Source organism: Arcobacter siniprincipis (SeqCode) (assembly GCF_048571125.1).
Taxonomy (GTDB): Bacteria; Campylobacterota; Campylobacteria; order Campylobacterales; family Arcobacteraceae; genus Arcobacter; species Arcobacter siniprincipis.
On record NZ_CP182343.1, the window covers coordinates 2,705,707 to 2,763,377 of the forward strand.

General features: G+C 31.0%; 48 protein-coding genes, 8 tRNA genes and 3 rRNA genes (1 of these 59 running past the window's edge). 16 read left to right on the top strand and 43 right to left on the bottom strand.

Annotation, left to right across the window (positions count from 1 at the left end):
* Nucleotides 1-76: 76 nt before the first annotated feature.
* On the bottom strand, nt 77-994 hold the full coding sequence (gene lipA / locus ACNI3D_RS13730; RefSeq protein ID WP_258238698.1) for a lipoyl synthase: 918 nt from the start codon (nt 992-994) through the stop codon (nt 77-79).
* Nucleotides 978-1,742 carry a lipoate--protein ligase family protein gene (locus tag ACNI3D_RS13735; protein WP_419767410.1) on the bottom strand — a complete coding sequence of 255 codons (765 nt, stop codon included), beginning with the start codon at nt 1,740-1,742 and terminating at the stop codon, nt 978-980. Before ACNI3D_RS13735 ends, lipA begins: the two co-directional genes overlap by 17 nt.
* A gap of 326 nt (nt 1,743-2,068) precedes the next feature.
* On the opposite strand from ACNI3D_RS13735, the gene aceE reads away from it, so the two are divergent.
* The 4 genes from aceE to ACNI3D_RS13755 are packed head-to-tail and all read left to right on the top strand — an operon-like array spanning nt 2,069 to nt 8,854.
* Nucleotides 2,069-4,753 (top strand): pyruvate dehydrogenase (acetyl-transferring), homodimeric type, encoded by a 2,685-nt coding sequence (gene aceE / locus ACNI3D_RS13740; RefSeq protein WP_419767411.1) that lies wholly within the window; start codon nt 2,069-2,071, stop codon nt 4,751-4,753.
* A gap of 10 nt (nt 4,754-4,763) precedes the next feature.
* Entirely contained in the window at nt 4,764-6,491 is a 1,728-nt protein-coding gene (gene aceF / locus ACNI3D_RS13745; RefSeq protein WP_419767412.1) for a dihydrolipoyllysine-residue acetyltransferase, read from the top strand.
* A gap of 9 nt (nt 6,492-6,500) precedes the next feature.
* Complete coding sequence (lpdA, locus tag ACNI3D_RS13750) at nt 6,501-8,267, top strand: dihydrolipoyl dehydrogenase (protein ID WP_419767413.1); 1,767 nt, start codon at nt 6,501-6,503, stop codon at nt 8,265-8,267.
* Between the two features lie 29 nt (nt 8,268-8,296).
* Nucleotides 8,297-8,854: a hypothetical protein gene (locus ACNI3D_RS13755; RefSeq protein ID WP_419767414.1), complete on the top strand. Its 558-nt coding sequence runs from the start codon at nt 8,297-8,299 to the stop codon at nt 8,852-8,854.
* Here ACNI3D_RS13755 and ACNI3D_RS13760 read toward each other — a convergent pair.
* The 25 genes from ACNI3D_RS13760 to mraY form a co-directional block, all read right to left on the bottom strand.
* Nucleotides 8,838-9,347 (bottom strand): GDSL-type esterase/lipase family protein, encoded by a 510-nt coding sequence (locus ACNI3D_RS13760; RefSeq protein ID WP_419767415.1) that lies wholly within the window; start codon nt 9,345-9,347, stop codon nt 8,838-8,840. The two genes, ACNI3D_RS13755 and ACNI3D_RS13760, sit on opposite strands and share 17 nt — an antisense overlap.
* 45 nt (nt 9,348-9,392) lie before the next feature.
* Complete coding sequence (locus ACNI3D_RS13765; RefSeq protein ID WP_419767416.1) at nt 9,393-10,040, bottom strand: energy-coupling factor ABC transporter ATP-binding protein; 648 nt, start codon at nt 10,038-10,040, stop codon at nt 9,393-9,395.
* Nucleotides 10,037-10,684 carry an energy-coupling factor transporter transmembrane component T family protein gene (locus ACNI3D_RS13770; RefSeq protein ID WP_419767417.1) on the bottom strand — a complete coding sequence of 216 codons (648 nt, stop codon included), beginning with the start codon at nt 10,682-10,684 and terminating at the stop codon, nt 10,037-10,039. Before ACNI3D_RS13770 ends, ACNI3D_RS13765 begins: the two co-directional genes overlap by 4 nt.
* A complete protein-coding gene (locus tag ACNI3D_RS13775; protein ID WP_419767418.1) occupies nt 10,681-11,094 on the bottom strand; it encodes a hypothetical protein in 414 nt (137 codons plus the stop codon). The genes ACNI3D_RS13770 and ACNI3D_RS13775 overlap by 4 nt, the downstream gene beginning before the upstream one ends.
* Complete coding sequence (cbiM, locus tag ACNI3D_RS13780) at nt 11,094-11,690, bottom strand: cobalt transporter CbiM (protein WP_419767419.1); 597 nt, start codon at nt 11,688-11,690, stop codon at nt 11,094-11,096. Before cbiM ends, ACNI3D_RS13775 begins: the two co-directional genes overlap by 1 nt.
* Nucleotides 11,690-12,418, bottom strand: coding sequence for a DUF4198 domain-containing protein (locus ACNI3D_RS13785; RefSeq protein ID WP_419767420.1), 729 nt, complete (start codon nt 12,416-12,418; stop codon nt 11,690-11,692). The genes cbiM and ACNI3D_RS13785 overlap by 1 nt, the downstream gene beginning before the upstream one ends.
* A gap of 129 nt (nt 12,419-12,547) precedes the next feature.
* Nucleotides 12,548-12,835 carry a YciI family protein gene (locus ACNI3D_RS13790; RefSeq protein WP_375724587.1) on the bottom strand — a complete coding sequence of 96 codons (288 nt, stop codon included), beginning with the start codon at nt 12,833-12,835 and terminating at the stop codon, nt 12,548-12,550.
* A 61-nt stretch (nt 12,836-12,896) separates the two neighbouring features.
* On the bottom strand, nt 12,897-13,292 hold the full coding sequence (locus ACNI3D_RS13795) for a hypothetical protein (protein WP_419767421.1): 396 nt from the start codon (nt 13,290-13,292) through the stop codon (nt 12,897-12,899).
* Nucleotides 13,293-13,327: 35 nt separating this feature from the next.
* Nucleotides 13,328-17,854: a DNA-directed RNA polymerase subunit beta' gene (gene rpoC / locus ACNI3D_RS13800; protein WP_419767422.1), complete on the bottom strand. Its 4,527-nt coding sequence runs from the start codon at nt 17,852-17,854 to the stop codon at nt 13,328-13,330.
* Nucleotides 17,847-21,992: a DNA-directed RNA polymerase subunit beta gene (rpoB, locus tag ACNI3D_RS13805; protein WP_419767423.1), complete on the bottom strand. Its 4,146-nt coding sequence runs from the start codon at nt 21,990-21,992 to the stop codon at nt 17,847-17,849. The genes rpoC and rpoB overlap by 8 nt, the downstream gene beginning before the upstream one ends.
* 174 nt (nt 21,993-22,166) lie before the next feature.
* Complete coding sequence (gene rplL, locus ACNI3D_RS13810; protein ID WP_129101258.1) at nt 22,167-22,538, bottom strand: 50S ribosomal protein L7/L12; 372 nt, start codon at nt 22,536-22,538, stop codon at nt 22,167-22,169.
* Between the two features lie 46 nt (nt 22,539-22,584).
* On the bottom strand, nt 22,585-23,073 hold the full coding sequence (gene rplJ / locus ACNI3D_RS13815) for a 50S ribosomal protein L10 (protein ID WP_129101312.1): 489 nt from the start codon (nt 23,071-23,073) through the stop codon (nt 22,585-22,587).
* Between the two features lie 220 nt (nt 23,074-23,293).
* The gene (gene rplA, locus ACNI3D_RS13820; RefSeq protein ID WP_129101257.1) at nt 23,294-23,995 is read right to left on the bottom strand and encodes a 50S ribosomal protein L1; all 702 of its coding nucleotides are present in this window, start codon (nt 23,993-23,995) and stop codon (nt 23,294-23,296) included.
* 73 nt (nt 23,996-24,068) lie between these two features.
* The gene (gene rplK / locus ACNI3D_RS13825; protein ID WP_129101256.1) at nt 24,069-24,494 is read right to left on the bottom strand and encodes a 50S ribosomal protein L11; all 426 of its coding nucleotides are present in this window, start codon (nt 24,492-24,494) and stop codon (nt 24,069-24,071) included.
* Nucleotides 24,495-24,593: 99 nt separating this feature from the next.
* Entirely contained in the window at nt 24,594-25,121 is a 528-nt protein-coding gene (gene nusG / locus ACNI3D_RS13830) for a transcription termination/antitermination protein NusG (RefSeq protein WP_129101255.1), read from the bottom strand.
* A 9-nt stretch (nt 25,122-25,130) separates the two neighbouring features.
* A complete protein-coding gene (gene secE / locus ACNI3D_RS13835; protein ID WP_013136416.1) occupies nt 25,131-25,313 on the bottom strand; it encodes a preprotein translocase subunit SecE in 183 nt (60 codons plus the stop codon).
* 80 nt (nt 25,314-25,393) lie between these two features.
* Nucleotides 25,394-25,469: transfer RNA gene (locus ACNI3D_RS13840), tRNA-Trp, on the bottom strand.
* 31 nt (nt 25,470-25,500) lie between these two features.
* Complete coding sequence (rpmG, locus tag ACNI3D_RS13845; protein ID WP_013136417.1) at nt 25,501-25,668, bottom strand: 50S ribosomal protein L33; 168 nt, start codon at nt 25,666-25,668, stop codon at nt 25,501-25,503.
* Nucleotides 25,669-25,676: 8 nt separating this feature from the next.
* Complete coding sequence (tuf, locus tag ACNI3D_RS13850) at nt 25,677-26,885, bottom strand: elongation factor Tu (protein ID WP_129101254.1); 1,209 nt, start codon at nt 26,883-26,885, stop codon at nt 25,677-25,679.
* Between the two features lie 240 nt (nt 26,886-27,125).
* A tRNA-Gly gene (locus ACNI3D_RS13855) sits at nt 27,126-27,202 on the bottom strand.
* 8 nt (nt 27,203-27,210) lie between these two features.
* A tRNA-Tyr gene (locus tag ACNI3D_RS13860) sits at nt 27,211-27,295 on the bottom strand.
* 68 nt (nt 27,296-27,363) lie between these two features.
* Nucleotides 27,364-27,440, bottom strand: a tRNA-Thr gene (locus tag ACNI3D_RS13865).
* Nucleotides 27,441-27,461: 21 nt separating this feature from the next.
* Nucleotides 27,462-27,537 (bottom strand) — tRNA-Phe (locus tag ACNI3D_RS13870).
* A gap of 41 nt (nt 27,538-27,578) precedes the next feature.
* The gene (gene murD, locus ACNI3D_RS13875) at nt 27,579-28,733 is read right to left on the bottom strand and encodes a UDP-N-acetylmuramoyl-L-alanine--D-glutamate ligase (RefSeq protein ID WP_419767424.1); all 1,155 of its coding nucleotides are present in this window, start codon (nt 28,731-28,733) and stop codon (nt 27,579-27,581) included.
* A gap of 23 nt (nt 28,734-28,756) precedes the next feature.
* Nucleotides 28,757-29,818 (bottom strand): phospho-N-acetylmuramoyl-pentapeptide-transferase, encoded by a 1,062-nt coding sequence (gene mraY / locus ACNI3D_RS13880; protein WP_419767425.1) that lies wholly within the window; start codon nt 29,816-29,818, stop codon nt 28,757-28,759.
* A gap of 67 nt (nt 29,819-29,885) precedes the next feature.
* Between mraY and gpmI the strand changes: the two genes are divergently transcribed.
* Genes gpmI through ACNI3D_RS13895 form a run of 3 tightly spaced genes read left to right on the top strand, consistent with a single transcriptional unit; the run spans nt 29,886 to nt 34,139 of the window.
* A complete protein-coding gene (gpmI, locus tag ACNI3D_RS13885; RefSeq protein ID WP_419767426.1) occupies nt 29,886-31,361 on the top strand; it encodes a 2,3-bisphosphoglycerate-independent phosphoglycerate mutase in 1,476 nt (491 codons plus the stop codon).
* Between the two features lie 10 nt (nt 31,362-31,371).
* Nucleotides 31,372-32,070 (top strand): ATP-binding cassette domain-containing protein, encoded by a 699-nt coding sequence (locus ACNI3D_RS13890; protein ID WP_419767427.1) that lies wholly within the window; start codon nt 31,372-31,374, stop codon nt 32,068-32,070.
* Nucleotides 32,070-34,139 (top strand): penicillin-binding protein 1A, encoded by a 2,070-nt coding sequence (locus ACNI3D_RS13895; RefSeq protein ID WP_419767428.1) that lies wholly within the window; start codon nt 32,070-32,072, stop codon nt 34,137-34,139. The genes ACNI3D_RS13890 and ACNI3D_RS13895 overlap by 1 nt, the downstream gene beginning before the upstream one ends.
* 60 nt (nt 34,140-34,199) lie before the next feature.
* On the opposite strand, the gene glnA is transcribed toward ACNI3D_RS13895, so the two are convergent.
* The 4 genes from glnA to ACNI3D_RS13915 form a co-directional block, all read right to left on the bottom strand.
* On the bottom strand, nt 34,200-35,627 hold the full coding sequence (glnA, locus tag ACNI3D_RS13900; RefSeq protein ID WP_129101249.1) for a type I glutamate--ammonia ligase: 1,428 nt from the start codon (nt 35,625-35,627) through the stop codon (nt 34,200-34,202).
* Between the two features lie 124 nt (nt 35,628-35,751).
* Nucleotides 35,752-36,534, bottom strand: a complete 783-nt coding sequence (hisJ, locus tag ACNI3D_RS13905) for a histidinol-phosphatase HisJ (protein WP_419767429.1) — start codon at nt 36,532-36,534, stop codon at nt 35,752-35,754.
* Nucleotides 36,531-36,983 carry a molybdopterin synthase catalytic subunit gene (locus ACNI3D_RS13910; protein WP_419767430.1) on the bottom strand — a complete coding sequence of 151 codons (453 nt, stop codon included), beginning with the start codon at nt 36,981-36,983 and terminating at the stop codon, nt 36,531-36,533. The genes hisJ and ACNI3D_RS13910 overlap by 4 nt, the downstream gene beginning before the upstream one ends.
* Nucleotides 36,984-37,012: 29 nt before the next feature.
* Nucleotides 37,013-37,234, bottom strand: coding sequence for a MoaD/ThiS family protein (locus ACNI3D_RS13915; protein ID WP_129101246.1), 222 nt, complete (start codon nt 37,232-37,234; stop codon nt 37,013-37,015).
* Nucleotides 37,235-37,297: 63 nt separating this feature from the next.
* On the opposite strand from ACNI3D_RS13915, the gene ACNI3D_RS13920 reads away from it, so the two are divergent.
* Nucleotides 37,298-37,954 carry an MqnA/MqnD/SBP family protein gene (locus tag ACNI3D_RS13920; RefSeq protein ID WP_419767431.1) on the top strand — a complete coding sequence of 219 codons (657 nt, stop codon included), beginning with the start codon at nt 37,298-37,300 and terminating at the stop codon, nt 37,952-37,954.
* Between the two features lie 9 nt (nt 37,955-37,963).
* Nucleotides 37,964-38,731, top strand: coding sequence for an undecaprenyl-diphosphate phosphatase (locus tag ACNI3D_RS13925; protein ID WP_419767432.1), 768 nt, complete (start codon nt 37,964-37,966; stop codon nt 38,729-38,731).
* On the opposite strand, the gene ACNI3D_RS13930 is transcribed toward ACNI3D_RS13925, so the two are convergent.
* A complete protein-coding gene (locus ACNI3D_RS13930; protein WP_419767433.1) occupies nt 38,711-39,745 on the bottom strand; it encodes a UDP-N-acetylglucosamine--N-acetylmuramyl-(pentapeptide) pyrophosphoryl-undecaprenol N-acetylglucosamine transferase in 1,035 nt (344 codons plus the stop codon). The two genes, ACNI3D_RS13925 and ACNI3D_RS13930, sit on opposite strands and share 21 nt — an antisense overlap.
* Complete coding sequence (locus tag ACNI3D_RS13935; protein ID WP_129101242.1) at nt 39,745-40,962, bottom strand: FtsW/RodA/SpoVE family cell cycle protein; 1,218 nt, start codon at nt 40,960-40,962, stop codon at nt 39,745-39,747. The genes ACNI3D_RS13930 and ACNI3D_RS13935 overlap by 1 nt, the downstream gene beginning before the upstream one ends.
* Nucleotides 40,963-40,990: 28 nt before the next feature.
* Here ACNI3D_RS13935 and ACNI3D_RS13940 point away from each other — a divergent pair, with 28 nt between their 5' ends.
* The 4 genes from ACNI3D_RS13940 (at nt 40,991) to ACNI3D_RS13955 (ending at nt 44,120) form a co-directional block, all read left to right on the top strand.
* A complete protein-coding gene (locus ACNI3D_RS13940) occupies nt 40,991-42,850 on the top strand; it encodes a peptidoglycan D,D-transpeptidase FtsI family protein (RefSeq protein ID WP_129101241.1) in 1,860 nt (619 codons plus the stop codon).
* Between the two features lie 60 nt (nt 42,851-42,910).
* Nucleotides 42,911-43,426: a peptidylprolyl isomerase gene (locus ACNI3D_RS13945; RefSeq protein WP_419767434.1), complete on the top strand. Its 516-nt coding sequence runs from the start codon at nt 42,911-42,913 to the stop codon at nt 43,424-43,426.
* Between the two features lie 67 nt (nt 43,427-43,493).
* Nucleotides 43,494-43,877 (top strand): hypothetical protein, encoded by a 384-nt coding sequence (locus ACNI3D_RS13950; RefSeq protein WP_419767435.1) that lies wholly within the window; start codon nt 43,494-43,496, stop codon nt 43,875-43,877.
* Between the two features lie 12 nt (nt 43,878-43,889).
* A complete protein-coding gene (locus tag ACNI3D_RS13955) occupies nt 43,890-44,120 on the top strand; it encodes a transcriptional antiterminator Rof (protein WP_419767436.1) in 231 nt (76 codons plus the stop codon).
* A 29-nt stretch (nt 44,121-44,149) separates the two neighbouring features.
* On the opposite strand, the gene ACNI3D_RS13960 is transcribed toward ACNI3D_RS13955, so the two are convergent.
* From ACNI3D_RS13960 to ACNI3D_RS14000, 9 genes are all read right to left on the bottom strand, one after another.
* Nucleotides 44,150-44,225 (bottom strand) — tRNA-Thr (locus ACNI3D_RS13960).
* Nucleotides 44,226-44,423: 198 nt separating this feature from the next.
* A 5S ribosomal RNA gene (gene rrf, locus ACNI3D_RS13965) occupies nt 44,424-44,539 on the bottom strand.
* A gap of 132 nt (nt 44,540-44,671) precedes the next feature.
* Nucleotides 44,672-47,588, bottom strand: a 23S ribosomal RNA gene (locus ACNI3D_RS13970).
* A 277-nt stretch (nt 47,589-47,865) separates the two neighbouring features.
* A tRNA-Ala gene (locus tag ACNI3D_RS13975) sits at nt 47,866-47,941 on the bottom strand.
* 22 nt (nt 47,942-47,963) lie between these two features.
* A tRNA-Ile gene (locus tag ACNI3D_RS13980) sits at nt 47,964-48,040 on the bottom strand.
* Between the two features lie 111 nt (nt 48,041-48,151).
* Nucleotides 48,152-49,668, bottom strand: a 16S ribosomal RNA gene (locus ACNI3D_RS13985).
* Together the 16S, 23S and 5S rRNA genes with 3 tRNA genes alongside form the textbook arrangement of a ribosomal RNA operon.
* 294 nt (nt 49,669-49,962) lie before the next feature.
* A complete protein-coding gene (locus ACNI3D_RS13990) occupies nt 49,963-50,604 on the bottom strand; it encodes a type II secretion system protein (RefSeq protein ID WP_419767437.1) in 642 nt (213 codons plus the stop codon).
* Nucleotides 50,585-51,781: a glycosyltransferase family 39 protein gene (locus tag ACNI3D_RS13995; protein WP_419767438.1), complete on the bottom strand. Its 1,197-nt coding sequence runs from the start codon at nt 51,779-51,781 to the stop codon at nt 50,585-50,587. Before ACNI3D_RS13995 ends, ACNI3D_RS13990 begins: the two co-directional genes overlap by 20 nt.
* Entirely contained in the window at nt 51,781-52,350 is a 570-nt protein-coding gene (locus ACNI3D_RS14000; RefSeq protein ID WP_419767439.1) for an anthranilate synthase component II, read from the bottom strand. The genes ACNI3D_RS13995 and ACNI3D_RS14000 overlap by 1 nt, the downstream gene beginning before the upstream one ends.
* Nucleotides 52,351-52,503: 153 nt before the next feature.
* On the opposite strand from ACNI3D_RS14000, the gene ACNI3D_RS14005 reads away from it, so the two are divergent.
* Nucleotides 52,504-53,511, top strand: a complete 1,008-nt coding sequence (locus tag ACNI3D_RS14005; RefSeq protein WP_419767440.1) for a Fe(3+) ABC transporter substrate-binding protein — start codon at nt 52,504-52,506, stop codon at nt 53,509-53,511.
* A 60-nt stretch (nt 53,512-53,571) separates the two neighbouring features.
* Here ACNI3D_RS14005 and ACNI3D_RS14010 read toward each other — a convergent pair whose 3' ends face one another.
* A complete protein-coding gene (locus ACNI3D_RS14010; RefSeq protein ID WP_419767441.1) occupies nt 53,572-55,899 on the bottom strand; it encodes a methyl-accepting chemotaxis protein in 2,328 nt (775 codons plus the stop codon).
* Between the two features lie 177 nt (nt 55,900-56,076).
* Here ACNI3D_RS14010 and ACNI3D_RS14015 point away from each other — a divergent pair, with 177 nt between their 5' ends.
* Both ACNI3D_RS14015 and ACNI3D_RS14020 read left to right on the top strand, forming a co-directional pair.
* Nucleotides 56,077-57,084: a Fe(3+) ABC transporter substrate-binding protein gene (locus tag ACNI3D_RS14015; protein WP_419767442.1), complete on the top strand. Its 1,008-nt coding sequence runs from the start codon at nt 56,077-56,079 to the stop codon at nt 57,082-57,084.
* Nucleotides 57,085-57,102: 18 nt separating this feature from the next.
* Nucleotides 57,103-57,671 carry the beginning of an ABC transporter permease gene (locus ACNI3D_RS14020; RefSeq protein WP_419767443.1) on the top strand. 1,009 nt of this gene lie beyond the right edge of the window, so the window shows 569 of its 1,578 coding nt (coding positions 1-569); its start codon is at nt 57,103-57,105; its stop codon lies beyond the right edge, outside the window.

A 57,671-nucleotide genomic window follows, 5' to 3' on the forward strand; every position in this document is an offset into this window, starting at 1 on the left:
TCTTTTTGATTTATGTAATCAAGTCCAATTAGATTGATGATTTATCCTTTTTTATTTGAAGGATTATATCATCATATTATTTTAGTAAATCTTTGTTAGCACTCTCATGACCTAAATACTCATGTGCCAAATAAGAACTTCTAGCATATGGAGTTGAATGTACAAATTCAAATCCTAAATCCATAGCAAGTTCTTTATATCTTGCAAATTGCTCAGGTTTTACATACTCAATAACTTTTGCATAATCTCCACTTGGTGCTAAATATTGCCCAATACTTAAAAACTTACAGCCAACAGCAACTAGGTCTTTAAATACTTGTACCATCTCTTCTTCAGTTTCACCCAATCCTACCATAAGAGCTGATTTAGTTTTGATTTTATCGCCACCCAGTTCTTTAAGTCTTTTTAATACTTGAAGTGATCTTTCATATGAAGCATTTTTTCTGATTTTATAAAATCGAGGAACCGTTTCAATATTATGTCCAATAATAACAGCCCCAGAATCAATAACAGTTTGAAGTGATTCTTCTCGCGCTTTAAAATCAGGGATTAAAATTTCCACTTGAGTTCCTGGACATTTTTCTAAAATATCTTTTGTCACTCTATAAAATTGTTGTGCCCCACCATCTTTTAAATCATCTCTAGCAGGACTTGTAATTACTACAAATTTAAGTCCAAGGTGTTTTACAGAAGTCGTAACTTTTTGTATCTCACTTAAATCAACTTCAGTTGGAAGTCCAGTTTTTACATTACAGTATGAACATCTTCTTGTACAAATATCTCCCAAAATAAGAAATGTTGCATTTTTCTTTGCAAAACACTCACTGATATTTGGACATTTTGCTTCTTGGCATATTGTATGTAATCCACCCACATCTTTTAAAAGATTTTCCATCTCTATTTGTGCACTTGGTGTTAATTTTTTTCTTAACCATTCTGGTTTTTTGAAATTTACTTTTTTCTCAGCAAATTCCATATTACTTGGCATAGTCATATTTATCCTTTAATAACTCTTCTTTTTTCTTTTTTTCTTTCTCATTTAATTGTGAATTTATCAATTCTACTTTAAAACTTTCATTAAAAGATTCTATCAATAAATTCTTTGCTTCTTCATATGTTAAATTTATATTTAAATCTTCTAAGCTGATTCCAAATCTTTCATCAATACTATTTTCATTTTCCAAATTTGTGTTACTTTTTTTCACACTGTATAAAGGAATTGAACCGTGTTGAAATATCACTTTTTTTGTTCTTCTTTGTGCATTTCCACCAATTTTTTGTCTATTTACCAAAATATCATAAGCTTCATAACCCACTTGACAAAACTCATTTTTAGATAGATTTACACCCTCATCATCCTTAGCAAAACTAGTTTTTAGGCCCAATTTTTTGTAAAAATTTAACAAAAAATAACAAATCATCTCATATGATTGTTTAATATTGTAACTTTTTAGCATAGGTGTTGGGATTACTAATGAGTATGACAAATCATGACCATGAAATAGTACTCCACCACCTGTAACTCTTTTAGCAAAATTACCATTATATTCATCACAAAATGAATAAGAAGAAAAGTCCTGTGAAACCCCTATTGTAAATGATTTTGACCAATGGTAAACTCTTAAAATAGCTTTATCATTTTCTTCAAAAGATGATATTAATGCATCATCTGTTGCCATATTTACCCTAGCAGAATTTTCACCATCTTTTATAACTCTAAACGAGCTTTTTTCTTCAATCATAGAAACCTTTTCTAAGCAAAAAATAATTATTTTTATCTTAAACTTAAATTTTAATTAATATTTTACATATTTTTAACATAATTTTCTAGTAAAATAGACTAAAATTTGTTGTTTTTTCATTATATTTGATAATATTTCTAATATAACTTAAATGAAAAGATTAATTTTTCTGATAAGTATATGTTAAGTAAAAATAAGTACCATATGACCACAATTCGATACACTCGATAATGGGCTTACATTATTTTTACATTTTGGACATATGTTCACCAGTAAATATAGAGAAAATCGCAATTTCTATTAAAAAATCTAACAAGGATTACTAAATGTCAGTTGAAAACTTAAACGATGTCTTGAAAGATCTTGATCCGCAAGAAACACAAGAATGGATTGATGCTTTAGAAGCAGTTATTGAAGAAGAAGGAAGCGAAAGAGCTCATTTTCTTTTGGAAAAACTTATTGATAAAGCAAGAAGAAGTGGAGCATATTTACCATATAATGCGACTACTGCTTATTTGAATACTATTCCAGTAGAACAAGAACCTAAAATGCCAGGTAACTTATCACTAGAAAGAAAAATAAGATCTATCATTAGATGGAATGCACAACTTATGGTTTTAAGAGGTTCTAAAAAAGATTTAGAATTAGGTGGACACATAGCATCTTTTCAATCTTCTGCAACACTATATGATGTTGGATTTAATCACTTTTTTCAAGCACCAAATGAGAAAGATGGTGGAGATTTAATATTTTTCCAAGGACATATCTCTCCAGGTATCTATGCAAGAAGTTTTCTAGAAGGAAGACTAACTCAAGAACAAATGGATAACTTCAGACAAGAAGTTCATGGAAAAGGTTTACCATCATATCCACATCCTAGACTTATGCCAACATATTGGCAGTTTCCAACTGTATCTATGGGACTAGGACCTATTCAAGCTATTTATCAAGCAAGATTTTTAAAATACTTAACTGATAGAGGAATCAAAGATTGTTCTAATCAAAAGATTTATTGTTTCATGGGTGATGGTGAGTGTGACGAACCTGAATCATTAGGAGCAATTGGACTTGCAGGAAGAGAAGGATTAGAAAACTTAATTTTTGTTATCAATTGTAACTTACAAAGACTTGATGGTCCTGTTAGAGGAAATGGAAAAATTATCCAAGAACTTGAAGGTGAATTTAGAGGTGCTGGATGGGAAGTACTTAAAGTTATCTGGGGAAGCAAATGGGATGAACTATTAGCTAAAGATACATCTGGAAAACTATTAGAACTTATGGAAGAGACTGTTGATGGTGAGTACCAAAACTTTAAACAAAAAGGTGGAGCTTACACAAGAGAAAAATTCTTCAACAAATACCCTGAAACTGCAAAACTTGTAGAAAATATGAGTGATGATGAAATTTGGATGTTAAACAGAGGTGGACATGATCCAGTTAAAGTTTATGCAGCATACAAAAAAGCAAATGAAACTAAAGGTAGACCATCTGTTATCTTAGCTAAGACTGTAAAAGGTTACGGTATGGGTGAAGCTGCTGAAGGTAAAAATATTGCACATGGTGTTAAAAAAGTAGATTTAAAATCTTTAAGACAATTTAGAGATAGATTTGATATTCCTGTTACTGATGAAGAAATTGAAAAATTACCATACTACTTACCACCTGAAGATTCAGAAGAAATGAAATATATCAAAGAAAAAAGAGCTGCGCTTGGTGGATTTGTTCCTCAAAGAAGAGAAGCCTTTACTGAAAAACTTGTTATTCCAGAATTAAGTGCTTTTGATGCTATTTTACAAGGAAGTGGTGATAGAGAAATTTCTACTACTATGGCATTTGTAAGAGTTTTAAATACACTTGTTAAAGATAAACAAATCGGAAAAAGAATTGTTCCTATCGTTCCTGATGAAGCTAGAACATTCGGTATGGAAGGTATGTTTAGACAACTTGGTATTTATGCAGCTGAAGGTCAAAAATATATCCCACAAGATAAAGATCAAGTGGCATACTATAAAGAAGATAAAAAAGGTCAAGTACTACAAGAAGGTATTAATGAGTTAGGTTCAATGGGTTCTTGGATAGCAGCAGCTACTTCATACTCAATCAATGATTGTCCTATGATTCCATTTTATATTTTCTACTCAATGTTTGGATTCCAAAGAACAGGTGATATGTGTTGGGCAGCGGGAGATCAAAAAGCAAAAGGTTTCTTAATCGGTGGAACATCTGGTAGAACTACACTTAATGGTGAAGGTTTACAACATGAAGATGGACATTCTCATATTATTGCTAATACTATTCCAAATTGTGTTACTTATGACCCAACATTTGGTTATGAAGTTGCAGTTATTGTTCAAGATGGTGTTAGAAGAATGTATGGTGAAACACAAGAAGATGTATTCTACTACATTACAACATTAAATGAAAATTACCACCAACCAGCAATGCCAAAAGGTGCTGAAGAAGGTATCAAAAAAGGTATTTATAAATTAGAAACTGTTAAAGCTAAAAATGACTACAAAGTTAATTTATTAGGTTCAGGTTCAATTTTACAACAAGTTAGAACGGCTGCTAAAGTATTAGCAGATGATTATGGAATCGCAAGTGATATTTACTCAGTTACTTCGTATAACGAATTAACAAGAGATGCACAAGATGTAGAAAGATCAAATATGTTAGATATCAATGGAAAAGATAAAGTTCCATATGTAGCTCAAGTATTAGGTGAAGATGCGGATTCTATTTTTATATCAGCAACTGATTATATGAAATCATATTCTGAGCAAATCAGCCCTTACTTAAAAGGAAGCTTCAAAGCTTTAGGAACTGATGGATTTGGTAGAAGTGATAGTAGAGCTAACTTAAGAAGTTTCTTTGAAGTTGATGCAGACTTTATTGTATTTACTACTTTATCACAACTTGTTAAAAATGGTAAATTAAAAAAATCTATTTTAGCTGATGCTATGAAAAAACATAACATCAACCCAGATAAAATCAACCCACTAAAAGCATAAGGAGTAAGAAATGAGTACAATTCAAGATATTTATATTCCTGATTTAGGGGCTGACAAAGATGTTGATTTAATTGACATTATGGTTAGCGTTGGTGATACAGTTGAAGTTGAAGATGGTTTAATTACACTTGAGACTGAAAAAGCATCTATGGATGTTCCTACAACTCATGCAGGTGTTGTAAAAGAAATACTTGTGAAAGTTGGAGATAAAGTAAATTCTGGTGATTTAATTGCAAGAGTTGAAATCCAAGATGAAGCAAGTAGTGAAGAAGCTCCAGCTGAAGCTGCGGCACCAGCTCCTAAAACTGAAGAGAAAAAAGAAGCACCAGCTACTTCAACTGCTACTAGTTCTGAGCCAATGGATTTAAAATCAGCAGAAGCAGAACTTCAAGCAATTTCAGCTTCAGGTGCACAAGTTTCTTGTCAACTAATCCAAGATCAAACTATTTGTTCAGTAATTGAAGAAGTTCATATTCCTGATTTAGGTGCAGATAAAGATGTTGATTTAATTGATGTTATGGTTAATGTAGGTGATACAGTTGAAGCAGAACACGGTTTAATTACACTTGAAACTGAAAAAGCATCTATGGATGTACCTGCTCCATTTGCAGGTGAGATTTTAGAACTTTTTGTTAAAGTTGGAGATAAAGTAAACTCTGGTGATTTAATTGCTAAGATGGTAAAAACTGTAGTTATGGAAAGTAAAGTTCCAACACCAGTTCAAGCCCCTGTACAAGAAGCACCAAAACAAGAAACTAAAGCACCTGCAACTTTACAAGCAGCAGTTGCAACAGCAACTGTTAAAGAAGATACAAGTGTATTATCTCAAAAAGCTAAAAAAGTTTATGCAAGTCCAAGTGTAAGAAAAATAGCAAGAGAATTTGGTGTTGATTTAGGTTTTGTAAAAGGAAGCGCTAAAAAAGGTAGAATTCTAAAAGAAGATATTAAAGCTTATGTAAAAGAGCAACTAAATAAACCAGCAAGTGCATCTGGAAGTGGATTAGGATTTAATCTACCAGAACTTAAAGAAGTAGATTTCTCACAATTTGGTGAAATTGAAACTGTTGAGTTAGGTAGAATCCAAAAAATTTCAGGACCAAGCTTACATAGAAATTGGTTGGCAATGCCCCATGTAACACAATTTGATGAAGCTGATATTACAGAATTAGAAAGCTTTAGAAAAGCACAAAATGCTATTGCAGATGGATTTAAACTTTCTCCTTTAGTATTTGTAGTTAAAGCTGTGGCAAAAGCCTTAGCTATTCATCCTAAATTTAATTCATCATTAAGTGCTGATGGTCAAAGCTTAATTATGAAAAAATATTTCCATATTGCAATTGCAGTTGATACTCCAAATGGTCTTATGGTTCCAGTTATTAGAGATGTTGATAAAAAAGGATTCAAAGAAATAGCTATTGAGATGGCTGAGATTTCTAAAAAAGCAAGAGAAGGTAAACTTAAATCTGCTGATATGCAAGGTGCATCATTTACAATTTCTTCTTTAGGTGGAATTGGGGGAACTAAATTTACTCCAATTATCAATGCTCCTGAAGTTGCAATCTTAGGATTATCAAAATCAGAGATGAAACCAGTATGGAATGGTGAAAACTTCATACCAAGATTAACTTTACCGTTATCTTTATCTTATGATCATAAAGTAATCGATGGTGCTGATGGTGCAAGATTTACAACTACTTTATCACAGCTATTAAGTGATATTAGACTATTAAGTCTATAAGGAAGAGAAATGAGTAAAGTTATAGATATTTTAATTCCTGATTTAGGTGCTGATAAAGATGTTGATTTAATCGATGTTATGGTTAGCATTGGAGATAAAGTAGAAGAGGAAGATGGACTTATTACCCTAGAGACTGAAAAAGCCTCTATGGATGTTCCAACTACTCACGGTGGTATTATAAAAGAGATTCTTGTAAAAGTTGGAGACAAAGTAAATTCTGGTGATTTAATTGCTAGAATTGAAATTGAAGACGAAGCTTCAGCTACTCCTGTAGTTGAAGAAAAAGTACAAGAAGCACCAGCTGCTGTAAAACCAGCAAAAACTTCTACAAACACAAATGGTGCAGAAGAAATCAAAGGTCAAGTTCTAGTAATAGGAGCAGGACCTGGTGGTTATTCTGCTGCATTTAGATGTGCTGATTTAGGTTTAGATACAGTTTTAGTAGAGAGATATACAACTTTAGGTGGAGTTTGTCTAAATGTTGGTTGTATACCTTCTAAAGCACTTCTTCACGTAGCAAAAGTTATGGAAGAAGCAGAGCATATTTCTCATGCAGGTATCAAGTTTACAAAACCTGAGATTGATTTACCAGGTGTTGCAGCTTATAAAAGTGGCGTTGTAAAAAAACTAACTGATGGGTTAGCTGCAATGTCTAAAATGAGAAAAGTAACAGTAGTACAAGGTTATGCAAAATTTTTAGATAATAACTCTGTTATCGTTGAGCATACTGATGTTGAAGGTAAACAAACAAAAGTTACTTTTGATAATTGTATTATTGCAGCAGGATCTCAAAGCTCTAAAATGTCATTTATACCTCATGAAGATCCTAGAATTTGGGATTCTACTGATGCCTTAGAAGTAAAAGAAGTACCAAAAAGACTTCTAGTTATGGGTGGAGGAATCATTGGACTTGAGATGGGAACTGTTTATCAAAAACTAGGAAGTCAAGTTGATTTTGTGGTACGTGGTAAACAACTAATGAGTGGAACTGATGCTGATATCGTTAAAATGTATACTAAATCAAATGCAAAAAGATTTAATGTAATGTTCGAAACTCAAGCACAATCAATCATTCCTAAACAAGATGGTGTTTATGTTGAATTCAAAGGTAAAAATGCCCCTGAGGGTGCTGTAGTTTATGATGCAATTCTTGTAGCAATGGGAAGAAGTGCAAATGGTAATAAGTTAGACCTTCAAAATTGTGGTGTAAATGTTGATGAATATGGAATTATAAAAGTTGATAACCAAATGAGAACAAATGTACCTAATATCTATGCAATTGGAGATATCGTTGGTCAACCTATGCTTGCACACAAAGCAGTACATGAAGGTCATGTGGCAGCTGAAGTAATAGCTGGTGAAAAAGTATTCTTTGAACCAAAACAAATTCCATCTATCGCTTATACTTTCCCAGAAATCGCTTGGGCTGGTATGACTGAAAATGAAGCAAAAGCAGCTGGAGTTAACTATGAGGTATCAACTTTCCCATGGTCTGCATCAGGACGTGCCTTAGCAAGTGATGTTTCAAGTGACGGTATGACTAAACTTATTTTTGATAAAGATACTCACCAATTAATTGGTGGAGCACTTGTTGGAGATAATGCAGGTGAATTATTAGGTGAAATTTCACTAGCACTTGAAATGGATTGTGATGCAGAAGATATAGCTCTAACTATTCATGCTCACCCTACTTTACATGAATCAGTTGGTATGGCAGCTGAAATATTCCACGGAAGTATTACAGACTTACCAAACGCAAAAGCTAAAAAGAGATAAAACTCTTTTTAGTTATGTTATAATTATGAATGACATTTTATAATATACAAGACTTTATATTTTTTTTAATACTATTTTTCCTAATTTATCACTCTTATATACAAAAAACATATCTAAAAATCTTTGAGTATTTTAAAATCTTTTTTATACTTTCAATTTCAGCAAAATTTGCTCCTGAAAGTGCAACCTTACTACAAAAATTTCATATAACAAAAGCAGATACCTATACTACTCTTATATTAATTGCCTTTACTATAAACCTTTTAATATTATATTTTGGATGGAATTCTATTTTCAAAATATTTTCAAAATTTATTGATAGTCAAAATATCAAATCTTTGTTGGCAAAAGTTATAACAGTAATTGAAATAAGTGTATTATGTACGCTTTTTTTATATGTAGCAATGCAATTTTATCCTGCAAAAAAATATATTTATCCTTCTGTAAAAAAAAGCTATACTTATCCCAAAATAGAGAAATTTTATACTCACTTTTTAAATGATAATTTTGTTTTTATGATACTAAATCAAGATACTTCTACAAACCATAAAGAACTATTATTTAAAAGTTTTAAAAATAGTTTCTAATTTTGTTTGCCCATTCAATATAAGCTTTCATATTTAGGTGTAATCCATCCGTCGTATATACATTTAGCAAAACCTCATCCCTTGATAATTTTTCATTTAAATCGATATACGTTAAGTTATTATCATTGCAATATCCATTAAGCTTTTCATTTATTATTTTTACTTTTTTATTAAAAGAAGTCATTTGAGTGTAAAGTATAGATTGTACAAAAATTTTTGAAGTGGATTCTTTTTCTAATCTTTTTAATATCTCTATATAGTTCTCAAAAAGTTTATCTAAGCTTTTATAAGAATTCATATCATTAATACCAATCATTAAATAAATATTTTGTGAATGAACTTCAATAGCTAAATCCAACCTATCTAATATATCAATTGTAGTATCAGCATCATGTCCTAGATTTATAATCTTTTTTGGATAAAGAAGAACATCCCACTCTCCCCTTGCTGTAAGAGAATCACCTAACATTACTATATCAATATTATTTTTCATGTTTTCCAACTTTATTTTTATTGATATATTCTATTAATCTTTGGCTTATTCTTTCATCAAACTTTTATTTAATCTATATATTGTAAGGGTAAGTTTATCAATGAAGCTTTTGTGATGTGATACGATTATCATAGATTTTTTTATAGAATTTAATATTTCACATATAGTATTTTCACTTTTTTCATCTAAATCGTTCGTAGGTTCATCAAGAAGCAATATTTTAGGTTTGGTAATAAGAATACCAGCTAAAGCTACAATCTTTTGTTCACCACCACTTAAATCGTGTATAATCCTATCTTTTAGTTTCTTTATATTTAGACTTTCTAAAACCTCAATAGCTTTTTCATAAGATTCATCTTTTGATACACCTTTTGCTCTTAAAGCAAACATTACATCTTCTATTACAGTGGGACATAAGAAGTGATTTGAAACATCTTGAGGTAGATATCCTATATCACTTCTATATTTTCTAAAATCTTTTAAAGAGTTCATCTTATCATGGAATATTTCAATATATCCAGATGAAGGAGATATTAGACCTGCAATTATTTTAAGTAAAGTGCTTTTACCACTTCCATTTGCACCAACAACAGCAACTTTTTCTTCATGTCCTACATTTAAATTAATATTCTCCAATAAACTCTTGCTTTCACACAAGTAATTTGCATCGACTACAGTTACTGAACAACTCATAAATTTACCACCATTTTATTTATTACTACTATAAAGACTAAGATTGAAAGAAAGATATAGTTTTTATTTTTTGAGGGCATTTCTAATAAATAAATCTCACCACTAAATCCCCTTGAAATCAAACTATCTCTCATCTCTTCTGATTTTCTAACTGACTTTATGAACATCATTGCAAATACATTCCCATATGTTTGATAGCTAAAGAGATTACTTTTTGCATGAAAGCCTCTAAGTCTAAGTGTTGCTTTTATTGTTTTGAATTCTTGAAAAAGATACTCAATCATTACAATAGTAAAATAAAAAATTGTCACAAATTTTTTAGGAAATCTAAGTGAATTGAAACCTCTTACTATGTCATAACCTTTTGATTTGTAAAAAATAAGTAGATTAAATAGTAAAATAAGATTCGTTCTAAAGAAGAGTTCAATGGCTTTATTCACATCATGAAAAGATACAAAAATCACTAAAAATATTATAAATAGATTTATCAAAGCAAGTTTTTTAAGTATCTTCAAGACTTCTTTATACTCCACTGCTACCATATATAAAATCGGCAATAAAAAAATATATTCCAAGTCTAAAGAAAAAGCTACAATGCTAGAATAAATAAGTGAAACTAATAATTTAACTGGGTATTCGTTCATTTTCTCTTTACTTTTTTAATTAGGAAAAATATTATACCAATTAAAAGTAAAGAAATAACTATTTTATAATACTTTTGAATCTCTTCTTCTTGTATATGTTTTGTTAGACTTTGGATATGTGGCTTTGAAACTTCTATCTTCTCTTGTGCCATATGTCCACCTTCAGCATCAACAATTACATCTATATTTTTAAACTTCGAATTGTATGTATATTTTCCCTTATTATCAAGTTTATCTTCAAATACAATTTTGTCTTTATTTTTTATGATTAATCTACAGTTTTGACAAACTGCTCCACTTGCAAAATAAGCAAAAACATGTACATTACTATCTTCATTTGTTAAAAATACATTTAATTTATGAGCCCATACACTAGAAATTAGTATTAAAATTATAAAAATATATTTCATCATTTGGCCTTCAAAATTTTTGGATAAGTCTTTTTTATAAACTGCAATAAAAACATACTTATAATTCCTTCAATTATCATAGCACCAGAATCAACTATAAATATAGTATATGAAGCATACTCATACTCTGGTTTTGAAAAAAGTAAGATTATTGCTAAAAAAAGCGTAGCAAAAAATGTACCTAAAAATCCAACTAAAAAAAACTTAACTTTTTCATTTAATTTATTAGTAATTTCCATATTATATAAATAATACACAATGATTGCCGGCATTCCCATAACAAAAAGATTTACTCCTAGTGATACAACACCTCCATAACCTAAAAGTAAAGCTTGAAGTACTAAAGCTATAAAAATACTAATAAAACTCATCCACCCAATTAGTATCCCAATCACGCCAATAAGGACTAAATGTATTTGGGTAACACCAAGTGGGACATGAATAAATGTTGCTATAAAAAACATAGCACTCATAGCTGCTGCTAAAGTTATCTTTTCATCTTTTATAGATTTTATAGAAACATATAAACAAACTAAACTAATAGCGCTAACAGTTACAGTTGATTCTAAAGTTAAGACACCATCAGCTATATGCACTAGTAAGCCTTAATCCAAAGTAAAGCACCATTTTCTATAGGGTACTCTTTACCATCTTCTTTATTTTTTATTTGCCCTTCTTCAATTAAAGCTGCAAATCCCCACCATCCTTTGTGATTCATAACAAAAGAAAAAATACCATTAGCATCAGTTTTAACAACTTGTGTTACATGACTACTAGTTGGAGCTTTTAAATTAAAGTCATTATATAGTTCAACTTCAACTTCAACATTACTAGCTGGTTTACCATCGTGTAAAACTTTTCCTTGAAATAAATTACCTGCATATAATCCAAAAGGTTTAACCATTGGTACAATCTCATATTTTAACCCAATAGGTTCATCCCAACCATCTTCTAAACCATAAGCATCAACAATTAGTTTTGGTACATGAATAATATACTTTCCTTCTGCTGGTTCAAAATATGCTTGTGGCTCAACAAAAAATTTATATACACCTGGCATATTTATTTTATATTTTGCACTCCAAGCTTTGTGTCCTAATTTCTTAGTTTCGTTTACAGGTATTTTATTATCATTACTGTTTACAAATAATTTTGGCTTTTCCATTGTCATTGCATTTTGCTCAAAAGGATGTATAAATGAAATATCAAAATTAAGCGTTGAATTTTTTTTATCATCAACAACATCACTGTTTGACATAAAAGTTAAGAAATGAGCTTGTGATAGTGTAAGCAACATAATAAGAGTAGAAATAATTTTTAACATGTGTTTCCTTTTAGTTTTGAAGATTATAAATCCATATGCGTTAAATCACACTAAATAAAAACTACACTTATGTATTTTTAGGAAATTTTTAGAAAAATAATAAAAAGAGGCAAAATGAACCTCTTTTTATTAATCTTTAGGAAGTAACTTTACAGGCACGATTTGAAATTCATCCATATTCCATACATTGTTTGTAACATATGGCTCATTATCTATCCAATCATTTAATTCATCTTCTGTTTCAAAATCAACAAATAACGTAGAGCCAACCATTTGATCTTCTTCAATTAGAGCACCTGCATTGATTATTTTACCTTCAGCTATAAGTTTTTTTGCACCTGCTACATGAGCATCTCTTACTTCTAATCTTTTATCAAGCGCATTATCATTATCATAAGCAATTATTAAATATTGCATTGTATTCCTTTGAATTTATTTTAAGAATTAGCATTCTAGCATTAAAAAAGTATGATATTAATTATGTGTTAAAAAGAAGTCCAGTAGCAACTGCAAAACAGAAAGGGTAAAGAATAACATTAAAGTATCTAAATAGTAGTGTTATATTGATGTTTATTGGCATTACTTCATGAATCTCTAATCCAGAAGATAATTTTTGCATCATATTTAATTTAAAAGCCAAATCAAAAAACTTGATAAGAATAATACTTGACATCCAAAAGCCATAGTTTGATAGATATATTGATACAGCAAGTGTATAGAAAAATGTAACATGCAAGATAAAATATAAAAAAATATTTTTACTAAATACTTGATAGTTATTGTAAATTAAACCATAAAGGTTATCATGTTTTTGCCAGTTTGACTCAAATAGTTCAAGAGCCATAAAAAGTAGTAATAAAGAGTATAAGTCCATTATTAAAAATCACAATAGAGCAAAAGCTCTATTGTCTATTTATCGTTAATTCTAAATTTGATTTTTTGATCTTTATAAAGACCAGTTCCAACTGGTATAGTTCTACCAATTACAACATTTTCTTTTAAGTCTTCTAATAAGTCCATTTTAGCACTTATTGCAGCTTCAGTAAGAACTTTAGTAGTCTCTTGGAAAGATGCAGCTGAAATAATAGAATCAGATGTAACAGCAGCTCTTGTAATACCTAATAATAAAGGATCAGCAATCGCAGGTTCTCCACCTAGTCTCATAATTCTTCTATTTTCAATTTGGAATCTTTTCTTAGAAACCATGTCTCCTACAATAAACTTAGTATCTCCACCATCAAGAATAGAAACTTGTCTTAGCATTTGAGATAAAATAACCTCAATATGTTTATCAGCAATATTTACCCCTTGAGATCTATATACTTGTTGTACTTCAGAAACAATAAAGTAATGTAATGCTTTTTCACCTAAAATTCTAAGTACATCATGAGAAGCAACTTGTCCATCAGTTAATGCTTCACCAGCATGAACAAACTCACCTTCGTGTACTAAAATTTGTTTAGATTTATCAACTAAATACTCTACTTTGCTACCTTTATCATCAGTTATGATAATTCTTTGTTTATTTCTTAAACTTTTTCCAAAAGAAACTACACCGTCAAATGATGCTAATACAGCAATATTTTTTGGTCGTCTAGCTTCAAATAATTCAGATACTCTTGGAAGACCCCCAGTAATATCTTTAGATTTTTGAGAAGCTTTTGGAGTTTTACCAATAATATCAGCTATCTCAACTTTTTGTCCTTCAGAAACAAAAAGAGATGTTTTAGGATCAAGTGTATATCTAATTAATTCATCAGATTCAGTTGCTAAAACAATAGTTGGTTTAAATCCAGCAGGAACATATTCATTAATAACTAATTTAGAAGTACCAGTTAAATCATCAAATTGCTCAGATGCTGTAATTCCTGGAATAATATCTTCAAATGTTACAGTACCAGCTTTTTCTGAAATAGTTGGATTTGCATATGGATCCCATTCTGCAATAACAACTCTCTCATCAGCTTCTGGTTTAGAAAGAATAGTCTCTTTTTCAACTTCTGTATTATCATCTAATTCTATAACAGAACCTCTTGCAATATAATGTCTTAATGCTTCTCTATCATCACCATCAACAATAACAGCAAAAAGTCCTTTTTCAACAACTTTATCTCCAGCTTTAATATCTGGTCTTCTCTCTAAATAATCTCCAGTTAATTTATAATATTTAACTGAACCTTTAGCTCCTGATGTAACTAAAGTAATAATAGGCGCACCATCTTCAACTCTTAATTCAGATGCGAAAGGAACTCGGTTTGGAACATTCCAACCGTCTTTAATCATCTCTACAATTGATTCATTTGCTTCAACTTCTTCACCATCAGCATATGGTAAATAAAGTTTACCTTCAATTTTACCAGATACACCTGCTAGCTCATTTGGTCTTGCAACATCATTTTTTCTTAAGTAGAATTTCTTCTCTTCTTTACCGTTAGTAATTGTCAAAATTGTCTCTTCATGAAGAGTCTCAGTTGTAATTTTACCTTTAAATGGTGCATTAATTTTTAGTTCAACAAGTAAAATACCTGCATTTCTTCTATTTGCAACAATTATTTTATCAGCTTTAGAAACATAAGTTTTGATATTATAATATCTAATAAACCCTTCTTTATCAGCTCTTAATTCTCTTTCTGTTTGAGTTGCACTTGCAGTTCCCCCAACGTGGAAAGTTCTAAGAGTAAGCTGTGTTCCTGGCTCCCCAATTGATTGAGCAGCAAGTACACCAACCGCTTCACCTGGATTTGCTTTTCTTTGCTCACCAAGGTTTAGACCATAACATTTTGAACATAATCCATTTTCAATTTTACAAGTTAAAGGAGTTCTAATTACTACAGATTTAACTTCTGAATCTTTTACAATTTTTGCATCTTCTTCAGTAATTAATGTACCTTCAGTAAACAAAATTTCATTAGATATTGGATCAATAATATCTTCTGCAATTACTCTACCTGTGATTCTTTCTTCTAAGCTCTCAGTTAATTCATTACCACTTGATAAATCAGTAATTTCAATACCTTCATGAGTCCCACAATCATCAGCTGTAATTCTTACATTTTGAGAAACGTCAATTAGTTTTCTAGTTAAGTAACCCGCATTTGCAGTTTTAAGTGCTGTATCAGCAAGACCTTTTCTAGCTCCGTGAGTAGAAATAAAGTACTCAAGTACATTTAGACCCTCTTTAAAGTTAGAGATAATTGGTGTTTCAATAATAGAACCATCAGGTTTAGCCATAAGACCCCTCATACCTGCTAACTGTCTAATTTGAGCAGCAGACCCTCTAGCCCCTGAATCGGCCATCATATAAATAGAATTAAATCCATTTTTATCTGTTTCAACAAGTTCCATCATCTCTCGACCAAGTTTATTATTAACTTCTGTCCAGATATCAATAATTTTATTATATCTTTCTTGTTCAGTTAATAAACCTTGCTCAAATTGTTTTTGAACTTCAATAACATCTTTTTTAGACTTAGCAATATGCGCAGGTTTAGTTTCTGGAACTCTAATATCATCAATAGAAACAGAAATACCCGCATCAGTTGCATATCTAAAACCTAAGTTTTTAAGGTTATCCAAGAATCTTGGAGTAACTTCATATCCACCATGTTTATAAATATAATCAACCAAAATACCAATATCTTTTTTCTTTAAAATCTTATTCCATAATTCTAAAGGAACAAAATCAGGTAAAATATTATGAACAATTAATCTTCCAACTGTTGTATGAATAATTTTATCATTCATTTTTGTTCTGATTTTTGCATGTAAATCTACTTGTTTCATCTCTAAAGCGATAACTGCTTCATCAACACCAGTAAATAGTTTATGCTCACCTTTAACTCCATCTTTTTCTAATGATAGATAATAAATACCTAAAATCATATCTTGCGAAGGAACAGCAATTGCTCTCCCTGATGCTGGTAAAAGAATATTCATAGAACTCATCATAAGAATTTTTGCTTCTGCAATAGCTTCTTGTGATAAAGGTACGTGAACTGCCATCTGGTCACCATCGAAGTCAGCATTAAATGCAGAACATACTAATGGGTGTAATTGAATAGCTTTTCCATCAATTAGCGTTGGGTGGAACGCTTGAATTGAAAGTTTATGAAGAGTTGGAGCTCTATTTAGCATAATTGGATATTCATCAACAATTTCACTTAAACATTCCCAAACTTCATTAGTCTCAGCTTCAATCATTCTTTTTGCTGATTTTAATGTAGTTGCATAACCTTTTTCTTCTAGTTTTGCCATCAAGTGTGGTTTAAATAACTCTAAAGCCATTTTTTTAGGAATACCACATTGATCCATATTTAAAGATGGTCCAACAACGATTACAGATCTTCCTGAGAAGTCAACTCTTTTACCAAGTAAATTCTGTCTAAATCGTCCTTGTTTACCTTTAATAATTTCAGATAAAGATTTTAAAGGTCTTTTATTTGCACCTTTAACTGCATTTGCAGTTTTACCATTATCAAATAAAGCATCAACTGCTTCTTGAAGCATTCTTTTTTCATTTCTTTGAATGATTTCAGGGGCATCAAGTTCTGATAATCTTTTAAGTCTGTTATTTCTGTTTATAACTCTTCTATAAAGGTCATTCACATCAGATACTGCAAATTTTCCACCATCTAGAGAAACTAGTGGTCTTAAATCTGGTGGAAGAACTGGAAGTTGAGTTAGCATCATCCATTCAGGTCTATTTCCAGAATTAATAAAGTTTTCAACAACTTTTAATCTTTTTATAATAGTTTTTGTTTTAGCTTCTGATTTAGTAGATTTCATCTCTTCTTTTAAGCTATGTAATAATTCCATTAAATCAAGGTTTTCAAGTAAATCTCTTACAATTTGTCCACCCATATTAGCTTCAAAACCAGTATGCTCATAATGATCATAAATAGTTCTATATTGCTCTTCATTTAAAATGTCATATTTCATTACTTTTTTAGAATGTTCATTATCATAAAAAGCTTCACCTGGCTCATTTACAATATAAGCTTCATAGTATAATACTCTTTCTAAATCTTTTAATTTAACACCAAGTAATGTACCAATTCTTGTAGGTAATGAACTTACCATCCAAATATGAGCAACAGGAGATACTAAATCAATATGTCCCATTCTGTGTCTTCGCACTTTTGCAGAAGTTACTTCAACCCCACATTTTTCACAAACAACACCTTTGTATCTCATTTTTTTGTATTTACCACAAAGACATTCATAATCTTTTACTGGTCCAAAAATTTTCGCACAAAATAAACCATCTCTTTCAGGTTTTAATGTTCTATAGTTAATAGTTTCAGGTTTTTTAACTTCTCCACATGACCAAGAAAGAATTTTCTCAGGACTTGCAAGTCTAAGTTGAAATGCTGAAAAATCTTGTGGTCTTTCTAACTCTTTTATCTCAATTGGTTCTAATACTGTATTTTTACTCATTATTTTCTACCTCGTCAAAAATCTCTACATCTAAACCTAAAGCTTTTAACTCTTTTGTTAATACAAAGAAAGTTTCAGGAACACCTGAATCTGGAACATTTTCACCATTTGAAATTGCTCTATAAGCTCTCGTTCTTCCTTCTACATCATCAGATTTTGTTGTAAGCATTTCTTTAAGAACAGCAGTTGCTCCATAAGCTTCCAATGCCCAAACTTCCATCTCTCCAAATCTTTGACCACCAAATAGTGCTTTACCACCAACTGGTTGTTGTGTTACAAGTGAATAAGGTCCAGTAGATCTTGCGTGAACTTTTTCATCAACTAAGTGATGTAGTTTTAGCATATACATATAACCTACATTTACTCTTTCTTTCATCTTATCACCAGTTTTACCATCAATAAGATTAGTTTTACCATCTAAGTCAATTTTTGCTAATTCAAATAGTTTTAAGAATTCGTCTTCTTTTACACCATCAAATACTTGAGTTGCAAATCTAACACCTTTTGTCCAATCTTGTGCATAATCAACTAATTCATCATCACTTAATTTAGCTAAAAACTCTTTACCATTCATAAGTTTTGCAACATCAGCAATTTCTGTCATCTTAGCTCTTAATTCAGATACAAATTCAGTCTTCTTAGCATCAAAGATATCTTGAATTTGAGTTCCAAGTCTTTTACCTACTAATCCTAAGTGAACTTCAAGAATTTGTCCAATATTCATCCGTGATGGAACCCCTAGTGGATTTAATATAACATCAACAGTTGAACCATCTTCTAAATATGGCATATCAACTTGAGGTACGATGTTAGAAACAATACCTTTGTTTCCATGTCGTCCTGCCATTTTATCCCCAACTTTGATTTTTCTCTTAGTTGCGATATAAACTTTAACTTGTTTGATTACACCTGATTGTAAAATATCATCATGCTCTAATACTTCAAGTTTTTCTTCATGGTCAGTTCTTAATCTAGATTTTTGATTAATAAAATACTCTTTTATATCGTTGTATTTTTTCTCAACATCTTTATCATAAGAAGATACTACTTTTTTCATAGCAAATCTATTTACATTTGCTAATACATCTAAAGGAATAACTTGACCTTTTTTATAAACTACATCATCTAAATCAACATCTTTAACTAATAGGGCTTTTGATAATAAATCATTGATTTTTAAAATCTCTTCTCTATCAAGCATTAATAGTTTATCATGATGTTTTAAATCAAGTTCAGCTTTTTCTGATTCTATTTCAGCAACTGCTCTTGAATCTTTTTCATAACCTTTTTTAGTGAAAACTTTTACATCAACAACTGTACCTTCCATTGAAGTAGGGCAGTAAAGTGATTTATTAATAACGTGACCTGCTTTTTCACCAAAGATTGCTCTTAATAGTCTCTCTTCAGGAGTTGGTTTAATTTCGCCTTTTGGTGTAACTTTCCCAACCATAATCATACCTGGCTTGATAAATGTACCAACTTTTACAATTCCTGATTCATCAAGATGTGTAATTGATTCATCTTTTACACCTGGTAAATCTCTTGTTATCTCTTCATTACCATGTTTAAGCTCTCTACACTCAACATCTTTTTCATAAATATGAATAGAAGTAAATGCATCTTCTTTAATTAATCTTTGAGATAATACAATCGCATCTTCGTAGTTATATCCATTCCATGGCATAAAGGCAACACAAGCATTAACACCAACTGCTAATTCACCTTTGTCCATTGAAGGACCATCAGCGATTACTTGACCTTTTTGAACTGTATCACCCTCTTTTACTGCAATTCTTTGCCCAAAAGATGTATTATTATTTGTTCTAACATTTTTATTTACACTATAATGGTCAATAAATGCACCATTTTCATCTTCACCTCTAATGTAAATATTTTTAGCATCAGCTTTTTCAACAACACCTGTTCTATCAGCTTTAATAGCTTCCCAAGCATCTCTTGCAACTGTTTTTTCTAAACCAGTCCCAACTATTGGAGCATTTGGTCTTAATAATGGAACGGCTTGTCTCATCATATTCGATCCCATAAGTGCTCTATTGGCATCATCATGTTCTAAGAATGGAATTAATGAAGCAGCAACTCCCATAACCATTTGAGAAGAGATATCAATTAAATTAACTTTAGATCTTTCTACAATTAAAATTTCACCATCTTGTCTAGCTTCAATTAAAGGTTCAACAATTTTACCATTGTCATCAACTTTAGTAGAACCAGGAGCAATTAATAATCCCTCTTCTTGGGTTGCTGTTACATAAATAATTTCATTTGAAACAATTCCATCTTGAACTTTTTTATATGGTGCTTCAATAAATCCTAATTCATTTACTTTTGCAAATGTAGATAATGTATTGATAAGACCAATATTTTGTCCCTCTGGAGTTTCAACTGGACAAATTCTTCCGTAGTGAGTTGCGTGAACATCTCTTACTTCAAATCCAGCTCTCTCTTTTACAAGTCCACCTTCACCAAGTGCAGAAAGTCTTCTTTTATGAGTAACTTCTGATAATGGATTAGTTTGGTCCATAAATTGTGATAATTGTCCAGATGTAAAGAACTCAGTAATTGTTGATGTAATCATTTTAGAGTTAACTAAATCATGTGGCATAATATCTTCTAATGTACCAGATAATGTAGTCATTTTGTCTCTAATTGCTTTTTGCATTTTGATTAAACCAGAATGCATTTCATTTGCAAGTAACTCACCAATAGCTCTAATTCTTCTGTTACCTAAGTGATCTCTATCCTCGATATGACCATGACCAGATTTAACTTTTACAAGGTATTGAACAGTTTTAATAACATCTTCATAAGTAAGTGTTGTAACATATTCAGGAACATTTACACCTAACTTGTGGTTCATTTTCATTCTTCCCACTTTAGTTAAGTCATATCTTTCTGGATCAAAGAATAATTTTTTAACGAAATCTTTTGCGGCTTCTTTAGTTACAGGCTCACCTGGTCTCATTACTTTATAAATTCTAATAGCAGCTAAATCATTTTCATCTTCTAGTTGTTCAGTTTGTCTTAATAATTTTAAAGACTCAGCATCTGCAGCAAATGCATTGATAATAGAATCATCAACTCCTTCAGCTAAATCATTTGCAATATCAAAAGAATCAAAACCTAAGTCAAGTAATTTTTTTAATTTTAATTCATCTAAATGAGTTAAAGAATCAAATAATACTTCACCAGATTCTGGATCAAAAATTGTACCAGCAGTACTTCTGTCCATTAATAATTCAACTGGGTATTCAACTAATTTTAATCCACCATCAACTAATGCTTTAGCTTTTCTAGCAGTTAATCTTTTTCCAGCAGCAATTACTAAATTACCTTTGTCATCTTTAATATCAAATTCAACTCTTCCTGTAAAATCTTCAGGACTAAATTCAGTTAAGAATTTATTGTTTTTAATTTTAATATTTAAAATTGGGTAGAACATTTTGATAATATCTTCTTTAGAATATCCTAATGCTCTGAAAAGAATAGTTACAGGTACTTTTCTTCTTTTGTTGATTCTTACGTATAATACATCTTTTGCATCATATTCAAAATATAACCAAGAACCTCTATCTGGAATAATTTGTCCCGTATAGATTAATTTATTTCCAGCAGTGTTTGATTCTTCTTCTTTGAAGATAACACCAGGAGATCTATGTAATTGGTTTACAACAACTCTTTCAACACCATTTACAATAAATGATGTTCTATCTGTCATTAAAGGTATTTCTCTAACGAATAAAGATTGTTCTTTCATATCTTTAACGCCGATTTTTTCACCAGTTTTTTCGTTAAGATCCCAAAGTGTTAATCTTATTTTGATTTTTAATGGAATTGAGTAAGTAAGACCTCTAACCATAGACTCTCTTACGTCATATTTTGGTTTACCCACTTCACTTTCTATGTAATCAAGAGTAATTCTACCCTGAGCATCATGAATTGGAAAAATTGATTTAAATACTTTTTCAATTCCAGCATCAGTTCTGCTCTCTTTTCCGACCATTAAGAAGTTATCATACGAATTTTGTTGTAATTGTAATAAATTAGGAATTTCAATATGTTGTGGATTTTTAGCAAAATCGACTCTAAGCCTATTACCAGATTTTAAAGAATTTAGCATAGTTCACCTTGTCAAAAATTTGATTTTTTTTTTGCTTTTTAGTATAAAGCACAAAAGCATCCCTAAAGGATAGGGTTAAAATTCCTCAAAATTTTAACCTTAGCCTTCAAAGATGCTATCTATATACAAGGCTCGTAAGCCTTGTATTACATAGAATGAATTACAAAAAAGTAATTATTTTAATTCTACTTTTGCACCAGCTGCTTCTAATTCAGTTTTAGCTGCTTCTGCATCTTCTTTTCCGATACCTTCTTTAACGATTGCACCAGCTTCTTCAGACATAGCTTTTGCTTCTTTTAATCCAAGACCAGTTAATGCTCTAATTGCTTTAATAACATTAATTTTTTTGTCTCCTGCATCAACAAGAACAACATTAAATTCTGTTTGTTCTTCAGCAGATTCTACAGCTGCAACAGCTCCACCAGCAACTGCAACAGGTTGTGCAGATACACCAAATTTTTCTTCGAATTCTTTAACTAATTCTGATAACTCTAATACAGATAAACCAGAGATGTATTCTAATACGTCTTCTTTAGAAATTGCCATTTCTTTTCCTTATATATTTTAATTTTTATTAAATAATTGTTGCTTATTAAGCAGCCTCTTCTTCTTTTTTCTTTCTAAGAGCATCAAGCCCAATAGTAAAGTTCGTAACTGGAGCCATCCATGTAGCTGCAAGCATACCAAGAAGTTGTTCTCTTGATGGTAACTTAGCAAATGCATTAACAGTAGCAAGATCAGCGATTTTACCTTCAATGATACCAGATTTGATAGCAAATTTATCTTTGTTATCAGATGCAAATTTATCAGCTACTTTACAAGCTGAGATTTGATCTTCTGACCATAAGAAAATGTTTGTACCAGTTAATTCGATATCACCTAACTCAGCATTTTTTACAGAAACAGCAACAAGAGTATTTTTTGCAACTTGTACTTTAGTTCCATTATCTCTAGCGTCTTTTCTTAATACTTCTAACTGTTTATGAGTTAATCCTTTATAATCACAAACTACGATAGCTTGAGACTCTTTGAATTCAGAAGTTAAGAAATCAACGATTTCTGATTTTTGTTGTTTAGTCATCATTATATATTTCCCCCTTTCAAAACATCCAACTTCGGCGGGTTTTACAAGATACGGGGGTATCTAACCAGCTGTCTTCAGTTTTATATCAGTGCCTTGAATAACACTCAAAGATATTGATTAAATCAACATCTTTGAATGTTAAAATTTCTTTTAACAAGTTTTCAGATAAAAAATCTACCTGAAAACTTAAATAAACAAAAGTAAAACTTACTTTTATTTACCCTTTAATATCCATAACTTCTAATACTTCTAATGAAATAGATGGTGACATAGTTAAAGAAATTGCTGCATTAGTAACATATCTACCTTTTGCAGTTGAAGGTTTTGCTTTATTAATTGCACCTACAAATGCTTTGATATTTTCTACAATTGCTTCATTAGAAAAAGATACTTTTCCAACTGCTGCTTGCATATTACCTTTTTTATCAACTCTATATGTAACTTGACCACCTTTAGCATCATTAACAGCTTTGTTAACATCCATTGTAACAGTTCCAGTTTTAGGATTAGGCATTAAACCTTTTGGCCCTAAAATTCTACCGATTTTACCAACCATTCCCATACAATCAGGAGTAGCTATTAAAACATCAAAGTCAATGTTTCCAGCTTGAATTGATTCTACTAAATCATCATTACCAACAATATCAGCACCAGCTGCTTTTGCTTCATCCATTTTTGTTCCCTTAGCAAAAACTGCAACTCTTACAGTTTTACCAGTACCGTGAGGAAGAACAACTGCACCTCTAATCATTTGATCAGCGTGTCTTGGATCTACATTAAGATTAAGTGCAACTTCAACACTTTCATCAAATTTAGCTGATTTTAATTCTTTTACACAAACAACTGCTTCTGCCAATGTGTATTTTTTATCTTCGATTTTTTCTAATAAACTTTTATATCTTTTTGAAACTTTTGCCATTTTACTCTCCGCAATTTTATTTTTTTTTGCTACCGCCGTATGAGCCTGGTGGTAAGGCTAATGAAAAGAAATATTAAATTTCTGTTTCAATTCCCATTGATCTAGCAGAACCTGCAACAATTTTTGCAGCTTGTTCTTTATCATCAGTATTTAAATCTTTGATTTTCATATCAACGATTTCCATAACTTGATCTTTAGTTAATTTACCAATTTTGTTTTTAAGTGCGTTATCGCTACCTTTTTTAACACCTGAAATTTTTTTAATTAAGTCAGTCATTGGTGGTTGTTTAACTAAAAATGTAAAACTTTTATCTGTATAATAAGTAATTTCTACAGGAATACTAAACCCTGCTTTATCCTTAGTTTTTTCATTGAAAGCTTTACAGAATTCCATAATATTGATTCCTCTTTGTCCTAATGCAGGACCAACAGGTGGTGATGGGTTTGCAGCACCAGCAGGAATTTGAAGTTTTAAAACACCAGCTATTTTTTTAGCCATCTTTTCTCCTTTTAAATTTGTTGTTTAATGATTTAGACATTAGGCAAGAAAACTCAGAAGCTAATTTTATTGCCTAATGTCTATATTCTTAAAGAGTATTTAAACTACTCTTTCTACTTGTGTATAAGAAATCTCTACAGGAGTATTTCTCCCAAAAATTGATACATTTAATTTCAGTATACCTGAAGCTATATCAAAATCTTCAACTATTCCATTAAAGTTTGCAAATGGACCTTCATTGATTCTAACCATTTCACCATCATCAAATGAAACTTTTGGTTTAGCAGCAGCTCTATTATTAACTTTATCTAAAATAGAATTGATGTCTTTTTCAGATAATGGTGTAGGTTTTTTAGACTCACCAATGAATCTTCCAACTTTTGGCATTGATTGAATTCTATGCCATAAAGCAGTATCTAAATCAATTTTAGCAAAAGCATATGCTGGATATAAAGGTCTTTCAACAATTGTTTTATTACCTTTTTTTACTTCGATTAAATCTTCTGTTGGAACTAATACCTCAGCAATTTTACCATCAGCCATTTCATCAGCTAATCTTGCTAGTGCTCTTTTCACTGTTAATTCACTACCAGAGTGAGTTTGAATTGCATACCATAAATGTGCCATTATTATTCCTTAGTTTATTACTGAAGACAAGCTAAAAGACATCACAGCATCAATTAGAGCTAAAAACAATGAAATAACTGTAACTACTACAAATACAGAAATATAAGCAGATCTAATTTGTTCTTTAATTGGAAAAATTACTTTTCCTATCTCTTCTCTTGCATTCTTATAATATGTTTTTAACTTACTCACAATCGACTCCAGAGTTATAATTATTTAGCTTATAAATATTTTTTAAAAAAGTTATTTTTACTACTTTAAGAAATATTTAGTGGCAGGCCAGGAGGGACTCGAACCCCCAGCCATCGGATTTGGAATCCGGCGCTCTACCATTGGAGCTACTGACCTGCTTAAAAAGATAAAGGGGTTAAGTAAAGTCTTACGACTTTAACTTAACTTCTTTATGAATAGTGTGTTTTCTTAATCTTGGACAATATTTGTTAACCTCAAATTTCTCAGTATGAGTTTTTGGGTTTTTCCAAGTAGTGTAGTTAATATCTCCACTTTCTTGACATTTTAATCCGATTTTTATTCTAACTGCTGCCATATTAATCCTTACGCGATAACTTCAGCAACAACTCCAGCACCAACAGTTCTTCCACCTTCTCTGATAGCGAACTTAGTTCCCTTTTCAAGAGCGATAGGAGCAACTAGTTTAACTGTCATTTCTACATTGTCACCTGGCATAACCATTTCTGTACCTTCAGGTAAAGTACAAGAACCAGTTACGTCTGTTGTTCTTACATAAAACTGTGGTCTATATCCAGAGAAAAATGGAGTATGTCTTCCACCCTCTTCTTTAGAAAGGATATAAACTTCTCCTCTAAATTCTGTATGTGGAGTAATTGTTCCTGGCTTAATAAGAACTTGTCCTCTTTGTACATCTTCTTTTTTGATACCTCTTAAAAGAATACCTGCATTATCTCCAGCTTGACCTTCGTCCATTTCTTTTCTAAACATTTCAATACCAGTTACAGTAGTTTTTTGAGTATCGTGGATCCCAACGATTTCAATTTCTTCACCTAATTTAATAGTTCCTTTTTCAATTCTACCAGTAACAACAGTACCTCTACCTTGGATAGTAAATACGTCTTCTACAGGCATTAAGAATGCTTGATCAGAATCTCTAACTGGAGTTGGGATATAAGCGTCTACTTCATCCATAAGTTTATAGATTTTTTCAGACCATTCACCAGCTGCACCAGCTTTTGCTTCTTCTAATGCTTTAAAAGCAGAACCAGCAATAATTGGAGTATCATCACCTGGGAAATCATAAGTAGATAATAATTCTCTTACTTCCATTTCAACAAGTTCTAACATTTCTTCTTTATCTTCGTCATCAAGTTGATCTTCTTTATTTAAGAAAACAACGATGTAAGGTACACCTACTTGTTTAGATAATAAGATGTGCTCTCTAGTTTGTGCCATAGGTCCATCAGTTGAAGCGATAACTAAGATAGCTCCGTCCATTTGTGCAGCACCAGTAATCATGTTTTTAACGTAATCGGCGTGACCTGGACAATCTACGTGTGCATAGTGTCTAGTTTCAGTTTCATACTCAACGTGAGAAGTAGCAATAGTAATTCCTCTTTCTCTTTCTTCTGGAGCGTTATCGATTTGATCGTAATCCATTGTTGCTTGACCATTTTTTAGTCCAAGAACCATAGTGATCGCAGCAGTTAGTGTAGTTTTACCGTGGTCAACGTGACCAATAGTACCAATATTTACGTGTGGTTTACTTCTGTCAAATTTTTCTTTTGCCATAGAATTTTTCCTTTAAAAGATTTAATTAAATTGCCCTCTGAGCAGATAAGCCCAAAAGCTGATCTATTCAGAGGGGTATTGTGAGACATTCACATAAGTTAAATGTACGAATACAACTAAATTATGTTAACGGGACGCAATTATACATTAAAAAAGATTACAAGGAGATTACAATGTAGTAAAAGAGTTATAATTTTTGCAATTTATATAACTCAGCTCCCAGAATCAATAAAAAATAAATGGAGCGGGAGACGAGACTCGAACTCGCGACAATCTGCTTGGAAGGCAGAAGCTCTAGCCAACTGAGCTACTCCCGCTCATTTAATGGTGGTGAGGGAAGGATTTGAACCTTCGAAGCCGTAGGCGGCGGATTTACAATCCGCAGGATTTGACCACTCTCCAACCTCACCGGTTGAAATTATTAATCTGGTCTAGCGCTGTTCTTCAAAATGAAGATTTCGCAGACTTATAACTTATATGGAGCTGGTGAAGGGAGTTGAACCCCCGACCTGCTGATTACAAATCAGCTGCTCTAGCCAACTGAGCTACACCAGCATATAAATATATTTACAAAAATGGTGGCGCGGGGCAGAATCGAACTGCCGACACAAGGATTTTCAGTCCTTTGCTCTACCGACTGAGCTACCGAGCCATCGTTTTTGGACTGAAATTATAATGTCTATCATATTAATTCTAGCTTAAAGTACCTACAAGATTTTTAAATTCTTCTCCCCTATGCTTATATGAGGTAAATTGGTCCAAAGAAGCGGCTGCTGGCGAAAGCATTCCTATACTATTTTCACAGAATAATTCATCAATTTTTTCAACTGCTTTGGCTAAATATCTCAATGCAAAAACTTCAATCTCAAATTTATTTGCTAATTGAAATATTTTTTCATCATTTGAACCAATTGCAAAAATTGTAATATCATAATTTTTCATTTCTTCAAATAAAGGTTTTAAATTTGCACCTTTATCATCACCACCTAAGATAAGATTTATTTTTTTATCTTTATATGGCTTTAATGCATTTATTGTTGCATCAACATTTGTAGCTTTACTATCATCTATCCATAATCTATTTTTTTTATCGAAAAATTCTTCAACTTTATGTTTTCCAACAACAAAAGAATTTATAAGTTCATAATCCAATTCATCAAAAAGTATTTTGCTACTTATTAATGCCATGATTGAATCTAAAAGAAATGGTTCTTTGAATTTTATTTTTTCTTTTTCTATTCCAAACTCTTTACATAAGCAATCACTATTTTTATAAGTAATTACACAAGCATCAGTTTTATAATCTTTAAACTCTTCTGGGATAATTGCAATTTCACTCTCTACCATAAAATCCAAGGGTTTTAATTTGGCTTTTTTGTACTCATCAAAACTTCCATGCCACGTTATATGATCTTCACTTACAGGAAGAAGTATATATATATTTGCTTTTGCTTTATTTGTATAATGATTAGTAAATGAAGAAGTTTCTAATATCCAAATATTTGCATCTTTATTTAACAAGGCTAATGGAGTTCCAATATTTCCACCACAAACACTACCTTTTTTTTCTAATAGATGTTGAGTCATTTCAGTTGTAGTAGTTTTTCCATTTGTTCCAGAAATCCAAATACTAAAAGGCATATCATCTGCAAATAAATCATATTCACTTATAATGTTCTTAGAATTCTTAACCATATGATTAGAAGGCATTATGCCAGGACTTACAACAGTAATATCATTTGAAGATTTATCATAAGTTTCAAAATCACTATCATCATATAATTTAACATCATCAAAAGCTTCTTCTATAGCTTTTGCAGTAAGTCCTTTACCTAAAACTCTAATCATATTTTCCTCTATCTTAGATTTGTTTATCTAATTTTAAAACTTAATAGTGCAAAAAGATTTGCCATAAAAGCTATAATCCAAAATCTTACTATTATCTTATTCTCTTTCCATCCTTTATGCTCAAAGTGATGATGAATAGGAGCCATTAAAAAAACTCTTTTTTTTCTTAATTTAAATGAACCAACTTGTAATATTACAGATACTGTTTCTACTACAAAAATAAGGCCAATAAACAAAAGTAATATTTCACTTTTCCCTACAATTGCCATATATCCCATAAAACCACCTAAAGGTAAAGAACCACTATCTCCCATAAATACTTCAGCAGGATGAGAGTTGAACCAAAGAAAAGCGATCAATGCTCCTATTATAGAAGAGCCTAATATTGCTAATTCTCCTGCTAATTTTATATTTGGTACAAGTAAATATGCACTAAAAATTGCATGTCCAGAAATATATACTATGATTGATAAAGTAAAAAATGAAATAATTGAAGGTACAGTTGCTAATCCATCAAGTCCATCAGTCAAATTTACAGCATTAGAGGTAGAAACAATTACTAACATCCAAAAAACTATTGAATAAATTCCCATATCAAAAAGGGGTAACTTATAAAAAGGAATATATAGTTCTGTAGTATGAGCATAATAGTAAAGTGTAGCTGATACTAAAAAAGCACAAATAAACTGCAATATAAGTTTAGCCCTAGCACTAAGTCCTGCTGAGTTTTTTTGTTTGAAAATTTTTGATAAATCATCTTGCATTCCAATTAAACAAAATAATACAAGTGTCAAAAGTCCACCTACAACATAAAAGTTATTAAGTTTCACTGTTAATAAAGTAGCAATTAAAGTTGAAAAAATAAATACAACTCCACCCATAGTAGGAGTCCCACATTTTATTTGATGAGATTCAGGTGCATACTCATATATAGGCTGATTAGCCTTTTTATTTTTTGCCCATTTAATAAATTTTGGCATTAAATACATAGTTAACAAAAATGCAATTAAAAAGGCCATTCCCGCACGAACTGAAATATATTGAAAGATATTAATATCAAGATGTCTATAGAACCAGTAAAACAAATTTAAACCTTCGTTTAGATATAATCTCCGGATTATAATATATTAATAATTTTAAAAGGTTTAAGTAATGACAAATAAAACAATTCTAATCATAACAGATGGTATTGGTCATAATAATTCATCAGATTTCAATGCCCTAAAAAATGCAAATACTCCAACTTATGATTATCTATTTAAAAATGTACCTTACTCTTTAATTCATTCTTATGGAACACATGTTGGTTTACCAGATGGACAAATGGGAAATAGTGAAGTAGGACATATGAGTATAGGAAGTGGAAGAGTTTTATATCAAGATTTAGTAAAAGTTAATTTAGCAATAAAAAATGATACACTAAAAGATAATGAACTTTTAAACTCTACTATTAAAAAATCAAACAATATTCATCTTTTAGGATTAATTAGTGATGGTGGTGTTCACTCTCATATTAGTCATGTAATAGCATTTGCTAAAATTTCTAAAAATCTAGGTAAAAAAGTATTTATACATATAATAACTGATGGTAGAGATGTTGCTCCTAATTGTGCTAAAAAATATATAAAAAGCATAGAAAATATTTGTGATGACGATATATCTATTGCTACTATTTGTGGAAGATATTATGCAATGGATAGGGATAATAGATGGGACAGAATAAAAAAAGCATATGATGCCATTGCTTTAGGTATTCCAAAAACAAATGAAGATATAAATAAATATATTGATGATTCATATAATAATGATGTTTTAGATGAATTTATTGTTCCTGTATCTTTAAACAAATACAATGGATTTGAAGAAAATGATGGAGTTATTTTTTGTAACTTTAGAAGTGATAGAATGAGAGAAATGTCAAATGCCATAGCAAATAAAAACTTTTCCCAATTTCCAAGAGTAGAAAAAAGTCTTAACATCGTAACAATAACTGAGTATGACAAGAACTTTCCTCTTCCTGTTCTTTTTCCAAAAGAGACTCCTAAAAATACCTTAGCCGAAGTTATTTCTAATAATGGTCTTAAACAACTTCATACTGCTGAAACTGAAAAATATGCTCATGTGACTTTTTTCTTTAATGGTGGATTAGAAGAACCTTACTTAAATGAAACTAGAGTATTGATTCCATCTCCCGATGTTGCTACTTATGATTTAAAACCACAAATGAGTGCACCTGAAGTTGGAATAGAAGTTAGACGAGCTATGGATGAAGAGTATGATTTTGTTGTTGTAAACTTTGCTAACGGGGATATGGTAGGACATACTGGTATTTATGAAGCAGGGATAAAAGCTGTTGAAGCTGTTGATTTAGAACTTGGAAAAATAATAGAAAAAGCAAAAGAGAGAAATTATAATATTGTTTTAACCTCAGACCATGGTAATTGTGAAATGATGAGAAATGAGAGTGGTGAAACTTTGACAAATCATACAGTGGGAGATGTTTACTGCTTTGTAATATCTGATAAAGTAAAAGAGGTAAAAACAGGAAGTTTAAATAATATTGCACCAACAATATTAAAACTAATGAATCTTGATATTCCTCAAGAAATGGATGAAGCTTTAATATAAGCGTATACCTATGTCTATATTTAAAATTAATAAACTTAAAATTAAAAACAATAATCAAGAGTTAGTTAATTTAAGTTTTGAAATAAACAAATCAATGGCACTAATAGGTGAAAGTGGAAGTGGAAAATCACTTACACTAAAAGCTATTTTAAATCTTTTACCATCAAATTTAAAATCTATTATCAATATAGATCCTATTAGTGAACTTGATAAAGAAAACATAGGTTTCATACCTCAAAATCCATTTACATCTTTATCTCCCATGACAAAAATTTCTAATCAATTTTTTTGTAAAGAGATTAAAAAAATAGAAGTATTAAAATTAGTTGGCTTAGATAAATTTGTTTTAAACAGATTTCCAACCCAATTAAGTGGCGGACAACTTCAAAGAGTTGTAATTGCAATTGCAATTAGTCAAAATCCAAGCTTTTTATTACTTGATGAACCAACAACAGCACTTGACACAAAAAATAAAGAGGTAATATTACAACTTTTAGAAAAGTTAATTAAAGAGTTAGATTTAAGAATATTATATGTTACACATGATATCTATTCTATAAAAGATTTGTGTGAAGATATTATAATTTTAAAAAATGGTAAAATAATAGAAAGTGGTAAAACAAAAGATGTTTTATCTAATCCAAAAAATGAATATACTATTGAATTAATAAATTCAAACTTTATAAATAAAAAATTCAGGGAAGCATAATGATAAAATATATTTTAGGAATTATTACAATAATTGGACTATCAGTCGTATCTTGGCTAGTTTATTTATATCTCAACTTAAGATTTGATATTGATAAAATAGTTAATTATAAACCACCTTTGACAACTCAATTTTTTGATAAAAATGGTGAATTAGTAGCCAACATTTTTGAGAAAGAAAACAGACTTTATGTAGATTATGATGATATACCGCCAAGAGTAATTGAGGCATTATTAGCTATAGAAGATACTCAATTCTTCGAACATGGAGGAGTAAACCTTGATGCTATTAGTAGAGCTTTAATTAAAGATATAAAAGCTGGAAAATTAGTTGAGGGAGCTAGTACATTAACACAACAATTAGTCAAAACTGTTTTACTTACTAGAGAAAAAAAACTTATAAGAAAAATCAAAGAAGCCTTACTTTCAATTAGAGTTGAACAAGTATTAACAAAAGAAGAAATTCTGGAACGATATTTCAATCAAGTATATTTTGGCCATGGATACTTTGGTATAAGAACAGCAGCACTTGGATACTTTAAAAAAGAACTTTATCAATTATCATTAAAAGAAATTGCAATATTAGTTGGTCTTCCTAAAGCTCCTAGTTTTTATGACCCAACAAGAAATTTAAAGTTCTCACTTGCAAGAGCAAACCAAGTTGTAAATAGATTAAAAACTCTTGGTTGGATAAATCAAAATGAATACCAAGAAGCTACAGATTCTGTGCCAACTGTTTATAACCAAACCCTAACTAAAAATAAAGCTCCATATATTGTTGATTATGCCTTTAAAGAATTAAGAAAAAATATTCCAAATATAAAAGAAGAAGGATATATAATTAATTTGACTATTGATTTAAAAGCACAAGAAATAGCAAGAGAAGCTTTAAAGCTTTCATATAATAATATTATTAAAAGAGATCAATACTTTAGATCTCAAGCTTTCAAAGGCTTAGAAGTTTATCCTATAAATTTAATAGAAGAACAAGAAGCATTTACAAAAACTTTAAATGGTGGACTAATCACAATTGAAAATAATACTGGGAAAATTCTAAGTTTAGTAGGTGGTGTTAATTATAGAGAGTCTTCATTTAACAGAGTTATACAAAGTCAAAGACAACCAGGAAGTGCTGTAAAACCATTTATTTATCAACAAGCTTTAGATTTAGGGTACTCACCTGCAAGTCTTATAGCAGATATTTCAAGAACATATGAATTTGATGATGAAGAAACAAAAAAAGCTAACACAGAAAATCCTGATTCAAATGAAGCAGATGATCAAGTAACAGAAGAAACAGATGAAGATACAAGTAAAAAAAGATGGCAACCTAAGAATTATGAAGAAGATTATAAAGGATTAATTACTTTAAGAGAAGCATTAGTTCACTCACGAAATCTTGCGACAATTAATTTAGTAAATGATATAGGCATTGATGTTATTTATAAAGGATTAAAGACATATGGATTTAATGATTTACCATTTGACCTATCAATTACATTAGGAAGTTTTGGGGTTTCTCCAATGGAATTTTCCCAAACCTACTCTATGTTTTCAAATAATGGGATTCAAGTAAAACCCTATATTGTTAGTTCTATTACTAATCGATACAAACAAACTGTAAATTTTGAACCAGAAGAAAAATTTGTAACAACACCTGAACAAGCTTATTTAATGACAACAATATTAGAAGATGTTGTAAATAAAGGGACAGGAAGAATGGCAAATGTTGAGGGAATTGAGATTGCTGGGAAAACGGGAACTTCAAATAACAATATCGATGCATGGTTTTGTGGATATACTCCTACTTTACAAACAATTGTTTGGTTTGGAAATGATGATAATAAACCTATGAGAAGAAGTGAAACAGGAGGAAGAGCAGCAGGACCAGCTTTTGCATATTTTTATAAAAACTACTTGAAGCTTCACCCTGAAATTAAAAGAAACTTTTCACAACCAGATAATGTTAAAACTACTACATTAAATGGACAAAAAGAGTACTATACAGAAACTTCAAAACTTCCATTAAATAAATCAAGACTTCTTGAAAAAGATCAAGTTCAATTTTAAAAAATTGGCATAAAAAAAGCTTGGCTAAAAAGCCAAGCTTTTAAAAACTTATTCTTGTTATTAACAAGAATAAGTACTCATGAATTCAAACGCAGTAGGTCTAGCTTCATCAGGCCAAACTTGAGTTTCAAATTTATAGTGTTGGTATGTATCTATCATATCTTGAGTAAATACAGGTTTTAAGAAATCATTATCTCTAATTAATGCTTCTAAAGAACCTCTTAATGTATGAGGCATTTGAGGAATTTTTCTCTCTCTAATTTCATCTAAAGGCATTTCAAATAAATCTTCATCCATTGGACCAATTGGTTCAACTTTATTAGCAATACCATCAAGTCCAGCCATTAACATAGCTGCAAATCCTAAATAAGGACAAGAAGTAGAATCTGGGAATCTCATTTCAATTCTAGTAGCTTTTTCACCTGCTCCATAAGGAACTCTACAAGAAGCTGATCTATTTTGAGAAGAGTAAGTTAAGATTGAAGGAGCTTCAAATCCTGGAATTAATCTTTTGTAAGAGTTAGTTGATGGGTTAGTAAATGCAGCAACTGCTCTAGCATGTTTAAAAATTCCACCAACATAATGTCTAGCTGTTTCAGAAAGATTTCCATACTCACCCTCTTTGTAGAATAAGTTTTTACCCTCTTTCCAAATTGATTGATGAACATGCATACCATTTCCATTATCACCGTAAAGTGGTTTTGGCATAAAAGTACAAGTTTTACCATTTAAGTGTGCAACCATTTTACAAACATATTTATATTTTTGAACATTATCCGCAGCTTCAATTAAGTCACCAAAAACAATACCAATTTCACCTTGTGCTTGAGCAACTTCATGATGTCCTAAAATAACTTCTAAACCAACTTGTTCTAAAACTAGCATCATTTCAGCTCTTAAATCAACCATTGAATCTGTTGGTTGAACTGGAAAGTATCCACCTTTAGTTCTTGGTCTATGTCCTGTATTTCCACCTTCTATATCTCTTGAATCTGCCCAACAACCCTCTTCTGAATCAACTCTAAAATAAGACTCATTAATACTATCTATAATTTTTACATCATCAAAAATAAAGAATTCATTTTCAGGTCCAAAATAAGCAACATCACCAACACCAGACTCACTTAAATGAGTTAATGCTTTTTTAGCAATTGATCTTGGACATTTTTCGTACATTTCACCTTTATAAATATCATAAACATCACAAATTACAATAATTGTTGAATCTGCTGTAAAAGGATCTAAAAATGCTGTTGCAACATCTGGTTTTAATAGCATATCTGATTTATTAATTGGTTGCCATGCATCAACTGATGAACCATCAAATGGTAAACCATTTGTTAAATTACCTTCATTTACTGCACTCATCATATAAGTTACATGATGCCACATACCTTTCATGTCTGTAAATCTAAAATCTACAAATTTTACTTCATTTTCTTCACAATATTTAAAAAACTCTTCAGTATTGTTAACAAATTTACCCATACATAATCTCCTGATATTTTAATTTATCATATCTTATCAAAATTAAGTTTATAAATTACCAAATTTTTGTATAAAAAATAAACATTTATTACATTATTTAAAAGATATTTTATAATTCATCTGGTTAAAAACTAACCAGCATTCTTTCTCTCTTCTCATATGTTGCCACTTTAGTAAAACCAAAAGATTTTACATAACTTTTTACTTCTTCATACTTAAAACCTATTTGATCAACACTATGTGCATCAGAACTAAGTGTTATAGGAATATCAAGTTCATAAACCAATTCTAAAATATCTTTTGAAGGATAAATTTCTTTTATTGGTTTTCTTAATCCCGCTGCATTTACTTCTATTGCCATATTAGATTTCTTTATCTCTTTAAGAGCATCTTTTGCTATTGTTTTTATATCTTTTTTAGGTAGATACTTAAAAATCTTTATTAAATCAATGTGCCCTACAATATCAAAATACTTTGATTTTGCAAGAGCTTGAACTGTATCAAAATAATCTTGCCATATTTTATCAATATCATTATTCTCATACTTGCCAATAAATTCTGGGTTATCAAAACCCCAACCATCTAAAAAGTGCACAGAACCAATAAGATAATCAACTTTTGCATTTAAAATTTCATCTAGCATTTTTACATTTTGCATAAAATCAACTTCATATGCCAATAAAATTTTTATTTGCTTTTTATACTTTTCTTGTAGTTTTTTAACTTCATTTTCATAATAATCTTTTTGAGAAATATTAAGTCTATATTCCTCATCAAAGTCCATAGGGGCATGTTCAGAAAAGCCAAATTCGTCAATTCCTAATTCAATTGCTTTTTTTACATACTCTTCCATTGTTCCAGTTGCATGGTTACAAAGAGTTGTATGATTATGCAAATCTACTCTCATGCCAATATTCCAGAACCTTCTATTTTAGTACTTCTATCTTGGGCATAAACCCTTTTACCATCTAAAATATCATATTTCCAAATTGGAGCAGATTTTTTAAAATCTTCCACAAATTCATCTATTAATTCTAAGGCAACTCTTCTTTTAGGAGAACAAACAGCTGCAATATATGAACTTTCATGATTAAGGACATCTCCCCTACTATGAGCCATAAGTACAATTGCATTTTGTGCATTTGCCTTATCTTGCCAAGAATTAAACCAATTATTTAAAATTGGTTCATAAATATCAAAAGATAAGCCCTCAATACCATCTTCATCCCTTACAACTCCCACAAAAGTGATAATTGCACCATAATTGGAATTTTTAAACTCTTCGTACCAAGTATTTGTAATATTTTCTACAGGCAAAGCCCCATCAAAAAGTTGTAATTTTCTATCATTATTCATTATTTATTATTCACTTTTCATTAAATTTTTCATCCACCACAAACAGGAGGTAATAAAGATACTTTATCTCCACTACTTAACTCAACATCTTTTGAACTAACCATCATATCATTTACTGCAACAGCACAGTTTTCAAGCCACTTTACCATATCTTGATCATCTTTTAAAAATATACTTAATTCTGATAAATTTTTTATATCTAAATTGAGTGGTTTTTTGTTAATTGGTCCTAAAAATTCTATAGTTACCACTTTAACTCCTTTTTACTAATTTTTAATTATTATATCAAAACTATTTTAAAGGAAAACAAATAAATGATATTTGCAAAAATCGATTATATAAATTTATTACCTTTTCATGTATATTTTAAAAAAAATATTAAACCAGCAAAATTAAAAGCAATTATTAATTCAAAAAAATCATATCCTGCTGATATTAATAAAAAATTTTTAAATAGAAAAGTTGATGCAGCTTTTATTTCTTCAATCAAATCAAAAGGTCAAAAATCACTAGACTTTGGAATAATAGGGAAAAAAGAAATACTTTCTGTTTTATCAATTCCAGGTGATTATAAAGAAGACCATGAATCAAATACTTCAAATTTACTAGCAAAAATTCTACAATGTGAAGGCCAAGTCCTTATTGGAGACAAAGCGTTAAAATATTATGTTAGCCATGATAAAGATGACTTTATAGATTTAGGTAAACTTTGGACAAAAAAACATAATTTGCCATTTGTTTTTGCAAGACTTTGTTATAACAAACATGGAGACTATTTAAAAAAAGTAACTAAAAATTTTAATAAAAGAGCAGTAAAAATTCCTCAGTATATTTTAAAAGAGTATTCACAAAGAACAGGTATCTCGGTAAAAGATATACAATTTTACCTTACAAAACTCGATTATATAATTGAAAAAAAAGAAAAAAAAGGTTTAAATCTTTTTTTTAAACTTGCAAAAGAGATAAAATAAAGGTAAAAAATGCAAATTATTGATTCAGTTATACTAGGAATAATAGAAGGATTTACAGAATTTTTGCCTATTTCTTCTACAGGACATTTAATTGTTGCAAGTGAATTTTTGGGTTTGGAACAAAGTAATATAAACAAAGCTTACGAAGTTATAATCCAATTTGCAGCAATTTTAGCTGTAATATTAAACTACCCTGATAAATTTTCAATTAAAAAGATTGAGCTATGGAAGAAATTAATTTTGGCATTTATTCCAATTGGTCTAGTAGGTTTTCTATTTTCACACCAAGTAAAAGCTATGTTTTCTATAGAAATTGTTGCCATTATGTTTATAATAGGTGGAATTATATTTTTAATTGTAGAAAAATTTTATGATGAAAAAAAATCTCACATTACAGATGTGGAACAAGTAACTTATAAACAAGCTTTATACATAGGGATTGCACAAATTTTTGCACTGATTCCAGGAACATCAAGAGCGGGTTCTACAATTATTGGAGCTATGTTAGTTGGACTAAATAGGAAAGCTAGTGCTGAGTTCTCTTTTCTTTTAGCTTTTCCTGTTATGTGTGCAACTACTGGGTATGATTTATTAAAACACTATAAAGATTTTACTGATGCTAATTTTATAGTTTTAGCTATTGGTTTTGTTGTAGCTTTTTTTGTGGCTTTTTTAACTATTAAATTGTTTTTAAAATTTTTACAAAACTTTACTTTTGTAGCTTTTGGTATTTATAGAATTATATTTGGTGTAATTTTACTTTTGATTTTCAGTTAATATAAAATCTATTATTTTTTTAATTGCATCATTTGAAATCAATGTTGATAGATTTTCAGATATAGATTTTATATCGCTATTAATCGCTTCAAATAAAATGTCTTTATTTAAATCTTTTTCCCTAACTAAAAATGCAAGTTTTTTTTCTTTTAAAAACTTTGCATTTCCATATTGATGATCTTGTGCCGCAAAAGGAAAAGGAACAAAAAGTGTAGGTAAACCATTTGCAACTAGTTCCCATAATGTTGAAGCACCAGATCTACTTATTGCAAAATCTGCTTCTTTCATTTTATCAATTAATTCATTTGTAAAATCAAAAACATCTACATCTAAACCCAATCTCTCATATTCACTTTTAACTCTTAATAAGTCTCTATCTCCAGTTTGATGAATGATTTTAATTCCCATATCATCTAAATCTTTTGCAACACTTATTGCAAAACTATTAAGGGCAACAGCACCTTGTGAACCACCTAAAAAAATCACTTTTTTTACTTCACTTCTTATTCTTGAATTTAAAAAGAACTCAGAACTTACTGGATAATCTTTTATTTTAGACTCTTCTAAATATGAAGAAAAAACTTCAACAGCAAATTTTGAGGTAAGTTTATTTAATCTACCCATATAAGAGTTTTGTTCATGTATATATAATTTGCAAGAAGGAATTATTATTGAAGCAAAAGTTGCAGGAGCAGCGGAAAAACCACCTACACTAATCACACTCTTAACATCATTTTTTATAAAATAAACACAACACTTAAATGTTTGAAATAGAATTTGTCCTAGGGCTTTAACTTTTCCAAATAAGCCTTTATTAACTACACCTTTAGTATTTAAGAAATATGCCTTCTCTAAGTTCTTATAATCTTCAAACCATCTTTTATCTTGCCCATTTAAAGAGCCAATGAAAATGGGTTTACTATTTCTATTAACAGCCAATTCATCAATAAATGCTTTTGCAACTTTTAAATGACCACCAGTACCACCACCAGTGATTACAATTTTTCCACTCATTATTTTCTCTCTTCTTTTGCTAATTTACTTATTGACAAAATTAAACCTATGGATATTCCAAGACTAAGCATAGACGAACCACCATAACTCAAAAAAGGCACAGCAATTCCTTTTATAGGAATCATTCCTGATATTCCATATGAATTAATTAAAAAAGCAATAATAATCATTAATCCTAAGCCTAAAGTAAATAGATGATAAATAGGATTTTCTACTCTTTTACTTATTCTAAATATTCTCCAAACAATCACATACATAATAGCACTTACAATAAATAAACCTAGGAAACCAGCTTCTTCTGTGATTCCAGCTAAAATAAAGTCAGTGTGAACTTCTGATAAAAATCCCAATTTTAAATTACCTTGCCCTAAACCTGTACCAAAAAAACCACCATTATGAATAGCATTTAATGAGTGAGAAACTTGATAAGGCTCAGGTAACTCTTCTATTCTAAGATGGTCATCAGCCCATTTTGGAAGTATTGACAATATTTTATCTTGATTTAATGCCCACCAAGAATATATTCTTTGTACCCTGTGTGGAGCAGCTAAAATTAGAGATACAAATCCTATTACAATTAAAAAGCCTAAAGCTAAAAAGATTTTAAAACTTCTATTTGCAAAAATCAATAAAATAACTAAAATTAAACCTAATAATACAACTTGTCCCAAGTCTTTTTGCAAAAAAGCTACTAAAAAAACTACAAGTAAAAAAGCTACAAAATATGGTAATAGTAATATTGTTTCTTCTTTTAAACCCATTTTCTTAGGCTTATCCATAACTCTTCTATGAAATGACCAAGCTAAAAAATAGATAAACCCTATTTTAAAAAACTCAACAGGAGATAAAGAAAGACCAGGAAGTCTAATCCATCTATTTGCTCCTCCAGAACTTGTTACTAAAGAAGCCGGTAAAAATGGCATGGCAATCATCAATATTAAAAAAAGTATAAATAAAAACATTCCTACTTTTCCTATAATAAAATCAGGATTAAAAAATGAGATTCCCCACATTAAAAATATTGATAAAATTCCCACTAATAGCTGTCTTTCAAAGAAGTGATATTGAGAATATTCATAAAATACAACAGTATATACACTCAATGAGTATGAAAAAATTATACTAACAATTACTAATAAAGAGGACAATATAAACAGCAAATAGTCTGGCTGTGAAAAGTTCTGATTTGATTTAAACATTTTTTGGATAAAATTCATTTCACATTATAATCTAATATGGATAAAGATGTCTTCAAAAAACATAAACAAAATTACTAGAATTAAAAAAATTTTTATTATACTTATTTTTATTTTCTTAAGCTTAATACTTCTACTGTCAAATGTCTTCGTTACAATTACGGATAAAAGAAGGCTGCCCAATTTAGAGAGCAGTAAAACAGAACTTGCAATAAGGGGAAATATTTTAAGTGAAGACAATTTTAAAATTGCTTCTTCTTTAAAATTATACAAAGCAACTATAGATACTAGATTTTTAGATATTAAAAAAATTGATTTATTTGTTAAACTTTTTTCAATTTATAGTGATATACCTGAAGCTAAAATTTATGAAAAGATAAGTAACTCACTTAAAAATCCTGGTTCAATTGTTCTTTCATATAACATTGATTCAAAAACTGCAAAAAATCTAAAAGAACTAGGATTTAAACTAAGACATTTAAATGTTTTCAAATCCATAGAAATCAATGATAACAAAATATTAAGGGGGCTAAATATAAATGAAAGTGGAGAAAAGCGATTATACTCATATGATGATACTTTAACTCCTGTTATTGGATATATAAGAAAATATGAAAGTGATAATGGAAAAACAAAAGTAAATGGGATTAAAGGTTTAGAAAAAAGTTATAACAATATATTAAATAATACTAAAGATGGAAAACTAGAAGGCACAAGAGATGTACTTTCATATATTTCTTTTAACAAAAACTCAATTGTACAAAATAGAGTTGATGGTGCAGATTTAATTTTAAATATTCCACTTAGACTTCAAAAAAACCTTGAACTAATGATTGACCAATATAAAACAAAATTAAGTGCAGATGAAATTATTGTTTCAGTAATGGAAAGTGATACAGGTAAAATAAAAGCTTTAGCCTCATCAAATAGATTTAATCCAGGATTAATTAGACAAACTGATATCCCATACTTAGATGTAAGTGCCATTGAATTTTTATTTGAACCAGGTTCAATCATAAAACCTGTTTCTATTTCACTAGTTATGGATAAAAATAGAATCAAAAAAGATGAACTGTTTAACGCATATAATAACGGTAAATTAAACTCAAAAGGTGAATATCCAAGGGGAAAATATAAACTTGGTAGATATATAATTGGGGATGACCATGAATTTACAAAACATTATTTAACTGTTGATGATATATTTATTTATTCTAGTAATATAGGAACTTTACAATTAGCTCAAAGACTAAGTGGAAAAGAGATGTATGAAGGGCTTAAAAGTTTTGGAATAACAGAAAAAACTCAAATAGACTTACCATATGAGAAAGTTGGAGTTATGCCAAGTGTAAGGCAATTTTCAGCTGGTGAAGATAAAGGTGAAGACAATGTCTTTAAAGCAACTATTTCATATGGACAAGGTATGACAGGTACTTTTATGCAAATGATTAAAGCATATTCAGCATTCAATAATAATGGAATAATTGTAACACCAAAGATTGTTCAAAGTTTATCAGTAAATGACAAAAAAGTAAGCTTAGCTGATGATACACAAAAAAGAGTTATATCTAAAAAAACAGCTAATGAAATAAAAAGACTACTTATAAAAACAATAACAAAAGGCACAGGAGTTAATGCTCAAATAGAAGGCATTGAAGTTGGAGGGAAAACAGGAACTGCTCAAATTGCAAGACATGGAAAATATCAAAACATATATATTTCATCTTTTTTTGGTTTTGCAAATGATAAAAATAAAAAATACACTATAGGTGTAACAGTAATAAATCCAATATCAACAGGAAGATATTGGTATTATCATTATGCTTCATGGTCAGCTGTTCCTGTTTTCAAAGAAGTTGTTAATAATCTTATAAAACTTAATTATTTAACTAAGAGTACAGATAACTAAGAAATTTAATCTATTTAATACAGAATATTGATATAATTCCATAAATTTTAAAGGATAAAAATGTTTGGATCAAAAAAAGAGCTAAAAAAATATGATTTACCAAAAGAAGAGTTAGAAAAATTTCAATATGCAAAATTTACAACAGATAAAGGTGTAATTTGGACTAAGTTATTTCCAGAATCAACTCCAATTGCCGTATCAAACTTTGCAACACTTGCAAATGATGGATTTTATAATGGATTAATTTTTCATAGAGTAATTCCTGGATTTATGGCACAAGGTGGATGTCCAGATGGTTCTGGAATGGGAGGACCAGGTTGGTCAATTCCTTGTGAAACAGATGCACCTAATCAAGTTCACAAAAGAGGAACATTATCAATGGCACACGCAGGGCGAAATACTGGGGGAAGCCAATTCTTCATTTGTTTTGTTCCTTGTCCACATTTAGATGGTGGGCATACAGTTTTTGGCGGAATTGAAGAAAATGATTCTGAAAGTTTCCAAACATTAGATTCGATTAATCAAAAAGATAAAATTGTTTCAATTAAAATTTTACCAGCAAAAGATGCTAACTAATATAATATTATTTATTCATCTACTCTCCGCCACCGCATGGGTTGGTGGAGGATTATTACTTTTTGGTATGGGCATATATTTTAAAGATAAAAAAACACAAAATATAATTTACTCTCATATAGGGCCATTTTATGGTTATTTTCAATTAATTTGGATAAGCCTACTTTTAATAACTGGATTTCTTTTATTAAATCAACATAATCTTTATTCCATAATACTTGATGAATCATTCAGAAACTCTCAATTTGGGATATTATTATATAGAAAGATTTTCATAGTCTTTTTAGTAGTTCTTGCAACAGCAATCCATATGTACATTTCATTAAAAGCACATGGAAGACAAAGAACTAAAAAAGAAAAAATCATTTCAAGAGCCTCTTCTATGTTTATTTTTTTATTTAACTTCTCTATTATTTGGTATGCTATAAATATTTCTCAATATTTTATTTAAAAAAGGCGAATTATGTATAATCCAATTTCATGTGAGTTTTTTGATCAACTAGATATAGCAATACAAAGAAAAATACCATCTACTATTGTTTACTTTAATCAAGAAGATATATTAACGGTAAAAGGATTCGTTAACGCATTAGTAGTAATTAAAGGAAAAGAGTATTTACTCTTAGATAATAAACAAAAAATAAGACTCGATTTAATTGTTTCATTTAATGGTAAAAAATATATAGAAATTTAACATATCTAAAACTAGGGAAAAGAACAAAGTGGTGCTCACAGTGGGAATCGAACCTACAACCTCTTGCTTACCATGCAATTGCTCTACCGTTGGAGCTATGCGAGCTAATTATAGTGAATAATTATACCTGACCGAAGGGAATAAATCGTGCTACAGGTAATAGTGAATAATATTGGCACCTAAAAGTAGAAAATAAATTTTAGCACGAATAATATTATAATATTCAGTAAAAAAGGTGCAAAAAAAAAGCTCAGTGCTAAAAAGACGATGTCTAAATAGAACTAAGCTTAAAAATTACTCAAGAGTTGGCGACGACTTACGTTTCCACAAGGGGACCCTGCAGTATTATCAGCGATGAAGTGCTTGACTTCCGGGTTCGGAATGGAGCCGGGTATTTCCACTTCTCAATAATCACCAACAAAGTTGAGTATTAAAAGCAAAGAATGCTCTTAATACTCAACTCAATTGTCTTGAGTGTATATTAATGTTAAAGTCTTTTACACAACTTTTATTAAGTATGTACTTAATAAGATAGTAAACCAAGAAATATATAAAATAAGCCAAACGATCTATTAGTACTAGTCAGCTAAATGAATTACTTCACTTACACATCTAGCCTATCAACCAGCTAGTCTTGCTGGGATCTTCAGGGAAAGTTCATCTTAGAGTTGGCTTCGAGCTTAGATGCTTTCAGCTCTTATCACATCCGTACGTAGCTACCCAACGATGCTCTTGGCAGAACAATTGGTACACCAGTGGTACGTTCATCCCGGTCCTCTCGTACTAGGGACAAATCTCTTCAACTTTCCTACGCCCACGGAAGATAGGGACCGAACTGTCTCACGACGTTCTGAACCCAGCTCGCGTACCGCTTTAAATGGCGAACAGCCATACCCTTGGGACCTGCTCCAGCCCCAGGATGCGATGAGCCGACATCGAGGTGCCAAACCTCCCCGTCGATGTGAGCTCTTGGGGGAGATCAGCCTGTTATCCCCGGCGTACCTTTTATCCTTTGAGCGATGGCCCTTCCACACAGAACCACCGGATCACTATGACCGACTTTCGTCTCTGCTCGAGTTGTATCTCTTACAGTCAGGCTGGCTTATGCCATTATACTCAACAAGCGATTTCCATCCGCTTTGAGCCAACCTTTGCAAGCCTCCGTTACTTTTTAGGAGGCGACCGCCCCAGTCAAACTACCCACCAGACATTGTCCTGAACGAGGATAACTCGTCCCAGTTAGTAACTCAAATATTCAAGGGTGGTATCTCAAGGGTGGCTCCCTATGTACTTGCGTCCATAGTTCATAGCCTCCCACCTATCCTGCACATGAATATCCAAGCTACAGTGTCAAGCTGTAGTAAAGGTGCACGGGGTCTTTCCGTCTTTCCGCGGGTAGGAGGAATTTTCACCTCCACTACAATTTCACTGGATCCCTGGTTGAGACAGCTCCCATCTCGTTACGCCATTCATGCAGGTCGGTATTTAACCGACAAGGAATTTCGCTACCTTAGGACCGTTATAGTTACGGCCGCCGTTTACTCGGGCTTCAATCAAATGCTTCGCTTACGCTGACATCATCAGTTAACCTTCGAGCACCGGGCAGGCGTCACACCTTATACATCCTCTTGCGAGTTAGCAAAGTGCTGTGTTTTTGGTAAACAGTCGGGAGGGACTCTTTGTTGCAACCTCTTCCGCTTTTGAGAGTAAATCTCTATACAGAAGTAGGCACACCTTATACCGAAGATACGGTGCTAGTTTGCAGAGTTCCTTAACCAGGGTTCTTCCACGCGCCTTAGAATACTCATCCCACCCACCTGTGTCGGTTTACGGTACGGGCAACAAATAATATACTTAGTGGCTTTTCTTGGCACGACAGTATCATCGATTCTGAATTGATTCCGAAAAATCGCAACAGCCTGTAAGATCTCGGTCGAATGTATCCCGGATTTGCCTAAGATACAACCTACATCCTTCGAGCCACTATTCCATCAGTGACCTCGATTAACTCTATGCGTCCCCACATCGCGCTTATTTGTTGGTATTGAAATATTAATCAATTTGCCATCGTCTACCCCTTTCGGACTCGACTTAGGTCCCGACTAACCCTACGATGACGAGCATCGCGTAGGAAACCTTGGGTTTTCGGCGTTGAGGATTCTCACCTCAATTATCGCTACTCATGCCTGCATGCTCACTTCTATCCGCTCCAGCACTCCTCGTCGGTATACCTTCAACGCTGAATAGAACGCTCTCCTACCACTTGTACAAGTACAAGTCTAAAGCTTCGGTGTACATCTTAGCCCCGTTATATTTTCCGCGCAAAATCACTAGACCAGTGAGCTGTTACGCTTTCTTTAAAGGGTGGCTGCTTCTAAGCCAACCTCCTGGTTGTCACAGTAACTTCACATCGTTTTCCACTTAGATGTAACTTTGGGACCTTAGCTGTTAGTCTGGGTTGTTCCCCTCTCGACGATGGATTTTATCACCCACCGCCTGACTCCTATGATTACGCATATAGTATTCGAAGTTTGATAGGGTTTGGTACCGCGGTAAGCAGCCCTAGCCCATTCAGTGCTCTACCCCTATATGTTACGACATAAGGCTATACCTAAATATATTTCGGAGAGAACCAGCTATCACGAAGTTTGATTGGCCTTTCACCCCTATCCACAAGTCATCCCAAGACTTTTCAACGTCAGCGGGTTCGGTCCTCCACTGGCTCTTACACCAGCTTCAACCTGCTCATGGATAGATCACTTCGTTTCGGGTCTGCAGCATCTGACTATGTCGCCCTATTAAGACTCGCTTTCGCTACGGCTCCGTACTTGACTTAACCTTGCCAGACACCACAACTCGCAGGCTCATTATGCAAAAGGCAGTCCGTCACCCTGTTGCAAGCAACATAGGGCTCCGAATGATTGTAAGCTAATGGTTTCAGGTTCTATTTCACTCTCCTCGCTGGAGTACTTTTCACCTTTCCCTCACGGTACTTGTTCACTATCGATCTGTAAGTAGTATTTAGGATTGGAGGGTGGTCCCCCCAGATTCAGACAAAATATCACGTGTTCCGTCCTACTCAGGATACCAATAGAGCTCTCAAGAGTTTCGTATACAGGAGTTTCACCTTCTATGCTATACCTTTCCAGATATTTCTACTACTCTTTTAAGTCTCACATTATGGTCCTACAACCCCCAATGCAAGCATTGGGTTTGTCCTAATCCGCGTTCGCTCGCCGCTACTTACGGAATCTCATTTGATTTCTCTTCCTCTGGCTACTGAGATGTTTCACTTCACCAGGTTAGCTCCCCGCAGGGTAACATATATCTCTATATGCTGGGTTGTCCCATTCGGAAATCCTCGGATCAAAGCTCTTTGGCAGCTCCCCGAGGCTTATCGCAGCCTAATACGTCCTTCATCGCCTCTTACAGTCTAGGCATCCACCATTAGCCCTTAATAGCTTATAATTTGTATAACTATATTTCTATAGTTACCTTTTTGATAATTATTCCTTGGCTACTATCTTATTAAATACAATATTTAATAAAACAGTAATTGTGTGTTTAAATTGTTTTCTATTTTGTATTAAAATAAATCTCTTTATTCTAATTCGAAAAAATTTTAAAGACTTTAACATTAAATTTTTAAATAACATTTAGGATAAATCCTAATATTAATACTTCTCTTAAGTACTAATATTAAAATTTACTAATTTCTATTCTACTTTGGTTTAGGTGCTAATGTTGGTGGAGAATAGCGGGATCGAACCGCTGACCTCCTGCGTGCAAGGCAGGCGCTCTCCCAGCTGAGCTAATTCCCCAACAAAGATTATCTTCTTCTCATGGTGGGCCTACCAGGACTTGAACCTGGGACCTCACGATTATCAGTCGAGCGCTCTAGCCAGCTGAGCTATAGGCCCATTCTTCACCTATTATTTTCAATAACCTTTACAAACCGAATATGATATTGGATATTTACCCATTTTATTTTATTTCTTGAGATTAGAAACGAATCTAATCTCATTACTCTGAAAGGAGGTGATCCAACCGCAGGTTCTCCTACGGTTACCTTGTTACGACTTCACCCCAGTCGCTAAATCCACTGTGGAAGGTAGCTATTTTAGCATCCCCGCTTCGAATGAATTCAACTCCCATGGTGTGACGGGCGGTGAGTACAAGACCCGGGAACGTATTCACCGTAGCATAGCTGATCTACGATTACTAGCGATTCCAACTTCATGTAGTCGAGTTGCAGACTACAATCCGAACTGGGAGGCATTTTTGAGATTCGCTCCACGTCACCGTATTGCTGCTCTTTGTATACCCCATTGTAGCACGTGTGTAGCCCTGGTCGTAAGGGCCATGATGACTTGACGTCGTCCTCACCTTCCTCCTACTTGCGTAGGCAGTCTCGTTAGAGTTCTCAGCCGAACTGTTAGCAACTAACGACGAGGGTTGCGCTCGTTGCGGGACTTAACCCAACATCTCACGACACGAGCTGACGACAGCCGTGCAGCACCTGTATGAAAGCTCCTGCAAGCAGGCACCAATTTATCTCTAAAAAGTTCTTTCTATGTCAAGACCAGGTAAGGTTCTTCGCGTATCGTCGAATTAAACCACATGCTCCACCGCTTGTGCGGGTCCCCGTCTATTCCTTTGAGTTTTAATCTTGCGACCGTACTCCCCAGGCGGTACACTTAATGTGTTAACTGCATTACTGCAAGGTCTAGCCTCACAACAACTAGTGTACATCGTTTAGGGCGTGGACTACCAGGGTATCTAATCCTGTTTGCTCCCCACGCTTTCGCGTCTCAGCGTCAATTGTGTTCCAGTAGATCGCCTTCGCAATCGGTATTCCTTCTGATATCTACGGATTTTACCCCTACACCAGAAATTCCATCTACCTCTCCCACATTCTAGGTTAACAGTTTTGGAAGCAGTTCTATGGTTGAGCCATAGGATTTCACTTCCAACTTATTTACCCGCCTACACGCTCTTTACGCCCAGTAATTCCGAGTAACGCTTGCACCCTCCGTATTACCGCGGCTGCTGGCACGGAGTTAGCCGGTGCTTATTCATATAGTACCGTCATTATCTTCCTATATAAAAGGAGTTTACGCACCGAAATGTGTCATCCTCCACGCGGCGTTGCTGCATCAGACTTTCGTCCATTGTGCAATATTCCCCACTGCTGCCTCCCGTAGGAGTCTGGACCGTGTCTCAGTTCCAGTGTGACTGATCATCCTCTCAAACCAGTTAGGTGTCATTGCCTTGGTGAGCCATTACCTCACCAACTAGCTGATACCGTACAGGCCAATCCTAGAGCCATAAATGTTTCCCTTGCAGACTTAGGTCTTAAAGGCATATGGGGTGTTAGCAGACGTTTCCATCTGTTATCCCCCTCTCTAGGGCATGTTACCTATATATTACTCACCCGTGCGCCACTTAGCTGACAGTTAAAGCAAGCTTTAACCCGTTCTCGTTCGACTTGCATGTGTTAAGCACGCCGCCAGCGTTCACTCTGAGCCAGGATCAAACTCTCCATAAATGTTTAGTTTAATCATGACTAGTGTCTAACTCTTTTATCTAATCTTCCTAAAAAGATTAATTGCAATTGTTTACTGACATTACTCATTGTTTTTTTAATAGACGAGAATTGTATAAATTCTCTTGTTTTATATCATATTCGGTTTATAAAAGTTACTTACTTCTTAAAACCGTAGTTTGTTAAAGAACATCAACCCTTTGCGACGTTTGTCACTCAAATTGGACGGGAATTATAATAGGTTTTTTTGCCTTTGTCAAGTGCTGGGAATTAAATTTAGCTTAAATTTTGAAATTCTTAGAGTTTTTCAATAAATCCTGTATTTGCATGTACCTTAATGCCCGATATATCGCCTTTTTTAGATATAAAATTTATAGTACAATCTTCGTTTAATAAATATGAAGACTCATCGTTTTCTTCTGTACTTAACCTTGAATAGACTTTTCCATCACTTCCAAATGATAATTGTCCTATTGATGAAGTAGTACTATTACATGTCATACTTATATTTTTTATTCCAAATTTTTTAGTTAATAAAACATATTCACTATTGGAATTATTTTCTTCACAACTATTTGATGAGTAAATATATTTTTTACTAAGTGGGTCTTTTAAACTCTCATCTGCGTTTGGATGTCCTGTCATATTTGTATCACTATATATAGAATAATAAATACCACCAACATTTTCACTACAATTAAAAAACTTCAACGTCCATCTTTTTCTAAACCATTTTGGATTTGATAAATCATATTTATCATCAATAAAAGCTTGTAGTTTTGTTTGATTTAAATAAAGTACCAATCTATCTATTGCTACTTTAAATTCTGGTTGAGTATTTTTAGGCAGAAGTGAATATGAAAAATATGATATTAATAGTATTACAAATATAATTTCAAATAAGAAATATGATTTTTTATTATTTGATTTTTCGCACATAGATATCTAATAAGTCTTTATTAAAATACTTTATTATAAATTTTTGATCATACTTTATTGGATCATACAAAGAAACAAAGTAATCATTACCTTTTACAATGCCATAGAATTCTAATCTTTTTTGAAGTTTTCTGTCAAAAGTCTTTATATTATTAATCTTATTCTTTTTTAAAATCTTTGCAATATCTTTTGCAAAATAATAATTATATGCAAAATGTTTTTCTGGATTATCTAATATCAAATAAAGTGGTTTATTATATAAAAGTAAAAAGGTATTAATAAAAAGAAAAAAAAGAGATAATTTTACAATATTATAATGTATCCTTCTAAATTCTGGTAACCTAACTCTTAATGAATGCATAAATAATTTCAACATAATTGGTAGAGATATCACAACATATGGAGCAAAGTCTTCTATATAAATTTTTTGTCGAAAAGAAAATAAAAGAGAAAAGATCATAGCAGTAACTGAAATATACCAATATATTGAATGCGTCCCTTTGATTCCCACTCTATATAGTGAATAAAAAAAATATAGAAATATTAATGGAGAAAAAATTGAAGCATATATTCCAAAAGTATCTACTAGATAACTTCTTGGTTTTCCAGTAGATTCAAATCCATAAATATACATTGATAAAGCAAATAAAATCAAAGATATTATTAACAATTTATTTTCTTTTTTATTTAATGAATAAAAAAATAATGCTAAAAAGAAAACTGCAAAGGAATTATCCACAAATAAAAAGAAGAATAACAAATAGTAATTATGCTTTGAATAAAGTTTATAATAATATAAATATATTAAGGTACAGAATATAACAACAATTGAACTATTTATTAATAAAGAAGCACTAACAACTCCAGGAAGAAACATAAATATAAGTACATTAAATAATCTATCTATTTCTTTTTTAAAATAATCCTTTGTAAGTAAATACATTAATATAACGCTAAAAACATAAAGTATAATAAAAGGAAGTCGAATAGATATATCATTACTCCCAAAAAAATATGTACTAGATTTTGTTATATAAGATAAAACAGATTTATTTACTAAAACATTTAGTGCTTCATTATATGAAATGCTTAAACTATTGGCAACAAAAATTAGTACAACAAAAAAGGTGGCTAAGGTTATTCCAAAAATATAGTTGTAAAATTTTTGTTTAATCATTATATTTTTAAGAAGTTACCAATTATTTCATATCCATATTCACTCATGATTGATTCTGGATGAAATTGAACTCCATAAATTTTTTTACCTTCAATTTCTAAAGACATAATTTCATTATCATCTAAACTTTTAGAAGTAACTTTAATACAAGATGGTAAATTATCTTGCTTAACAGTTAATGAATGATATCTAGTTTGAGTAAATTCATTTGGCAGTCCATTAAATAAAATTGTATCATTTAGGACTTTTACTTTTGAGATTTTTCCATGCATCATGTTATCTGCTCTAACAACTTTTGCACCAAATACTTGTGCAATACTTTGATGTCCTAAACAAATACCAAATATAGGTTTTTTATCAGCAAAATATTCAATGACTTCTAAACATATTCCTGCATCATCTGGAGTTGCAGGGCCTGGAGATATTATTATCTTTTCAGGATTAAGTTGTTCAATCTCTTCCACGCTTAGTTCATCATTTCTTATTACTTTTAAATCAGCACCTAACTCTAAACAATATTGCACAATATTATATGTAAAAGAGTCATAATTATCAATCATTAATATCATTTTCTCATTTTCCTTATTAAAAAATATATTATATCAAATTTACTTTATAAAAGTATTATAAACAATAAATATAATGATAATGATTATTGTAACTAAGAATATACTAAGTTTTAGTTTTATATTATTCATAGTTTCAAAAATAAAAGGGGTAACATGTTAAAAAAATTAGGAATCAGTATATTAATATTTTCAAGTTCATTATTTGCTACACAAGAAGTAAATATCTATTCACATAGACATTATGATACAGACAAAGAACTATTTAAAATGTTTGAAAAAAAAACTGGTATAAAAGTAAATATAGTAAAAGCTGAAGCAAAAGCTTTAATTAAAAGAATACAAACAGAAGGAGAAAAATCACCTGCTGATGTTTTAATAACAGTTGATGCAGCAGGATTATACAAAGCTAAATCTAGTGGTTTGTTACAAACAATAGAATCTGATATTTTAGAAAAGAATATACCAGCTCAATTAAGAGACAAAGATAACCAATGGTTTGGATTAACAAAAAGAGCAAGAGTTGCTGTATACAAAGTTGGATCGGGGATTAAAGATCAACTATCAACATATGAAGAATTGGCAGATCCAAAATTTAAAGGTAAAATAATGGTTAGATCTTCTAATAATGCATATAATCAATCACTTTTAGCAGCAGTTATTGCACATCATGGGGAAGAGTTTGCTTTAAAATGGGCTAAAGGAATTGTTGCAAATATGGCAAAAGAACCAAAAGGTAATGATAGATATCAAGTAAAAGCTGTAGCTAATGGCATTGGTTCTATTGCTATTGCAAATACTTACTACATAGGTAAAATGGTTGATAATAAAGATAAATCACAAGCTCAAGCGGTAAAAAAAGTAAAAATCTTTTTTCCTAAATTTGAAAATGGGGGAACTCATATAAATGTTAGTGGAGCTGGAGTTACAAAATATGCTCCTAATAAAGATAATGCTATAAAATTTATAGAATTTTTAGCAAGTGCTGATGCACAAAGAATCTTTGCAGAAGGTAATTTTGAGTATCCAATTTTAAAAGATGTTAAAGCATCAGAATTAGTTCAATCATGGGGAACATTTACTGATGATACAATTTCTATCAATACTTTAGGAGAAAATAACGCAAAGGCTGTTAGAATCTTTGACCAAGCAGGATGGAAATAAAAATTTCAATAGATAAGTAGTGTAATAATACACTACTTATTTTGAATAAACTATTTAAATTTATTTTTTACCAATAAAATCTTTTTCCTCAACTTCTTCTAAAATCTTACCTGCAATTTTTTGAGTCTCTTCTGCAATTTCATTACTTAAGTTAGCCACACTTGCATTTTTTTGCGTTTGTTGGTCTAAAGTTGCTACTGCATCATTTATTTGTTCAATTCCCATTCTTTGCTCTTTACTTGAAATTTCAACATTTGAAATTAATCCTAAAGTTTGTGTAATATTTTCTTTTAATTCTGCATAACCATTAATCATTTGATTTGAGATATTTTTACCTTCGTTTGCTTTTACTGTTGCTTTTTCTACAAGCTCTTTAATTTCTTTTGCCGCATCTGCACTTCTTGAAGCTAGATTTCTCACTTCAGCTGCAACAACGGCAAAACCTTTTCCAGCTTCTCCTGCAGTTGCCGCTTCTACTGCAGCATTTAGGCTTAAAATATTTGTTTGAAATGCAATTTGATCAACGACAGTAATTGCTTCACTAATTGCCATAACTTCATTATTTATACTATCCATTGAGATAGTTGTTTTATTTGCTAGATTTTCACCATCTATAGCAGATTTAGATACTTTATTAGCAAAAGAAACCATTTGTAAGATATTTTCTGCACTACTTGCAATATTTGAAGTGATTTCTTCAATTGCGGCTGCTGTCTCTTCTAAAGAAGCTGCTGATTCATTTGAAGCAGTATTTAGTATTGCTACATTTTTTAAAAGTTCTTTTGCAGAACTTTGTAGATTTAGACCATTGTTCATATTATTAACTAACATTTCATTAATAGTGTCAGCTAATGAATTCAAAGCTATCGCAACTTTCCCATTTGGATTTTTTATTCTATGGGTAAAATTCATTTTTTTTAATTCATTTAATGCAAAATCAATGTCATTTAAATTGTTATTGATTTTATTAGAAATAGAATCAAGCATTTCATTAAAAATATTTTTTAATTCTTCTAAACCTTGATTATCAGTTTTTTGAGTAACTCTAGAACTTAAATTTCCAGAGTTTACAGCGATTACAACATCCTTAACATTTTTAATAACTTTTTCATCTTCTTCTATTAGTTCTTTTGTTTTTTCTATATTCTCATTTACAATATTAGCCATTGTTCCAATTTCATCTTTATTGCTAATAACAATTTTTTCTACAGTTGAAGTCTCTTTATTTAAATAACTAAAAAAGTTAAGTAATCCATTTTGAAAAATACTTAAAGGATTAATTATTTGTTTATTTATAAAATATATCACAAATATGGCTAAAACAATAGAGATAATCAATGAAATTAATAATATCCCCAAAACAATTGATTGAATTTTTTTGTCTGATTCTTTTTGCATTTTATTGATATTTGCTTCTATTTCATCTGTGTAAGCACCTGTACCTATCATCCACTTCCATTCATCAAAACCAATTGAATAGCCTAATTTTTCATAATAATTTTCATCATTTGGTTTTTGGAAATCAAATTTAAGCATTCCAGAACCTTTTTTAGCAATAGAAATTAAATCTTTAATTATATACACACCTTTTGTACTTTTCATATTTATAAGATTTTTTCCTTCTAATGAAGAGTTTGCAGCATGCATTAAATTTATACCATCATAATCATATACGTAGAAATACCCAGTTTTACCAAACTTCATTGCTTTTATAGTTGACAAAGCTTCTGCTTGTAATTTTTCAGTGATATTATCTAAATATGAACCTGTTCCAATTACCCATTTATAAGGTTTAAATAGTTTAACCAGCGCAACTTTTTCTCTTGGAGGTTTATTAGGAACAGTTTGCTCATAAGAAACTAATGCTTGCCCATTCTTAACTGCTAAGTCAATGAAATTCAAAATATGAGGTTTTGGGTATCGTTTCCCTTCTTTTGTTGGATTTATTGGGTGCTTTAATACAATAGCATCTTCATTGTAAACAAAAAAGTAGCCATTATTAGCGCCATATCTTGCAGAACCAACAGCATCTAGTAAAATTCTCTTAAGTTCTTCTTCTGAAACTTTTCCTTTAAACTTTTTATACAAATCTTCAAGCATAAAAAATAAAAAGTTCATTTGACCTTCTAAATCTTTTTTAATATTTTCTTTAATAACATTGACATCTGATTTCTTATAATATTCTACTGCTACATTTTTAGCAAAATTAACATAAGAATTTAACTCTTTTTCTTGCTCTTCATATGCATTTTTTTTATAAATTGCAATATTCTCTTTTGTTAATTCATTTAATGAATAAATAGATTTTACTGCTATTAAACCTGCCACTATCACTATAGTAAATATTATTATAAAAAGTAATTTACTTTTTATTGATAAGTTTTTCATTTAAATCCTTTCTTTTATTAACCAAATATTAACACAAAATAGCAAAGAAAAAAGAACAAAAGTTGCTTATTTATCGCTATAATTAGTGATAATCATTCTTATTATTAAGGATAAGCAAAGTTATTTTTTCTTATAATCATTGCAAAAATTATTCTTATATTCTAAAAGGAATCCAATATGTTAAAAATTTTTATACCAATTATATTATTGTTAGCAAGCTCACTTTATGCAAGTGGAGAAGTAAATGTCTATTCACATAGACATTATGATACAGATAAAAAAATATTTAAATTATTTGAAGAAGAAACAGGTATCAAAGTAAATGTAGTAAAAGCAATGGCAGATGAATTAATAAAAAGAATGGAAACAGAAGGAGATAAATCTCCTGCAGATGTTCTTATTACTGTTGATGCGGCTGGTTTATACAAAGCCAAAACAAAGGGTTTATTACAAACCATAAAATCAGATTATCTAGAAAAAAATATTCCAAAAAATCTAAGAGACAAAGATAATGAATGGTTTGGTGTAACAATAAGATCAAGAGTTACAGTTTATAAAAAAGGTGAAGGGATAGGAAAAGAGTTATCAACATATGAAGATTTAGCTAATCCAAAATATAAGGGGCAAATTATGATTAGATCTTCAAATAATGCCTATAACCAATCTTTATTAGCAGCAGTTGTAGCTCACCATGGAAAAGATTATGCTTTAAAATGGGCAAAAGGGATTGTTGCAAATATGGCAAGAAGTCCAAAGGGTGATGATATGTATCAAGTAAAAGCGATAGCTTATGGTATTGGTAAAATTGGAATTGTAAATACATACTATGTTGGTAAAATGTACGGAAGTAAAAATTTATCAGATGTTGATGCTGTTAATAAAGTTAAAGTATTTTTTCCAAAATTTGAAAATGGTGGAACACATATAAATATAAGTGGAGCAGGAGTTGCAAAATATTCTCCAAATAAAGCAAATGCCATAAAATTTATAGAGTTTTTAGCAAGCCCAGAAGTACAAAAACTTTTTGCTGAAGATAATTATGAATATCCAATACTAAAAAGCGTGCATGAATCAAAAGTTGCAAAATCTTGGGGAACATTTACACCTGACAATATCTCTCTTGATGAATTAGGTAAACACAATGCTGAAGCAGTAAGAATATTTGACTCAGCTGGTTGGAAATAAAGAAAGGTTTTAAAATAATTGAAATATTTTAACAAACTAACAATAAGTAGTGTTCTTCTAACTCTACTTATTTCTATGCCTGCACTATTTATATTATCAAATATATTTGTAAGTACTCCAAACTGGACACATCTAGTAGATACTGTATTATGGGGATATATATTTAATTCTTTGTATATTATGGTTGGGGTTGCAGTTTTGACTTCAATTATGGGATTTTCAACTGCTTATATAACTTCACTTTTTACATTCACTGGTTCTAATTTTTTTCATTATGCGTTAATACTTCCCTTTGCAATACCAACTTATATTGTTTCATATGCGTATGGAGGCATGTTTGATATAACAGGAAGTGTTACAACTTTTATTTTACACCTACTTGGTAAAAATTTAGGAGAAGTTTACTTCTTCGATATTATGTCAATAGAAGGTGCTATTTTAGTAATGTCATTTGTTTTATATCCATATGTATACTTAATCTCTAAAACATACTTAAACTCTGAATCTTCTTCTATAGTTGATGCTTCAAAAACAATGGGTCTTACAAACTTTCAAATATTTTATAAAGTTATTATTCCAATATCTAG

What these genes read in the sequence shown, in the direction of transcription:
- ACNI3D_RS13755 (WP_419767414.1), top strand. Translation starts at nt 8,297, where the DNA reads ATGACATTTTATAATATACAAGACTTTATATTTTTTTTAATACTATTT.
- rpoB (WP_419767423.1), bottom strand. Translation starts at nt 21,992, where the DNA reads ATGCTAAATTCTTTAAAATCTGGTAATAGGCTTAGAGTCGATTTTGCT.
- ACNI3D_RS13945 (WP_419767434.1), top strand. Translation starts at nt 42,911, where the DNA reads ATGTTTGGATCAAAAAAAGAGCTAAAAAAATATGATTTACCAAAAGAA.
- ACNI3D_RS13950 (WP_419767435.1), top strand. Translation starts at nt 43,494, where the DNA reads ATGGGCATATATTTTAAAGATAAAAAAACACAAAATATAATTTACTCT.
- rplK (WP_129101256.1), bottom strand. Translation starts at nt 24,494, where the DNA reads ATGGCTAAAAAAATAGCTGGTGTTTTAAAACTTCAAATTCCTGCTGGT.
- rplA (WP_129101257.1), bottom strand. Translation starts at nt 23,995, where the DNA reads ATGGCAAAAGTTTCAAAAAGATATAAAAGTTTATTAGAAAAAATCGAA.
- ACNI3D_RS13790 (WP_375724587.1), bottom strand. Translation starts at nt 12,835, where the DNA reads ATGCAATATTTAATAATTGCTTATGATAATGATAATGCGCTTGATAAA.
- ACNI3D_RS13770 (WP_419767417.1), bottom strand. Translation starts at nt 10,684, where the DNA reads ATGAACGAATACCCAGTTAAATTATTAGTTTCACTTATTTATTCTAGC.
- rplJ (WP_129101312.1), bottom strand. Translation starts at nt 23,073, where the DNA reads ATGACTAAACAACAAAAATCAGAAATCGTTGATTTCTTAACTTCTGAA.
- rplL (WP_129101258.1), bottom strand. Translation starts at nt 22,538, where the DNA reads ATGGCAATTTCTAAAGAAGACGTATTAGAATACATCTCTGGTTTATCT.
- murD (WP_419767424.1), bottom strand. Translation starts at nt 28,733, where the DNA reads ATGATTAGAGTTTTAGGTAAAGGACTTACTGCAAAAGCTATAGAAGAA.
- ACNI3D_RS13955 (WP_419767436.1), top strand. Translation starts at nt 43,890, where the DNA reads ATGTATAATCCAATTTCATGTGAGTTTTTTGATCAACTAGATATAGCA.
- ACNI3D_RS13925 (WP_419767432.1), top strand. Translation starts at nt 37,964, where the DNA reads ATGCAAATTATTGATTCAGTTATACTAGGAATAATAGAAGGATTTACA.
- ACNI3D_RS13995 (WP_419767438.1), bottom strand. Translation starts at nt 51,781, where the DNA reads ATGATTAAACAAAAATTTTACAACTATATTTTTGGAATAACCTTAGCC.
- glnA (WP_129101249.1), bottom strand. Translation starts at nt 35,627, where the DNA reads ATGGGTAAATTTGTTAACAATACTGAAGAGTTTTTTAAATATTGTGAA.
- nusG (WP_129101255.1), bottom strand. Translation starts at nt 25,121, where the DNA reads ATGGCACATTTATGGTATGCAATTCAAACTCACTCTGGTAGTGAATTA.
- ACNI3D_RS13765 (WP_419767416.1), bottom strand. Translation starts at nt 10,040, where the DNA reads ATGAGTTGTTCAGTAACTGTAGTCGATGCAAATTACTTGTGTGAAAGC.
- lipA (WP_258238698.1), bottom strand. Translation starts at nt 994, where the DNA reads ATGACTATGCCAAGTAATATGGAATTTGCTGAGAAAAAAGTAAATTTC.
- gpmI (WP_419767426.1), top strand. Translation starts at nt 29,886, where the DNA reads ATGACAAATAAAACAATTCTAATCATAACAGATGGTATTGGTCATAAT.
- ACNI3D_RS14015 (WP_419767442.1), top strand. Translation starts at nt 56,077, where the DNA reads ATGTTAAAAATTTTTATACCAATTATATTATTGTTAGCAAGCTCACTT.
- ACNI3D_RS13785 (WP_419767420.1), bottom strand. Translation starts at nt 12,418, where the DNA reads ATGTTAAAAATTATTTCTACTCTTATTATGTTGCTTACACTATCACAA.
- rpmG (WP_013136417.1), bottom strand. Translation starts at nt 25,668, where the DNA reads ATGGCAGCAGTTAGAATAAAAATCGGATTAAAATGTCAAGAAAGTGGA.
- tuf (WP_129101254.1), bottom strand. Translation starts at nt 26,885, where the DNA reads ATGGCAAAAGAAAAATTTGACAGAAGTAAACCACACGTAAATATTGGT.
- aceE (WP_419767411.1), top strand. Translation starts at nt 2,069, where the DNA reads ATGTCAGTTGAAAACTTAAACGATGTCTTGAAAGATCTTGATCCGCAA.
- ACNI3D_RS13910 (WP_419767430.1), bottom strand. Translation starts at nt 36,983, where the DNA reads ATGAATAATGATAGAAAATTACAACTTTTTGATGGGGCTTTGCCTGTA.
- ACNI3D_RS14000 (WP_419767439.1), bottom strand. Translation starts at nt 52,350, where the DNA reads ATGATATTAATGATTGATAATTATGACTCTTTTACATATAATATTGTG.
- ACNI3D_RS13990 (WP_419767437.1), bottom strand. Translation starts at nt 50,604, where the DNA reads ATGTGCGAAAAATCAAATAATAAAAAATCATATTTCTTATTTGAAATT.
- ACNI3D_RS13935 (WP_129101242.1), bottom strand. Translation starts at nt 40,962, where the DNA reads ATGAATTTTATCCAAAAAATGTTTAAATCAAATCAGAACTTTTCACAG.
- ACNI3D_RS13920 (WP_419767431.1), top strand. Translation starts at nt 37,298, where the DNA reads ATGATATTTGCAAAAATCGATTATATAAATTTATTACCTTTTCATGTA.
- ACNI3D_RS14010 (WP_419767441.1), bottom strand. Translation starts at nt 55,899, where the DNA reads ATGAAAAACTTATCAATAAAAAGTAAATTACTTTTTATAATAATATTT.
- ACNI3D_RS13735 (WP_419767410.1), bottom strand. Translation starts at nt 1,742, where the DNA reads ATGATTGAAGAAAAAAGCTCGTTTAGAGTTATAAAAGATGGTGAAAAT.
- ACNI3D_RS13895 (WP_419767428.1), top strand. Translation starts at nt 32,070, where the DNA reads ATGATAAAATATATTTTAGGAATTATTACAATAATTGGACTATCAGTC.
- ACNI3D_RS13775 (WP_419767418.1), bottom strand. Translation starts at nt 11,094, where the DNA reads ATGAAATATATTTTTATAATTTTAATACTAATTTCTAGTGTATGGGCT.
- aceF (WP_419767412.1), top strand. Translation starts at nt 4,764, where the DNA reads ATGAGTACAATTCAAGATATTTATATTCCTGATTTAGGGGCTGACAAA.
- ACNI3D_RS13940 (WP_129101241.1), top strand. Translation starts at nt 40,991, where the DNA reads ATGTCTTCAAAAAACATAAACAAAATTACTAGAATTAAAAAAATTTTT.
- ACNI3D_RS13930 (WP_419767433.1), bottom strand. Translation starts at nt 39,745, where the DNA reads ATGAGTGGAAAAATTGTAATCACTGGTGGTGGTACTGGTGGTCATTTA.
- hisJ (WP_419767429.1), bottom strand. Translation starts at nt 36,534, where the DNA reads ATGAGAGTAGATTTGCATAATCATACAACTCTTTGTAACCATGCAACT.
- ACNI3D_RS14005 (WP_419767440.1), top strand. Translation starts at nt 52,504, where the DNA reads ATGTTAAAAAAATTAGGAATCAGTATATTAATATTTTCAAGTTCATTA.
- rpoC (WP_419767422.1), bottom strand. Translation starts at nt 17,854, where the DNA reads ATGAGTAAAAATACAGTATTAGAACCAATTGAGATAAAAGAGTTAGAA.
- ACNI3D_RS13760 (WP_419767415.1), bottom strand. Translation starts at nt 9,347, where the DNA reads ATGAAAAATAATATTGATATAGTAATGTTAGGTGATTCTCTTACAGCA.
- ACNI3D_RS13890 (WP_419767427.1), top strand. Translation starts at nt 31,372, where the DNA reads ATGTCTATATTTAAAATTAATAAACTTAAAATTAAAAACAATAATCAA.
- ACNI3D_RS13795 (WP_419767421.1), bottom strand. Translation starts at nt 13,292, where the DNA reads ATGGACTTATACTCTTTATTACTACTTTTTATGGCTCTTGAACTATTT.
- lpdA (WP_419767413.1), top strand. Translation starts at nt 6,501, where the DNA reads ATGAGTAAAGTTATAGATATTTTAATTCCTGATTTAGGTGCTGATAAA.